The sequence below is a fragment of the Rhizobium sp. Root149 genome (assembly GCF_001427345.1).
In the GTDB taxonomy this organism is placed as follows: Bacteria; Pseudomonadota; Alphaproteobacteria; order Rhizobiales; family Rhizobiaceae; genus Neorhizobium; species Neorhizobium rhizoryzae.
In genome coordinates, this window is sequence record NZ_LMGD01000023.1 from 345,192 (window position 1) to 402,862 (window position 57,671).

At 59.5% G+C, this 57,671-nt stretch carries 45 protein-coding genes and 1 pseudogene (2 of these 46 cut by a window edge); 14 read left to right on the forward strand and 32 right to left on the reverse strand.

Features of this window, described 5'->3' with window-relative positions:
• From ASD54_RS21495 to ASD54_RS21510, 4 genes are all read right to left on the reverse strand, one after another.
• Nucleotides 1-388: the start of an ABC transporter permease gene (locus ASD54_RS21495; RefSeq protein WP_062556609.1), read on the reverse strand. It extends 452 nt beyond the left edge of the window; the window shows 388 of its 840 coding nt (coding positions 1-388); it begins with the start codon at nt 386-388; its stop codon lies beyond the left edge, outside the window.
• A 4-nt stretch (nt 389-392) separates the two neighbouring features.
• Nucleotides 393-1,403, reverse strand: coding sequence for an ABC transporter permease (locus ASD54_RS21500; protein ID WP_062556610.1), 1,011 nt, complete (start codon nt 1,401-1,403; stop codon nt 393-395).
• A gap of 109 nt (nt 1,404-1,512) precedes the next feature.
• Nucleotides 1,513-3,075, reverse strand: a complete 1,563-nt coding sequence (locus ASD54_RS21505; protein WP_062556611.1) for an ABC transporter substrate-binding protein — start codon at nt 3,073-3,075, stop codon at nt 1,513-1,515.
• A gap of 151 nt (nt 3,076-3,226) precedes the next feature.
• Nucleotides 3,227-4,099: a rhodanese-like domain-containing protein gene (locus ASD54_RS21510; RefSeq protein ID WP_062556612.1), complete on the reverse strand. Its 873-nt coding sequence runs from the start codon at nt 4,097-4,099 to the stop codon at nt 3,227-3,229.
• Between the two features lie 293 nt (nt 4,100-4,392).
• Between ASD54_RS21510 and ASD54_RS21515 the strand changes: the two genes are divergently transcribed.
• The 4 genes from ASD54_RS21515 to ASD54_RS21530 all read left to right on the forward strand — a co-directional run bounded on the left by ASD54_RS21515 (nt 4,393) and on the right by ASD54_RS21530 (nt 8,363).
• Complete coding sequence (locus ASD54_RS21515) at nt 4,393-5,046, forward strand: aspartate/glutamate racemase family protein (protein ID WP_062556902.1); 654 nt, start codon at nt 4,393-4,395, stop codon at nt 5,044-5,046.
• A gap of 5 nt (nt 5,047-5,051) precedes the next feature.
• Nucleotides 5,052-6,416, forward strand: a complete 1,365-nt coding sequence (locus ASD54_RS21520; RefSeq protein ID WP_062556613.1) for an amidohydrolase family protein — start codon at nt 5,052-5,054, stop codon at nt 6,414-6,416.
• Between the two features lie 11 nt (nt 6,417-6,427).
• Entirely contained in the window at nt 6,428-7,354 is a 927-nt protein-coding gene (locus tag ASD54_RS21525) for a dihydrodipicolinate synthase family protein (RefSeq protein ID WP_062556614.1), read from the forward strand.
• A gap of 76 nt (nt 7,355-7,430) precedes the next feature.
• Nucleotides 7,431-8,363 (forward strand): alpha/beta hydrolase, encoded by a 933-nt coding sequence (locus ASD54_RS21530; RefSeq protein ID WP_062556615.1) that lies wholly within the window; start codon nt 7,431-7,433, stop codon nt 8,361-8,363.
• Between the two features lie 48 nt (nt 8,364-8,411).
• On the opposite strand, the gene ASD54_RS21535 is transcribed toward ASD54_RS21530, so the two are convergent.
• Both ASD54_RS21535 and ASD54_RS21540 read right to left on the reverse strand, forming a co-directional pair.
• A complete protein-coding gene (locus tag ASD54_RS21535; RefSeq protein ID WP_062556616.1) occupies nt 8,412-9,134 on the reverse strand; it encodes an aspartate/glutamate racemase family protein in 723 nt (240 codons plus the stop codon).
• 22 nt (nt 9,135-9,156) lie between these two features.
• On the reverse strand, nt 9,157-9,786 hold the full coding sequence (locus ASD54_RS21540; RefSeq protein ID WP_062556617.1) for a flavin reductase family protein: 630 nt from the start codon (nt 9,784-9,786) through the stop codon (nt 9,157-9,159).
• Nucleotides 9,787-9,915: 129 nt separating this feature from the next.
• Between ASD54_RS21540 and ASD54_RS21545 the strand changes: the two genes are divergently transcribed.
• Nucleotides 9,916-10,593, forward strand: coding sequence for a GntR family transcriptional regulator (locus ASD54_RS21545; RefSeq protein WP_062556618.1), 678 nt, complete (start codon nt 9,916-9,918; stop codon nt 10,591-10,593).
• A 9-nt stretch (nt 10,594-10,602) separates the two neighbouring features.
• Here the strand turns inward: ASD54_RS21545 and ASD54_RS21550 are convergent, their stop codons facing one another.
• The 7 genes from ASD54_RS21550 to ASD54_RS21580 form a co-directional block, all read right to left on the reverse strand.
• On the reverse strand, nt 10,603-11,592 hold the full coding sequence (locus tag ASD54_RS21550; protein ID WP_062556619.1) for an ABC transporter ATP-binding protein: 990 nt from the start codon (nt 11,590-11,592) through the stop codon (nt 10,603-10,605).
• Nucleotides 11,589-12,572 (reverse strand): ABC transporter ATP-binding protein, encoded by a 984-nt coding sequence (locus ASD54_RS21555; RefSeq protein ID WP_062556620.1) that lies wholly within the window; start codon nt 12,570-12,572, stop codon nt 11,589-11,591. The genes ASD54_RS21550 and ASD54_RS21555 overlap by 4 nt, the downstream gene beginning before the upstream one ends.
• Complete coding sequence (locus ASD54_RS21560; RefSeq protein WP_062556621.1) at nt 12,565-14,052, reverse strand: amidohydrolase family protein; 1,488 nt, start codon at nt 14,050-14,052, stop codon at nt 12,565-12,567. Before ASD54_RS21560 ends, ASD54_RS21555 begins: the two co-directional genes overlap by 8 nt.
• On the reverse strand, nt 14,052-15,245 hold the full coding sequence (locus ASD54_RS21565; protein WP_062556622.1) for an amidohydrolase family protein: 1,194 nt from the start codon (nt 15,243-15,245) through the stop codon (nt 14,052-14,054). Before ASD54_RS21565 ends, ASD54_RS21560 begins: the two co-directional genes overlap by 1 nt.
• 5 nt (nt 15,246-15,250) lie before the next feature.
• Nucleotides 15,251-16,213, reverse strand: coding sequence for an ABC transporter permease (locus ASD54_RS21570; protein ID WP_062556623.1), 963 nt, complete (start codon nt 16,211-16,213; stop codon nt 15,251-15,253).
• An 18-nt stretch (nt 16,214-16,231) separates the two neighbouring features.
• Nucleotides 16,232-17,200: an ABC transporter permease gene (locus ASD54_RS21575; protein ID WP_062556624.1), complete on the reverse strand. Its 969-nt coding sequence runs from the start codon at nt 17,198-17,200 to the stop codon at nt 16,232-16,234.
• A gap of 140 nt (nt 17,201-17,340) precedes the next feature.
• Nucleotides 17,341-18,906 carry an ABC transporter substrate-binding protein gene (locus ASD54_RS21580; RefSeq protein WP_062556625.1) on the reverse strand — a complete coding sequence of 522 codons (1,566 nt, stop codon included), beginning with the start codon at nt 18,904-18,906 and terminating at the stop codon, nt 17,341-17,343.
• Between the two features lie 574 nt (nt 18,907-19,480).
• Here ASD54_RS21580 and ASD54_RS21585 point away from each other — a divergent pair.
• From ASD54_RS21585 to ASD54_RS21610, 6 genes are all read left to right on the forward strand, one after another.
• Entirely contained in the window at nt 19,481-20,500 is a 1,020-nt protein-coding gene (locus tag ASD54_RS21585) for an amino acid ABC transporter substrate-binding protein (protein ID WP_062556626.1), read from the forward strand.
• A gap of 65 nt (nt 20,501-20,565) precedes the next feature.
• Nucleotides 20,566-21,714 (forward strand): ABC transporter permease subunit, encoded by a 1,149-nt coding sequence (locus ASD54_RS21590; RefSeq protein WP_062556627.1) that lies wholly within the window; start codon nt 20,566-20,568, stop codon nt 21,712-21,714.
• A 2-nt stretch (nt 21,715-21,716) separates the two neighbouring features.
• On the forward strand, nt 21,717-22,814 hold the full coding sequence (locus ASD54_RS21595; RefSeq protein WP_082547351.1) for an amino acid ABC transporter permease: 1,098 nt from the start codon (nt 21,717-21,719) through the stop codon (nt 22,812-22,814).
• Nucleotides 22,807-24,258 (forward strand): amidohydrolase family protein, encoded by a 1,452-nt coding sequence (locus ASD54_RS21600; RefSeq protein ID WP_244484816.1) that lies wholly within the window; start codon nt 22,807-22,809, stop codon nt 24,256-24,258. Before ASD54_RS21595 ends, ASD54_RS21600 begins: the two co-directional genes overlap by 8 nt.
• 80 nt (nt 24,259-24,338) lie before the next feature.
• Nucleotides 24,339-24,689, forward strand: a complete 351-nt coding sequence (locus ASD54_RS21605; protein WP_062556628.1) for an antitoxin Xre/MbcA/ParS toxin-binding domain-containing protein — start codon at nt 24,339-24,341, stop codon at nt 24,687-24,689.
• Nucleotides 24,690-24,697: 8 nt separating this feature from the next.
• Nucleotides 24,698-25,195: an RES domain-containing protein gene (locus tag ASD54_RS21610; RefSeq protein WP_062556629.1), complete on the forward strand. Its 498-nt coding sequence runs from the start codon at nt 24,698-24,700 to the stop codon at nt 25,193-25,195.
• 117 nt (nt 25,196-25,312) lie between these two features.
• Here the strand turns inward: ASD54_RS21610 and ASD54_RS21615 are convergent, their stop codons facing one another.
• From ASD54_RS21615 to ASD54_RS21625, 3 genes are all read right to left on the reverse strand, one after another.
• On the reverse strand, nt 25,313-25,987 hold the full coding sequence (locus ASD54_RS21615) for a 4-carboxy-4-hydroxy-2-oxoadipate aldolase/oxaloacetate decarboxylase (protein WP_062556630.1): 675 nt from the start codon (nt 25,985-25,987) through the stop codon (nt 25,313-25,315).
• Nucleotides 25,988-26,085: 98 nt separating this feature from the next.
• Complete coding sequence (locus ASD54_RS21620; RefSeq protein WP_062556631.1) at nt 26,086-26,922, reverse strand: ABC transporter substrate-binding protein; 837 nt, start codon at nt 26,920-26,922, stop codon at nt 26,086-26,088.
• Nucleotides 26,923-26,954: 32 nt separating this feature from the next.
• Nucleotides 26,955-27,722: an amino acid ABC transporter ATP-binding protein gene (locus ASD54_RS21625; RefSeq protein ID WP_062556632.1), complete on the reverse strand. Its 768-nt coding sequence runs from the start codon at nt 27,720-27,722 to the stop codon at nt 26,955-26,957.
• 136 nt (nt 27,723-27,858) lie between these two features.
• On the opposite strand from ASD54_RS21625, the pseudogene ASD54_RS21630 reads away from it, so the two are divergent.
• The 3 genes and pseudogenes from ASD54_RS21630 to ASD54_RS21640 all read left to right on the forward strand — a co-directional run.
• Nucleotides 27,859-28,253, forward strand: a pseudogene (locus tag ASD54_RS21630) (integrase core domain-containing protein); the annotation flags it as partial.
• Nucleotides 28,254-28,702: 449 nt separating this feature from the next.
• Nucleotides 28,703-29,347, forward strand: coding sequence for an AAA family ATPase (locus tag ASD54_RS21635; protein WP_244484817.1), 645 nt, complete (start codon nt 28,703-28,705; stop codon nt 29,345-29,347).
• 162 nt (nt 29,348-29,509) lie between these two features.
• Nucleotides 29,510-30,463, forward strand: a complete 954-nt coding sequence (locus ASD54_RS21640) for a siderophore-interacting protein (protein ID WP_062556633.1) — start codon at nt 29,510-29,512, stop codon at nt 30,461-30,463.
• 37 nt (nt 30,464-30,500) lie between these two features.
• Here ASD54_RS21640 and ASD54_RS27475 read toward each other — a convergent pair whose 3' ends face one another.
• The 16 genes from ASD54_RS27475 to ASD54_RS21715 all read right to left on the reverse strand — a co-directional run.
• Complete coding sequence (locus ASD54_RS27475; protein ID WP_280139221.1) at nt 30,501-30,629, reverse strand: hypothetical protein; 129 nt, start codon at nt 30,627-30,629, stop codon at nt 30,501-30,503.
• Nucleotides 30,630-30,641: 12 nt separating this feature from the next.
• Complete coding sequence (locus ASD54_RS21645; protein ID WP_062556634.1) at nt 30,642-31,007, reverse strand: ABC transporter ATP-binding protein; 366 nt, start codon at nt 31,005-31,007, stop codon at nt 30,642-30,644.
• 200 nt (nt 31,008-31,207) lie between these two features.
• Nucleotides 31,208-32,014, reverse strand: coding sequence for an ATP-binding cassette domain-containing protein (locus tag ASD54_RS21650; RefSeq protein WP_062556635.1), 807 nt, complete (start codon nt 32,012-32,014; stop codon nt 31,208-31,210).
• Between the two features lie 60 nt (nt 32,015-32,074).
• A complete protein-coding gene (gene fhuB, locus ASD54_RS21655) occupies nt 32,075-34,015 on the reverse strand; it encodes a Fe(3+)-hydroxamate ABC transporter permease FhuB (RefSeq protein ID WP_062556636.1) in 1,941 nt (646 codons plus the stop codon).
• Nucleotides 34,012-34,890 carry an ABC transporter substrate-binding protein gene (locus ASD54_RS21660; RefSeq protein ID WP_244484818.1) on the reverse strand — a complete coding sequence of 293 codons (879 nt, stop codon included), beginning with the start codon at nt 34,888-34,890 and terminating at the stop codon, nt 34,012-34,014. Before ASD54_RS21660 ends, fhuB begins: the two co-directional genes overlap by 4 nt.
• A gap of 47 nt (nt 34,891-34,937) precedes the next feature.
• Nucleotides 34,938-37,358, reverse strand: coding sequence for a TonB-dependent siderophore receptor (locus ASD54_RS21665; protein WP_062556638.1), 2,421 nt, complete (start codon nt 37,356-37,358; stop codon nt 34,938-34,940).
• A gap of 111 nt (nt 37,359-37,469) precedes the next feature.
• Nucleotides 37,470-38,468, reverse strand: coding sequence for a FecR family protein (locus ASD54_RS21670; RefSeq protein ID WP_062556639.1), 999 nt, complete (start codon nt 38,466-38,468; stop codon nt 37,470-37,472).
• A 155-nt stretch (nt 38,469-38,623) separates the two neighbouring features.
• Nucleotides 38,624-39,139 (reverse strand): sigma-70 family RNA polymerase sigma factor, encoded by a 516-nt coding sequence (locus tag ASD54_RS21675; RefSeq protein ID WP_200958477.1) that lies wholly within the window; start codon nt 39,137-39,139, stop codon nt 38,624-38,626.
• Nucleotides 39,140-39,504: 365 nt separating this feature from the next.
• A complete protein-coding gene (locus tag ASD54_RS21680; RefSeq protein WP_062556907.1) occupies nt 39,505-40,671 on the reverse strand; it encodes an FAD-dependent monooxygenase in 1,167 nt (388 codons plus the stop codon).
• 17 nt (nt 40,672-40,688) lie between these two features.
• Nucleotides 40,689-42,701, reverse strand: a complete 2,013-nt coding sequence (locus ASD54_RS21685; RefSeq protein ID WP_062556640.1) for a TonB-dependent receptor — start codon at nt 42,699-42,701, stop codon at nt 40,689-40,691.
• Between the two features lie 8 nt (nt 42,702-42,709).
• Entirely contained in the window at nt 42,710-43,957 is a 1,248-nt protein-coding gene (locus ASD54_RS21690) for an MFS transporter (RefSeq protein ID WP_062556641.1), read from the reverse strand.
• Nucleotides 43,958-44,051: 94 nt separating this feature from the next.
• Nucleotides 44,052-44,852: an alpha/beta fold hydrolase gene (locus ASD54_RS21695; RefSeq protein ID WP_082547325.1), complete on the reverse strand. Its 801-nt coding sequence runs from the start codon at nt 44,850-44,852 to the stop codon at nt 44,052-44,054.
• Nucleotides 44,852-46,483, reverse strand: coding sequence for a thioesterase domain-containing protein (locus tag ASD54_RS21700; protein ID WP_062556643.1), 1,632 nt, complete (start codon nt 46,481-46,483; stop codon nt 44,852-44,854). Before ASD54_RS21700 ends, ASD54_RS21695 begins: the two co-directional genes overlap by 1 nt.
• On the reverse strand, nt 46,467-47,600 hold the full coding sequence (locus ASD54_RS21705; protein ID WP_062556644.1) for a Gfo/Idh/MocA family oxidoreductase: 1,134 nt from the start codon (nt 47,598-47,600) through the stop codon (nt 46,467-46,469). The genes ASD54_RS21700 and ASD54_RS21705 overlap by 17 nt, the downstream gene beginning before the upstream one ends.
• On the reverse strand, nt 47,593-54,219 hold the full coding sequence (locus ASD54_RS21710; RefSeq protein WP_062556645.1) for an SDR family NAD(P)-dependent oxidoreductase: 6,627 nt from the start codon (nt 54,217-54,219) through the stop codon (nt 47,593-47,595). Before ASD54_RS21710 ends, ASD54_RS21705 begins: the two co-directional genes overlap by 8 nt.
• 32 nt (nt 54,220-54,251) lie before the next feature.
• Nucleotides 54,252-57,671, reverse strand: partial view of a hybrid non-ribosomal peptide synthetase/type I polyketide synthase gene (locus tag ASD54_RS21715; protein ID WP_062556646.1) — the 3' portion only. Its footprint extends 9,060 nt past the window's final position; only the last 3,420 of its 12,480 coding nucleotides appear in the window; its start codon lies beyond the right edge, outside the window; its stop codon occupies nt 54,252-54,254.

Genomic DNA, 57,671 nt, shown 5'->3' on the forward strand with positions numbered 1-57,671 from the left:
AAAGCGCAATGGCCAGAACCAGCGCGGGAAAGGCAAGAATGGCGTCGACAATGCGCATGATGACATTGTCCAGCCAGCCCCCGGCAAAACCTGCAAGCATTCCGAAAAATACACCGACGCCAAAGGCGATTGCCACGACGCCGACGCCGATCGCCAGCGTTGCACGGCCACCATACATGATGCGCGTCAGAACATCGCGTCCAAAGGCATCCGTCCCAAGCCAATGATCGAGACTCGGTGCGGCGAGCTTGTGGAGGATATCGAGCTTTGTGGGCGAATAGCCCGTGAGGGACGGACCCACCGTAATGAGGCCGATCAGAGCCACGAGGATGACAAGCCCGACAACGGCAAGCGTATTGCGACGCAGGAAAAGCACGACGTCCTTCATCGTCTCACCCCATCTTCCGGCGAATGCGAGGATCGAGAATGCCGTAAAGCACATCGACGATGATGGAGGTCAGCACGAACAGCAGCGCGAAGACCAGCGTCGTACCCTGAATGACCGGATAGTCGCGGTTCTTGATCGCCTCGAACATGTAACGTCCAATCCCGGGCCAGGCGAAGATCGTCTCCGTCAGGATCGCCCCGCCCAGCATTTCCGCGAATTTGAGACCAATGATGGTGACCGCTGGCAGAAGCGAATTCCGCAGACCATGGTTCAGCACGACCTGCCGATTGCGCAGCCCCTTGGCCTTGGCCGTGCGAATGAAGTCCTCGCCCATCACATCCATCATCGTATTGCGCACGAAGCGACCGAGCGTTGCCGCGAGAAAGGCAGCGAGGACCGCGGTCGGGAGAATGAGATGCTGGATGGCGCTCAGCGCCCCCTGCACATTGCCTGTCAACAGGCCATCGAGAATGACGAAGCCTGTCACGTGTTCGATCGGCAGATAGGGGCTGACACGTCCGGATACCGGCAACCAGCCAAGACTGGTGGCAAAGATCAACTGCAAGATCAGCGCCAGAAGGAAAGCGGGCATCGACACGCCGATGAGGGAAACGAGGCGGGTCACATGGTCGAACATCGAATTCGGGCGGACGGCGGACAGGACGCCGATCGGGATTCCGACGATGACAGCCACGATGACAGCCAGAACCGAAAGCTCGATCGTGGCTGGCAGGCGCTGCAGGATCTCCGCAGCGACGGGCTGGCCGGTCTTCAGCGAATAGCCAAAATCACCAACGAAGAGGCCGACGACATAGTGGTAGAATTGTAGAAGAACCGGCTGATCGAGGTCCAGCTGGGCGCGCAGAGCCTCGATCTGATCCTGCGTCGCACCGGGCCCCAGCAACGTGGTTGCGGGATCGCCGGGAATGATCCGCACCAGCGAAAAGACGATGACGAGGACGATGCACATGACCGGTATCAGGGCGATCAGGCGGCGGATGATGAAACTCGCCATATGTGGCTCTCACTCTTTTCCTGCCGGCCGCCATAATGACTGGGGAGCATTAAGCTGCCGCATAGGGTTTGCGTCGGCAACCTGATGGCCGCCGACGCCCGATAGCATCCTACTTCTTGGAGACCGACCAGTATTCGTTGAGCGGCGGAGCGCTGTTGACCACCAGTCCCTCGACATTGGCGCGGGCAAAGACGATCAGCTTCGGACTGAACAGGTAGGCACCGGGAACGCGCTTGGCGATTTCTTCCTGGATGGTGAAATAGAGCTGCTTGCGCGCCTCCATGTCCGGCGTCTGCTGCGCTTTCAAAATAAGGTCGTCGAGCGCCTTGTCCTGCGGCATGCGGAACGTCATGGCCGTGTTGGCAAGCGAAGAGAGGTAACCGATGGTGATATGCGCATCGGGATCGTTGTACCAGGGCTGGCGGCCATCCAGCGCCACGTCGAACTGGCCAGAGGTCTGGAGCGTCCGAAGCGCCGGGAACTCGGTCTGCTCGATCGTCGCATTGATACCGATATCAGCCAGATTGGCCTGAACGAAGGTGGCTACCGCACCCCAGAGCGGGCCTTGGAAGCTGTAGAGTTTCAGGTTCAGCGAAGAAGCCTTGATGCCTGCCTCTGCAAGCAGCTTCTTGGCAAGCTCGGGATCGTATTTCGGTGCCAGTTCCTTCATCTTGGGATTGAAGGCCCAGCTGTTTGATGTCAGCGGTCCGTAGACCCGCTCTGCCGTTCCGCCGAAGACACCCTGAAGCAGACCGTCATAATCAATGGCATGGGCGATGGCCTGGCGGGCTTTCAGGTTCGAGAAGGGACCGTCGGTCTTGCTGTTGTTGAATTCCAGCTGGCGGATGATCTGGCTGGATGCCTCCAGCACCTTCAGATCCTTGTTGGCCTTCAGCGCCTCGATGTCCTGAGCTGCAATGGCCGATAGCTGGCCCTGTTGCTGCACGATATCGACGCCGCCGCCTTCCAGTTCGAGACGGCGCGTGGAGGCATCGGGAATGACGCGATAGATGATCTGCGACAGCTTTGGCGCGCCGCGGAAATAGTTCGGGTTCGCCTCAAGCACGACATTGGTATCGGCCTGTGCGCTCTTGAAGGCAAAGGGGCCGGTTCCGACCGGATTGGAGGCAAACTTGTCGCCGTATTTTGCAACAGCTGCGGGGCTGACGATGCCCGCTTGCGGTTGCGCCAGAATGGAAAGGAAAGCCGGATAGGCGGCAGACAGCGTGATCTTGAGTTCCGTCGGCGAGACAACCGTGATCTCCTTGATGAGATCGAACGTGGCCTTCACGTAGGGATTGGTGGCCTTTGTGCGCTCCAGCGAAAACTTGACGGCCGCCGCATCGAAGGCGGTTCCATCCTGGAATTTCACACCCTCGCGCAGCTTGAAGTCGAAGACCTTGCCGTCATCGGAAACGGTCCAGCTCTTGGCAAGGCGCCCCTCGAGAACCTTGAAGTCCGGTGCCGTCCAGGCAACCAGCGTGTCGAAGACATTGAGAATGATCTCACTGCCGATCGGCTCTGCCTTGTTCGTGCCCGGCTCAAGCGCAACCGGATCCGAAGGCACCGCCACGACAAGCGTTTTCAGTTTGGCATCGGCTTGCGCGAAAGCCGCCGAACCGAGCAGTGGCAAAACTGCCGCCGCCACTACAATCCCATTCCAGATCTTCATTGGTGCACCCCTTCGTTTCGCCGATGGACAGACGCTCTGACGGCGGAGAGGCCGTCGAACTCCTGTAGTATATTACGAAATATATCATAGCTAATAGCCGTGTAAAGCCCGAATGGCGCGCATTTGACCAAACTCGACATATGCCTAGAATTTATGCTGGCCCGCTATCCGGATAGGCACCCACCACCACGGGACGTGTCGGATCGCTCACCCAGGCGGACCAGGAACCCGGATACATCGCAGCGGAAATTCCGATAGAGGCAAGCGCCAGCACCGTATGCGCCGCAGACATTCCCGCCCCGCAGTAAACCCCGACAGGCCTCTGCCCATCGACCCCTAGCGCCGCAAACATCTGCACGAGGGTGGCAGGATCCGTGAAGTTCCCATAGTCGGTGACATTGTCAGGGGCTGGCGCACTGATGGCGCCGGGAATGTGCCCGCGCGGCGGCTGACCTTCGGCCACTGGCCCGCCAATGTAATTTGGTCGTATGCGCGCATCGAGGAGTACGCCCTCCCGCGCCAGTTTCACGGCATCGTCCGGCCCGAATTGCGGCATATGGCCAGCGCTTAGGACGATGGCGCTAGGGACAGGCTCGACGGCCTCCGCCGTTGTCGGCAAGCCGGCAGAAATCCAGGCAGGAAAGCCACCATCCAGCACCCGCACATCGGGTAGCCCGGCCCATTTGAGCACCCACCAGGCGCGTGCAGCCGTCATGCTGCGGTCCGCGTCATAGATCACCACCGGACGCTCGGCCAGCAGCCCCCAGGCTCTGGCGCGCGCCTGCAGCGCTTCGATCTTGGGCAGGGGGCGCTGCCCCTCCTGCGCAGACGCAGGCGATTGGAAATCTTCATAGGCTTCGGTATCGATTGCGCCGGGAATTCTCTGGCCCGTAAACGATGGCCGTCCGGTATAGGGATTGATCGACTGTACCGCGAGAACGGTCACCTCCTCGTCACGACGCTGCCGTTCGTAGAGTTGGTGCGGTGTAAGCAGAACGCTGCTGCGGATCTCATCCGTTGTCATTTGCACACTTGCCCCTCAACCCTGTCGTCGTCCATCTCGTTCTGCCGCACTGCATCATAATCCTATATGCGAGCATGCTGAAAGGCTTGGCATATAAAAATATATTACGTAGTATATTAGAAGTTTTTTGCTTGACCGGAGCTGTGCCAAAACCTCGGGCTCGTGCGCTCGGTGAGAACCCCGCGGATTTCCACTGGCGTGTCCATTGATCCGCTTTGACACCAAATCATCTGTAATATATTACGTGATATACCTAGTATGCAGAATCCGACGTGCGCCGCGGGAGTGAAAGCTTGTCCACTATTCTGGTCATCAATCCCAACAGTTCTGTTTCCGTTACGCAATCCATGCAGGCCTGTCTTGCACCCTTGAAGGCGTCAACAGCCCACAATATCGAATGCATCGAGCTTGCAAAGTCGCCGCCCGGCATCGAAACCGACGCCCATGTGGCCGAAGTCATCCCCAACATTCTGGACGCTGTCGGCAGCAGCGACGCCGATGCCTTCGTGCTGGCGTGCTTTTCGGATCCAGGGATTGATCGCGTGCGGGCTGCAACCACCAAGCCGGTGCTCGGGATTGCGGAATCGGCCTATCTGACGGCTCTTTCACTAGGTCGCCGTTTCGGCATCATTTCGCTGGGGCCGTCCTCCATTGCGAGGCACCTGCGCTATCTGGAGGCCTTGCACCTGCATCATCGTCTGGCCGCAGACCGCTCGATCGACATGACCGTCGCCCAGCTGATGGCGACCGATGTCGTGGAAACCGTTGCCCGGACGGCGCGCTTGTTGCTGGACCAGGACGGGGCTGATGTCATCATTCTCGGATGCGCCGGCCTTGGGTCCTACCGCGCGAAGCTGCAGGAAACGCTCGGCATTCCGGTCATCGATCCGGTGCAGGCGGGCGTGGCGCTTGCGGCTAACCATCTTGATCTCTCCTACAAAAGGTAACACCCATGGGTTTCGATCTCATCCTGCGTGGAACCGCGGTTCTTCCCGATGGCCCTCTGGAAAATGCCTGGATCGGCATTTCCGCTGGCAAAATTGAAGCCATCGGCACCAGTGAGCCGCCCTCGGACGCACAGGTCCATGATTGCGGCGACGAGCTGATCCTGCCCGGCATCATTGACGGCCAGACGCATGCCTGCAGCTATGGCGGACTGCCCGGCATCCGCTCCACCACGCGCTCGGCCATCGCCGGCGGCATCACCACCATCGTCGACATGCCCTATGACAATCCGGCACCTCTCAATGACCTGCAAAGGCTGAAGGAGAAAGTCGAAGCCATCGAGCAGCATGCCCATGCCCATGTGGCGCTCTATGGAACCGTTCTGCCCGGCCAATCGATGGAGGATGTCGCGTCGCTGATCGACGGTGGCGTTGTTGCCTTCAAGATCTCGACCTTCGAAAGCAGCCCGACCCGGTTTCCGCGCATATCGTCGGATCAGATATTGCGTCTTTTCCACGCCCTCGCCGATACCCCGCTGCCGCTCGGTGTCCATAATGAGGATCAGGAGATTGTGCGCGCCTATATTGCAGCGGCAAAGGCCGCCGGACAGAACGGCATACAGGCCCATTCCGCCAGCCGCCCTCCCGCCGCCGAGCTTGCGGCGACGGCGCAGTTTCTGGAGCTTGGTGCCTCAGCCGGTGCCCATGCCCATATTGTTCACCTGACAACAGCGCGCGGCTTCCAGCTGGTAGACAACTATCTGGCAGATGGTTTCCGCGCGACAGGCGAGCTTTGCGTTCACTATTTGTGGTTCGATCCGGAGCGCGATGGCGAGGAACTGGGTGCCCGCATGAAGGTCAATCCGCCCATTCGCCCTGGCCAGATCGAGCCCTTGTGGGAGGAAGTCGTATCTGGCCGCGTCGCCTTCGTCAGTTCGGACCATTCCAGTTGGCCGATCGACAACAAGTTTACAGACTCCATCTTCGACGCCGGTGCAGGCGTTCCGGGCCTTGAGACACTGTTGCCTGCCTTCTACACCGCCGCCGATGAACGCGGTTTCGATGCCGCGGCAATGACCGTGGAACAACTGTGTGAGCGGCCAGCAAAGTTCTTCGGTCTTTGGCCGCAAAAGGGCGCGATCCGGATTGGATCGGATGCGGATCTGACCGTCGTCAGCCGGACGCCACAGATCTGGAACGCGCAGAACGCCCATGATGACCTGAACTGGAGCCCGTTTGACGGTCGTCGCTTCAACATCACCGTCAGCCGGACCTATCTCTCAGGCGAACTCGCCTTCGACGGACAAGACATCCTCAACCAGCCCGGCGACGGACACTATGTGCGCCGTGGTCAATCCCATTGGTTCGAATAGGAAATTTTTCGATGGCACATATCACGTCAAGCTCCAGAGGCGTTTTCGTCATTGCCGTGACGCCGTTCCTGGAAACAGGTGCGCTCGATCACGACAGTATCGATCGCATGGTCGATTTCTACGCGGAGAAAGGTGCCGACGGGCTGACCATTCTGGGAATGATGGGCGAGGCACCGAAACTTACGCAGGCAGAATCGATTGAGGTCACGCGGCGAACTTTGGCGCGTGCTGGTAATATGCCCGTCGTCGTGGGTGTTTCGGCCCCCGGTCTCGCCGCCCTTGGCGAATTGACCGGTGCCGTGATGGATCTGGGTGCCGCTGGCGTCATGGTTGCGCCGCCCTCATCGCTGCGCACGGACGAGCAGATCATCGGCTATTACCGAAACGTGGTGGAGACCGTCGGGAAAGACGTTCCGGTGGTGCTGCAGGACTTTCCGCTTTCAACCGGCGTGCAGATTTCCACGAAGACGCTGCGCGTCATCTTCGAAGCCCATCCCAGCATCGTCATGCTGAAGCACGAGGACTGGCCGGGACTGCAGAAGATCTCGGATCTGCGTCAGGCCGAGACGGAAGGCAGTCGTCGTGTCTCCATCCTGTGCGGAAATGCAGGCGCCTTCCTGCCGGAAGAAATGCGTCGTGGTGCCGACGGCGCCATGACGGGCTTTGCCTATCCCGAAATGATGGCGAACGTCGTGCGCCTCAGCAATGAAGGCAGGCATGAAGCGGCGCAGGATGTATTCGATGCTTACCTGCCTCTCGTGCGCTATGAACAGCAGCCGGGCATCGGCCTTGCGGTCCGTAAGTATGTGCTTGCCAAACGCGGCGCGATTGGGAGCGCGGCCCAGCGCAGGCCAGGTGCTGGCCTGAATGCTGCGGCCATTGCCGAAATCGAAATGCTGATCGCGCGGCAGACCCAAAGGCTCGAAACTCTTGCTTGAGAACATGCTTTACTAACATATTCCGGATGGCGTGGGCGGGTCAGCCCGGAGTGAGGACAAAGCGGGGAGCAAGACTGTGCCACTCGAACAGAACATGGCGCTTGCCATCCAGGAAAATGCACGGCTGATCGAAGAGGATGGCGGTCAGCCTGCCGATCTCCTTTCGAGGCGTGCACAGTTGAACCGTCTCGCCCGCTTCTGGGCGGAAGGTGCACCTGCCATCGCGCATGTGGAAGACCTCACGATACCGGGGGAGCCTTCCCTGCCTGCCCGTCTGTACCGTCCGGAAGCTGAAGGTGATGCCGCCATCCTGTTTGTCCATGGCGGCGGCTGGCAACAGGGCTCCATCGACGCCAGCGACTGGCAGGCCCGTGGCCTTGCCGCAGCAAGCGGCCTGCCGGTCCTTTCCATATCCTACCGTCTTGCTCCGGAACATCCCTTCCCCGCACCTCTGCAGGATGTGGTCCGCGCCATCGAATGGGCCATGGTGGGCGGTGTTTTCAGGGGGAGGCCCTGCAACAGGCTGATGCTGAGTGGTGCATCGGCAGGTGCAAACCTGGCCTTGGGAGCATGGCTCAAACTACGGGATGAAGGTCGGCCGTTGCCGGTTGCGATGGGTCTGTTCTATGGCGTCTACGGTGATGATCTCGATACGCCAAGCTACCGGGAATTCGGCGACGGACGATTTGGCCTGCCGCGCGACGCCATGGCAACCTATTTCGCCGACTATCTGCCGGATCCGGAAATGCGCAACAGCCCCTATGCCGTTCCCATGAAGGCCGATCTTAAAGGCTTGCCACCCCTTTGGCTTGGAGTAGCGGAACTCGATGTCCTGCGCGATGATTCCCGTTGGCTCGCCGAACGCCTTGCATCATCCGGCACGACTGCCGAGGTGGTCGAATACGAGGGCATGGTGCACGGCTTCTGCGCACGGGCGCGCATGGTTCCCGCCGCGCAGTCCGCGCTGGCCGATTGCGGAAAATTCCTGCGGACAATTGTCGAAATTTAAGCCCCGCCGGCACAGACCGGCGGAGAAAAGGCGGACACCCTTTCGCCCTCAGGCGACGGCGGCCACCTCGGCATGCTTGATGCGGGGATAATCATAGGCGCTAACTTTTGAGGTGGTGTAGCCTGCCCCAACCAGCGCTTCCGCAAGCTTGATGGCGGCCGTTACGCCATCGATGACGGGTACCCCCGTTACCGTCTGCAGGCGCTCGCACAGCGCCGACATGCCCGCGCAGCCGAGAATAATGGCTTCCGCACCGTCTTCCTTTTTCGCGGCCTCGATTTCGCGGATCAGCAGGCGCTCGGCAGCGGCAGGGTCTTCTTCCAGACCCAGAACCGGCAGATCGATGGACCTCACCCGGCGGCAGTGACGATCTGCGCCATAATCACTGACCAGATCCTCGATGATCGGTATCGACCGCGGCAGCGTCGTGACGATGGAGAACCGCCGGCTGATGGTCATCGCCACCTGAATGCCCGCCTGACAGATGCCGATAACCGGCCCTTTTGCCACTTCACGTGCCGCATGAAGGCCGGGATCATCAAAACAGGCAAGCACATAGGCATCGACACCCTGCTTCTCACCCTTGCGGATTTCCGCCAGCATGCCCGGCACGGCCATGGCTTCGTCCGCGCCCCCTTCGATGCTGACCGGCGTATCCGTCGGATTGACGGCCGTGACCTGTGTATCCCGTTGCTTGACGCGCAACGCGCTTTCCAGCGCCTGGGCAGTCATGGATGCGGTCGAGTTGGGGTTGATCAGGCGAATATGCATGAAGTCGAACCTTTCAAAGACCTTACTGGTCTTGGGGCTTGATGAAATCGGATATCGGAGGAGCGGTCAGAACGAACTGGCGGTCCGAGGTGATGTAGTTGTCGGCATGCAGGCGAGCGATGGGCTGATAATGCTCCGGATCCACATATCGCCCCTCTGCATCCATGCATTCCGGACGCACATGCATGTGAACCACTTCGCCGAGAACCAGAGTGCGCCGATGGTAATCGATCAGGCGTTCCACCCGGCATTCGAAGACGCAAGGAGCCTCCGCCGGATAGCAGACATCGATCTGGCTGCAGTGCTTCGCTGTCAGGCCCGCCATGGCCAGTTCATCGACTTCCGTATCGAAACCCAGACCGCAGACCAGCATCTGCTGGGCAATCGTCATATCCACCATGGAAATCGCAAATTCCTGCGTTCGGCGGATATTGGCGACCGTATCCTTTTCCTCGCCTGAGAGGCGTGTCTGGATGCCCAGCACCACGATGGGTGGATCGTGCGAGAATACGTTGAAAAAGCTCATGGGCGCTGCGTTGTTGTGTCCGGCCTCAGAGCGGGTCGTGACCAGCGCAATCGGACGCGGGCCGATGAAATTTGTCAGCAGACGGTAGCGGCTCTGCGCCTCAAGCACGGTAAAGTCGAATTCCATAATTCAGTTCCTGCTGATGATATACAATATCGTTTCATATTGTCGACAATTCTGCAATCGAAATCCGCCTGTTACAGTTGACTTTTTCCGCCGTATCACGCTTCTCTAGCCCCGATCGGGAGTAAGGTGATGACTGAGGCAAACGGCCCTTCCACACAGCAGATTGTCGAGAAAGTCTGGCTTTCCATTGCGGAGCGCAGACTGCGTCCCGGCGTCCAGTTGAAAGAAGAGCAACTGGCCGGAATCTTCGCCGTCAGCCGTGCCCGCATCCGGCAGGCGCTGACGGTTCTGGAGCGCGATGGTCTTGTCACGATTGTTCCCAATCGCGGCGCCTTCGTATCCAAACCCTCGGTTGAAGAAGCTCGCGACGTGTTCTTCGTTCGCCGCACCGTGGAACGCTGCATTGTCGAACGCTTGTGCAAGTCGATTTCGAAATCGGATCTGAAGCGGTTGCGCGACCATGTCGCAAAGGAGCGGGTCGCGAACGCGCAGGACATTACCACGGATATCATCAAGCTCTCCGGCGGTTTCCATCTCTTGCTCGCCGAGACAGTCGGCTCTGATTTCCTGTTCACGACGATGCGCGATCTCATCGCACGCTCCTCCCTGATCACTGCCGTCTACCGCAACACCAATCGTTTCAACTGCGGTCCGGACGAGCATGCGGAAATCGTGGATGCGATTGCAGCCAACGATGCCGAGAAGGCGGTGCACCTCATGGCACACCATCTCGACCATGTTGAATCGGAGCTCGATCTCACCGAGATCCGTGATCTCTCGCACGACCTGCGCGCAGCGCTTGCCTGACATCGAAGTTCAGACAGGAACCGCATCCTCCGTGACCAGGTGACACGCCACCCGTGTGCCTGTAGCCAGCGTCCGCACGGCAGGCAATTCCGCCGAACAGCGGGCTGTCGCAATCGGGCAGCGGGGATGAAACGCACACCCGCTCGGTGGCTTCAGCGGGCTCGGCACCTCCCCTACCGCCGGTTCACGGTCGCGATTCGGCTCGGCAATATTCGGGATCGTCTGTAACAGGAGCTTTGTGTAGGGATGGCGCGGATTGGCGAACAGCTCTTCCGTTTCCCCTTCCTCCACGATCCGCCCGAGATACATGACCGCGATCCGGTCCGACATGTGTCTTACCACGCTCATGTCATGGCTGATGAAGAGGTAGGTCAGGCCAAGTTCATCCTGCAACCGCCGCATCAGATTGAGAACCTGTGCCTGCACCGAAACATCGAGCGCCGAGGTCGGCTCGTCGCACACCAGGAATTCCGGTTCGCTGGCGAGCGCTCGCGCAATGGAAATACGTTGACGCTGACCGCCCGAGAATTCATGCGGAAACTTCTCGCCATCGGACGCTGACAAGCCCACGATGCCCAGCAATTCCTCGACCCGTTCTGTTACCTCAGCCGCCGTCTTACGCAGCTTCAGTTCGCGCAGCGGCTCGGCAATGATGTTCTTCACCCGCCAGCGCGGATTGAGCGAGGCATAGGGATCCTGAAAGATCATCTGTGCTGACAAGGGGGCATTGTTGCGCCCTGGCGCGAAGCGGATTTCACCGGCGCTGGGCTTAAACAATCCGGTCACCAGCCGCGCAACGGTCGATTTGCCGCAACCGCTTTCGCCGACGATGCTGAGGCATCCGCCTGCCGGAACGGAAAAATCGATATCGGCCACCGCCCGCACGAACTGTCTTGGCTTGCGCTCGATCACGCGGTTGAGCCATGGCGCGGAAACATCGAATGTCTTGACCAGCCCGTTGACGGTCAGCGCCTGTGGTTTCTTCGCCGTCTGGTTCATGCGGTTCCTCCTGCGTTCAGCCAGCAGGCGCTGGCGCCGTCACCCGCGGCAATGAGTTCGGGGCGTTCGCGAAGACAGCGTGGACCTGCCTGCCGACAGCGCGGATTGAAGGCGCATCCGGGCGGTATCGCATTCAGTCTCGGCATGGCGCCATCGATCTGGTTCAACTTGTGAACGCGGGCGCCAAGAGACGGGATGGAAGCCATAAGCCCTTGCGTATAGGGGTGGCGCGGCGAATGCAGCACCTGCTCGACAGGGCCGATCTCGATCAGCCTGCCCGCATACAGCACAGCCACCCGGTCGGCGGCTTCGGCAATCACGCCCATGTCGTGGGTCACGAGCATCACCGCCGTCTGCTTTTCCTTGCACAGGCGACGCAGCAGCGAAATGATCTGCGCCTGAATGGAAACGTCAAGCGCCGTTGTCGGCTCGTCCGCGATGATCAGTTTCGGCGATGCGGCGAGCGCCAAGGCAATCACCACACGCTGGCGCATGCCGCCGGAAAACTGGTGCGGATACTGGTCGAAACGCTCGTCTGGCGAGGGAATGCCAACATCACGGAGCAGTTGGATGGCCCGGGCGCGCGTCTCGGCACGGCCGAGCGGCAGATGCTGGCGGATGGTTTCGGTCAACTGCGCGCCCACTGTAAACAGCGGATTGAGCGAGGTCAGTGGGTCCTGGAAGATAGCGCCGATTTCCCGACCACGGATCTTCTCCATCTCCCGATCCTTCAGCGTGTCGATCCGCCGCTCACCGAGCCACACCTCTCCGCCGGCAATGCGTCCGGGCCGCTCCAGCAGTCCCTGGATGGCAAGGCCGGTCATGGATTTGCCCGCTCCGGATTCGCCGACCACGCCAAGGATTTCGCCGGGACGGATCGAAAGGCTCACATCGGAAAGAGCGGTGACGGTGCCGCGACGGCCGGGAAATTCCACTTTCAGATTGCGGACATTGATGACCGCCTGCTGCATGTCAGCCATGGGCCTTCTCCACAATCGGGTAGCTGGGTGGAAAAATGTCGGAAACCGGAGGGTTGCCGTAGCTACGCTCCGGATATTTTGCGATCAGGCGATCATATTGCGCTTGAGCTTGAACGCGGGCTGTGTGCATGTCCATGCCAACCACCTTGCGGGATGTCATGGACACCCGCCCATCGACGAAGACTGCACGGGTCACCTTGCCCGATCCGCCCGTCACCAGCGTCGTGATCAGATCGATGGAAGGTGCCATGATCGCATCGTCCAGATCGAAGACCGCGATATCGGCGCGTGCACCCACCGAGAGGTGACCGAGATCGTCACGGCCAAGCGCACGCGCGCCGCCAATGGTCGCCGCGTCGAACAGATCTGCAGAGCGAAGCCTGTCGGGCGCACCATCGGCAATGCGACCGGTGATCAGGCCGACCAGCAGGTTCATAAGCATGTCCGGCGGTGTCGTATCCGTTCCCATGGCAATGTTGATGCCGCGCTTGCGGCAGGCGGAGAAGGAATTGAGAATGCTGCCGCCACGACCCGACACCAGCGGACAATGAACGATGGAAACGCCGTGGTCCGCGTAGAGCGCAAGATCCTCTTCCGTCGCATTCGTGGCATGCGGCGCAATCAGCCGCTCGTTCAACAAACCGGCCCTGGCAAGCCAAACCGGAGCGGTCGTTCCGTGCAGCTTGCGCACAGTTTCCACTTCCATGGCACCTTGCGCCATATGCAGACGGAACTTGCAGCCGAGATCGCGCGCCGCCGCATCGGTACGCTTTATCAGTGCCAGCGTCGATGTCTCCACGCGGTCCGGTGCCAGCACGCCACGGACGAGATCGCCGTGGCGACCGTTCTGCCTCTCGATATAGGCAATGGCGTCCTTCAGTCCCTGAAAACCGCGCTCCTCATCGAAGACCGGAACCATCTGGCCCGGAGCTTCCAGCACCATGCCACCCGAGCGATAGGCGGGGCTGAGATAGACCCGCAGGCCAAGCTCGCCAGCCGCATCGGCGGCAGCATCGAATTCAGCGACGGTCTCGCCCCACTCCCGGTAGAACAGTGATGCGATGGGTGCCGCGGTCGTAATTCCGTTCAGTAGCAATTGCCCGAAGGCGAAACGTTTCTGGAACGCCAGTTCCTCCGGGGTGTACATTTCATAGGGACCGGCCTCCACATAGGAGCGCGGCCACACGCGGCCTTTCGCCCAGCCGGGATGATGATCTATGCCCAGAATGGTCGTGTCGAGATCGGACAGTGCATCGAGATCGATCAGGCCGGGGCTGATCAGCGCGTTGCCATAATCGATGCGGCGCGCCACTTCGCCCGGAAAGTCGTGGCCGACGAAAAGGATTTCTCCGTGTTCGAACACCACTTCACCGTTGCGCAACAGGCAGTGCCGACCGTCTTCATGACCGACTACCCAGCTTGCTGTGACAAGTGTACGACCTTCGGGACGTCTTCCGAGATCCTGAGACAGATCGTCCATCACGGCATCTCCACGATGGCCTTGCCCTGACGGGCAACAACGCGGCCACCCTTGACCACCATGGGCCTCGGCGCGACATCGACAACCGCGTGGGCGAGCGTCTCACCGGTCAGCAGCGTGAAATCGGCGTTGCAGCCAATGGCGAGACCATAATCCTTCAACCGCATGACATCGGCTCCGCCTTGCGAAACGACATGCAGCACATGCGCAAGTTCAATATCTGAGCGCAGTCCGTTTTTCATGCCGATGATCTTGGCGCGGTCCAGCATGTCGGGCTGGCCCCATGGACCCCAGGTATCCTGAATGCCATCGCAGCCGCCGCCAACCCGCACACCCGCTTCCTTCAGCCTCATGATGGACGGCACCGTCGCCGAGGGTGCGCCTGTCGTCAGGATCGCAACGTCGAGCCGGGCAATCTCGTCGATCAGCTTGCCGACGCGTAAGTAATCGTTCATGCCCAGCGCGAAGGCGTGGCTGATGGCAACACGACCTTCCATGCCATTGGCGCGGATGCGCTCGAAGATCAACTCCATGGTGAAGGCGCCCAGATCGCCTGTCTCATGAAGATGGATGTCGATGTCGACCCCATGCTTCACCGCCAGCGCAAAGAGAATGTCCAACTGGCCTTTGGGGTCGCGATCAATCCCACAGGGATCGATACCGCCCAGCACTTCACAGCCCTGACGCAGCGCCTCGTCCAGAAGCTCCACAGTTCCCGGCATGACCATGACGCCTGACTGCGGAAAGGCGACGATCTCGATATCGATGATGCCTTTCAGCGCATCACGGGTCTGCCAGACACCTTCCACCAGAGACAGGCCATGGGTCGTATCGATATCGACATGGCTTCGAATATGGCTAGCACCGTTTGCGGCAAGGCCGATGGCGTGACGCATGGATTGCCGATGCGGATCAATGCCGATTTGCTTGCGGTTTTCGCGCTCGAAGTCGATGCGGCCGCGCAGGATCGCAGCGCGGTTGTTGACGTGCCAGGGCTGGCCCCAGGTCGTCTTGTCGAGATGAGTATGGGCGTCGATGAGGCCCGGCGCAATGATCGCCCCCTGCCCGTCCTCGACAGGCATTGCGCCGTCAGCTTCAAACGTTCCGAAGCCCGCAATCTTGCCGTTCCTGATGAGGATGTCGCAGCTTTCGCCAGCCATGGGCCGGACATTGCGCAGAAGAAGGTCGTGCATGGGGCTTACCTCAGTTTCGGATTAAGGGCATCGCGCAGCCAGTCGCCGAGCATATTGACGGTGACGACCAGAAGGCAGAGCTGAATGACGGGGAAGAGGACGATCCACCAGGAACCGGAAAACAGGAACTGGTTGCCGATGCGGATCAGGGTGCCAAGCGATGGCTGGGTCGGCGGCATGCCGATGCCCAGAAACGAGAGCGTCGCTTCCGTCAGGATCGCCATGCCGAAATTCAGCGTTGCGGCGACCATGATTGGCGTCAGCGTGTTGGGCAGAATGTGCAGCATCATGATGCGGCGTGCAGGAACGCCGATCAGTTTGGCCGCAGAGACATAATCCTTGCCGCTTTCGACAATCGCCTGCGCCCGCACTGTACGGGCATATTGAACCCAGGCCGAGAGCGAGATGGCAAGCACGAGAACGGCGGAGGCACCCGCCTCCCGCAAATGTTCCGGCAGCATCTGCCGCACCACCGTCGAGACCAGAATGGCAACGAGGATGGTGGGAATAGAGAGCGTGATATCACCGAAGCGCATCAGCAGATTGTCGATAAAACCGCCGAAGTAACCGGATAGAAGGCCCGCCGTCATGCCGATGATCAGGGACAGCACGACGGAGGCAACGCCGATGACGATGGAGATGCGCGTGCCGTACAGAATGGCCGACAGCATGTCTCTCCCTTGCGTATCGGTGCCCAGAAGATAGGGCCACTCGCCGCCTTCGATCCAGACGGGCGGCAGCTCCGCCTTCCACATGTCTAGAGACGCGCCGTCATAGGGATTTTGCGGAGCAATCAGCGGCGCGAAAATGGCCGCAAGGACCAGGATCATCAACACGAAGGCGCTGATCTGGGCGGGGCGGCTGTTCCTGAACGACCACCAGATATCGCTGTTGCGGATACGTGTCAGAAGTGGCGGGCGCGCTGGCCGGCTTTCTGTTTCGCTCTTGGTCGTTTGCACGAGAGTCATCGAACTCGGATCTCCAGGTTAGCGCGCGGTGCGCAGACGCGGATCGATCACCGCATAGGCGATATCGACCAACGTGTTCAGCACGACGAAGATGAAGGAGATGATGCAGAGATAGGCAGCCATCACCGGCATATCGAGGAATGTCACCGCCTGAATGAACAGCATGCCCATGCCCGGCCACTGGAACACGGTTTCCGTGATCAGCGCAAAGGCAATCAGGGATCCGACATTCATGGCCGTCAGTGTTACGACCGGCATGAGACAGTTGCGGAGCGCATGGCGGAAATAGATGCGCCAGCGCGGAATGCCGCGGGCGCGGGCAAATTTCACATAATCCGATCTGAGAACTTCGAGCATCTCGGCTCTCACCAGCCGCATGACGAGCGTGATCTGGTAGAGCGACAGTGCAATGGATGGCAGAATGAGCGCAGCGCGGCCGGAAGAGGTCAGAAGACCGGTGGACCACCAGCCAAACTGCACCACTTCGCCGCGCCCGAAGGAAGGCGCCCATCCAAGAATAACGGCAAAGACCAGAATGAGCAGGATGCCGACCACGAAACTCGGCAGCGACACCCCGATGATGGAGAGAAATTGCAGGCTCTCCGTATACCATTTGCCGCGCTGGATGGCCGTAATGACCCCAAGGGGCAGACCAATGACGAGCGACAGGAAGGTCGCAACCAGCACCAGTTCGAGCGTTGCCGGAAAGCGCTCCGCAATCAGCGGCAGAACCTGCTGGCCATTCCGGTAGGAGACGCCGAAATTGCCCTGAACCGCATCGCCAACGAAACGGACATATTGCGTCAGCATACTGTCGTTCAGGCCAAGGCGCTCGCGCAGCGCATCCTTGTCGGCCTGCGATGTCTGCTCGCCCACCATCAGTTCGACAGGATCGCCCGCGAGTTGGAAGATCAGAAAGGCAAGCATGGCAACGGCAAGCATCACCAGGATCGCATTCCCCAGGCGCTTGATGATAAATACCAGCATGGGAACCTCTTAAACGGCCACCCTCGGAGAAGGACCGGAGGGCCTGATCGGTCATATCGAGGGGAGGCAGGCCATCTGCGACCTGCATGTGAATGATCGAGGCGCGTCTGAACCACGCGCCTCATTCATTGCCCAACCTCTTACTTGCCCATCTGCGTCAGCCAGTGACGCGGCTTGTTGTCGGCACGGAAGTCGACACTCTTGACCGAACCCAGCATGGCCCAGGCTATCGGCTGCTGATGAAGCGGAATGAGAATAACCTCATCCTTGGCGATCTTCAGCGCCTTGCCTTCAAGCGCCAGCCGCTTGGCATTGTCCGGCTCCTGCGCGGCAGCCGCCACCAGCTTGTCCAGTTCAGGATACGACCAGTTGCCATAGTTGGACACGCCCATGGCGCCCTGCTTGGTGGACAGGATTTGCGCCAGCATCGAATAGGCATCCAGCGTCGGCTCGTTCGCCCAGCTCAGGTTGAACATGTCGGCCTTGCCGGCGCTGCGCTTCGGCGTCTGGACTGCGCGTGGCGCGATATCGATTGTCGGGTTGAAGCCGCCGCGCTTCATCATGTTGGCAATGCCCGAGCAGATATCTTCTTCGTTGATGCTCTCGTCGTTCATGCAGGTATAGGTGAAGGCAAGGTTTGTCTGACCAGCTTCCGCCAGAAGCTTCTTGGCAAGCTCCGGATTGGACGGGGCGAAGGTGTCGAGTGATTTGTCATAGCCTGCAATTTCCGGAGCGATCAGTGAGCCGGATGGACGGGCAAGGCCACGCATGACCTTCTTGTTGATCAGGTCGCGGTCGATCGTCGCTTCAACGGCCTGACGGACGCGGATATCGTTGAACGGGTTGGGGCGGCCGTCCTCAAGCTTTTCCTTGCGGTTGAAGTTGAGGAAGACGGTGCGCAGTTCGGTGCGCTTCTTCACCGTAATGCCGTTCGACGATTCCAGTCGTGGAAGATCCTGGATCGGGGCGCTGTCGATCAGGTCGATCTCGCCGGACAGAAGGGCTGCAACGCGGGTGGCCGCCGAAGCGATGGGCACGAATTCGATCCGATCGAGATTATGCTTCTTCTGGTCCCACCAGGCTGGGTTGACGACGAGCACCGTCTTGCTGTCCGGCACGCGGCTTTCCAGCTTGAACGGACCCGTGCCGTTCGTGTGCATGGTGGTATAGCCTTCCGTCTTCGTGGCAACATCCGTCGGCTTCTCGCTGTTGTTGGCCTTCAGCCAGCCCGCGTCGAAGATGAAGATGTTGGTGATGTCGTTGAGGAAGAGCGAGGTTGGCGCGGAGACGGCGATGTCGACTGTGTAGTCATCAACCTTGGTCACGCCTGCAAAGAGCGGAATATTGCCGCGAAGCGGCGATGTGGCATCGGAGGTACGCTTGAAAGAGGCCACCACGTCATCGGCTGTGAACTCTGCACCATCGTGGAACTTCACGTCCTTGCGCAGCGTGAAACGCCATGCCTTGCCATCGATCAGCTTCCACTCGGTGGCCAGCGCAGGCTCGATCTTGAAGTCGGGCCCATAGCGAACGAGACCTTCATAGACGTGATTGAGGAAGGCGAGGTTCGACGTGGACGGAACCGAATAGGGGTCCAGCGAAAACAGATCGGCGCGTCCGCCCCAGCGAAGTGTTTCTGCGCTGGCTGGAACGGCGATGGCAGCCGCAGCCATTGCTGCGAGGATAAAGCTTTTCACACGGGACATGGGTTCCCCTTTTTGTTTGTCGTGTATGAGCCTGTGCGGCCATGAACCCCAGGCAGCGCGAGTATTGTTTCACAGGCTTACATTGTCAATTATATTGTTGACAATTATTGCAGTCAAAGTTGGCTCATATCGGTCGACAAAGAATTTTAGAGACGCTCGCTGCGCGAACAGCGGCGCCGCTTCCGCGTCACCATGCTCTATCAAAAGGCGGTGCGAACGAACCTTGCCATTGTGCCCTGCGACCAGTCTCTCCCCTCGCGGCGATCCTGTCCGAGGAGGTTCTGGACAATGTCCGCAACTCTTCATGCCCAAGGCTATGGGCGCCTTCACCCCGGGGAACGCCACGTTAGGCGGCCATCTTGTCGATATTCTTGATCAGAAGAATGTCATCTAAAGCCATCAACTCGGGCTTGCAGTAGTGAGATATCACGAAGTATATTATAAATGTCCTATGGCTTCGGGTAACCATTGCCAACACAAGAGAGTCATTGTAGACAATTGTGTATGCATTGCCATGGGTCTGGCAGGGAGGAGCTGCCAAGGGGAATGTAGACAATCTTTTTGGGAGGAAAGAATGAAAAAACAGACTTTGGTTGGCTGCGTGGCCGCTGTTCTCGGTTTCATGGGGGCAAGTTTCGCGCATGCGGATACGCTCGATACCGTCAAGAAGCGTGGCAAGCTGGTGTGCGGCGTCTCGCTCGCATCGCCCGGTTTTGCGGCACCGAACGACAAGGGCCGCATGGAAGGCTTCGACGCCGATATCTGCCGTGCCGTCGCTGCTGCCGTTTTTGGAGACGGCGAGAAGGTCGAATACATCCCCACCAATATCAATACGCGCTTTCAGGCGCTGCAATCGGGTGAAATCGACATCCTGTCCCGCCAGACGACCGTGACCTTCACGCGTGAAGCGTCGCTCGGCATCGATTTCGGACCCGTGGTTTTCTATGACGGTCAAGGCTTGATGGTTTCCAAGTCGCTCGGCGTCAAAAGTGCTGCCGAACTGAAGGACGCCGCGATCTGCACCCTGCCTGGCACAACGACGGCACAGAACCTCACGGATTTCTTCAGCAAGCTCGGCGCCAAGTTCGAGATCGTCGTGTTCGAGAGCCCGGATGAAAACCGCGCCGCATTCTTCAGCGGCCGTTGCGATGCAATTTCGTCCGACCGCTCGGACCTTGCCTCGATCCGTGCCGTTTCCAACAAGCCGGACGATTATGTCGTTCTGCCTGAAACCATCTCAAAGGAACCCCTGGCGCCTGGCGTTCGCCAGAACGATTCCAACTGGCGCGATATCGTATCCTGGTCCGTCTGGATGCTGATGGCCGCCGAGGAAAAGGGTATCACCAAGGCCAATGTCGATGAGAAGCTGAAGAGCGAGGACCCGGAAGTGCTTCGCATGCTCGGCGCGTCTGACAATCTCGGCGAGATGCTGAAGCTCGACAAGAAGTGGGGCTACAACATTATCAAGTCGGTCGGCAACTACGGCGAAGTCTTCGATCGCGCATTGGGCGAAAAGACCAGCCTTGGCATGACCCGCGGCCCCAATACCCCGTGGAATGCTGGCGGCCTGCTCTACGCACCTCCTTTCCGTTGAGACCGGTTGGCGCCCGCCTGGCGGGCGCAGCCATCCCTGGCAGTTTTCCGGACGGAGGGCTTTGAATGGCTCTGCTGCATGATGCGCGCTACCGCGCGCTCTTCTATCAAGGGCTGACAATCTGCATCATCGGTCTGATCGCGTGGTCCATGTTTGCCACCGCCAGCCACAACCTGGAAAGACAGGATATTGCGACCGGGTTTTCCTACCTGTCGCGACAGGCAGGCTTCGTCATCAGCGAAACCACCATTGCCTACCAGCCGACCGATTCTGTTTCACGCGCTCTATTGGTTGGTCTTGCCAACACCATCAAGGTCTCCGTCCTCGCGGCCTTTTTCGGAACCGTGCTGGGGCTTCTCGTCGGCATTGGCCGCATGTCACGCAATCCGCTTCTGCAACGGCTGATGCTGCTTTATGTCGAGGCGCTGAGAAACGTGCCGCTGCTGCTGTACCTGTTGTTCTGGTATGCGGTCATCATCAATGTCCTGCCCCCGGTCCGTGCGGCACTGCCTGTCCTGCCGCATGTCTACCTGTCAAACAGCGGCCTTGCCATTCCTTCGGTCGAATTCGTGCGGGGTCTTGCGCCGACTGTCGCTGCCCTTGCAATTGGCCTGGTTGGCGCATTCCTCATCCGGCGCCTGTCACTGCACCGTCGGCTGACGACCGGAAAACCGAACCACGGAACGCTTCTTGCCCTCCTTGCAATCGCGGCACCGATCGTACTGCTGATTGTTCTGGACGGGATTTCGCTGAAGTTCGGCCTGCCGGAACAAGGCCGCTTTCGCCTGACAGGCGGCATGCAGGTCAAGCCGGAATTCGTTGCCCTGCTGTTCGGGCTCACGCTTAGCGTATCGGCCACCGTGGCAGAGATCGTGCGTGCCGGCATCCAAGCCGTCGACAAGGGCCAATGGGAGGCAGCAACCGCGCTCGGCCTGCCAAGACGCCGGACCATGCGCCTCGTCATCCTGCCGCAGGCATTGAGGCTCATCATTCCGCCTTTGACCAATACCTATCTCACCGTTTTCAAGAATAGCTCGCTGGCCATCGCCATCGGCTATCCGGATCTTGTGATGGTCTCGAATACGGTCATGAACCAGACCGGGCAGGCCATGGAAACCATTGCGATCTTCATGGGCGCCTATCTCGGCCTGTCCATCGCGATCTCGCTTTTCATGAACTGGTACAACACCCGGGTTGCCCTGAAGGAGCGTTGATCGTGACGGAAATCCAGCTCGTCCTTGGCGCGTCCACGCCCAGCCGTTTGCCCCCTCCGCGGCGGCACGCTCTCTGGCGCGATCTTTTCGGTACGCCCGGCAATGCCCTGGTCACGGTGCTCAGTGCCGTCGCCATCATGGCGATCGGATGGTTCGCGATCCGTTGGCTGTTTCTGGAAGCAACCTTTTCCGGCAGGCCGGAAGACTGCAAGGTCGCCACTGGAGCCTGTTGGCCATTCCTCACGTCCAAACTTCGCTACATGGCATTCGGCTTCTATCCCTATGAAGAACAGTGGCGACCCATGCTGGCGCTTCTCGGGTTCTTCTGTGCCGCCATCGTCTCCATGGTGCCGCGGCTGTGGAGCATGCGGCTCTTGCTTGTCTGGCTCGTCGGCATCCTGCCGGTCCTCTATATCCTGATGGCAGGCGGCGTGTTCGGCCTGCCATCCGTGCCGAAAACCCAGTGGGGCGGCTTGCCGCTTTCCTTCATGCTGTCCTTCGTCGGACTTGCCTGTGCGCTGCCGCTCGGCATCCTGCTTGCCTTGTCGCGCGCGTCAGAACTCCCGGTCATCCGGGTTCTGGCCACCAGCTTCATCGAAATCGTCCGCGGCGTACCGCTGATCAGCATTCTCTTTATGGCAACCGTCATGCTGCCGCTGTTCATGCCGGAGGGCGTCACCGTCGACAAACTTTTGCGTGCCCAGGTCGCCATCATCATCTTTGCAGCCGCCTATATTGCAGAAATCGTGCGTGGCGGCTTGCAGGATGTTCCAAAGGGACAGATCGAGGCAGGCGCCTCTCTGGGTCTCGGCTACTGGCCGATCATGTTCAAGATCGTGCTGCCGCAGGCGATCAAGAAGGTCATCCCTCCCCTCGTCTCGCTTTTCATCGGCTTTTTCCAGGACACGACGCTGGTCACGATCGTCGGTCTCCTCGATTTCCTCGATACCGTCCGCTCTGCCATGCGTGATCCTGTCTGGCAGGGCATCGCCGTGCTCGAAGGATATGTCTTTGCCGCCGCGGTCTACTTCGCCTTCAGCGCCCTGATGGGAGCCTATAGCCGCTTCCTCGAACGTTATTTCAGGACAACTCATGACTGAACAAATGACCAAGCCCATACACGTCATCCGAAACATCGAGACTATCGTCGCTTTTGATCCGCAGACCGGCGGCCATGCCTATCTCTCAGATGGTGATATTGCCTTCGACGAGGCCAGCATCCTGCATGTCGGAGGTCATTACGACGGACCGTTCGAACGTGAAGAGCATGGCAAGGACACAATGCTGCTGCCCGGTCTCGTCAACATCCATTGCCATTCGGACGAGGAACCGCTGTCGAAAGGCATTTTCGACGACATGGGTACCCCTGCCCTGTGGGGTCAGGCGATGTATGAATATTCCACGCTGGTCGAGATCAGCGAGGAAGCGCTTGAGGCGTCCCTCACGATCATGCTGGGCGACCTGATCCGTAGCGGCGTGACAACGCTTGTCGATATTGCCGGTCCGCACGACAAATGGCTTCCGACGCTCGTAAAAAGTGGTGCTAGAGCCTATGCCGCACCGGGCTTTCGTGAGGCGCGCTGGCATGTGGAAGACAGCCGCCGCCTTGATTACCATTGGGACAGTGCCAAAGGACGCGAAGCCTTTGCACGAGCGCTAGCCTGCGTGGACGAGGCAGAGGCACATCCGTCAACGCGCCTCGGCGGCATTCTGGCGCCATCGCAGGTGGAGACCTGCTCGCCCGAACTCCTGACCGAAGCGATGGCAGCTGCCAGAAGCCGCAACATTCCAATCACTCTCCATGCGGCCCAGACGATGGCGGAGCATGAGGAATTGCTGCGCCGGACAGGACTGACCGCCGTGCAATACCTCGACAGGCTCGGCATTCTGAACGAGCGCCTCATCCTCGGTCACTGCATCTTCCTCGACAGCCATTCCTGGACGCGGCAGCGGACAGAGATCGACATGCAGCTTCTGGCCAGGGGCGGCACGACGGTTGCCCATTGCCCGGTCACGTTCTCCCGAAGCGGGATGATCCTCGAATCGATCGGCAAATACCGGCGAAACGGCATCAATGTCGGGATCGGAACCGATACCTATCCTTACAACATGCTGGAGGAGATGCGCCGCGCCCTGATCTGCTCGCGCATTGCCGGCAAAAGCGTCCATGACATAAAAACTGCCGATATCTTCGAAATGGCCACTTTGGGGGGCGCGAAGGCACTCGGTCGGACAGATATCGGCCGCATCGCCGTCGGCGCGAAAGCGGACTTCTCGCTGATCGATCTCAACCACTCCGCTATGCAGCCGGTCTATGATCCCCTGCGCAATCTCCTGCATTGTGCGGCGGAACGGGCGGTTCAGGCCGTCTACGTCGATGGTCAGTGCATCGCAAGGGATGGCAAGCTTCTGGGTCTCGATTACGACGGTGCCGTCCACGTGATGCGCGATGCCCTGGTCTTCGCAAAGGAGCGCATTCCGGCAAACGACCCGCGCGGACGATCCCTGTCGGAACTTGCGCCGCTGTCGCTTCCACCTAAATAGATCCTGATAGGCATTGAATGCCGCTGATATTGACGCTATCTTGCGTCTATGTCGGCGGCATTACCTAGAGGGAGTGGACCATGGGCCTCACCCAGTATGCAGATGATGGATTGCTTGCACCCCGCAAGATCGCGGATGCATTTCGCACGACCAGTGAAGAGATCGCGCGTACGGCGGGACTCGGAAAGGACGCAGTCCAGCGCAAGGACCGTGTTCGCTCGGACAAGACGCAGCGACGGCTGCGCGAGATGGTCGAGATCGTCAACAAGGTCGAACGGCGTTTTGGCTCGGCCTTGATGGCCTACGCCTGGTATCGCTCCGAGCCTCTCTCCGGCTTCTCCGGCCAGACTGCGATGCAACTGGTCCGCGACGGTCGTGCCGACGAGGTGCTTGACTATATCGACGCGGTCGACGCCGGCGTCCACGCATAGTCTCGTCGATGCATTATCAGGGGAAGCTCTATCGGGCGCTTAATCCGGTCTATGCCCGTGAGCCTTTGTCGGGACGTGGCGCGGAATTCTACGGCGGACGCTTCAATCCGAAAGGCGTACCAGCCCTTTACACATCTCTGACAATCATGACAGCCCTCAAGGAGGCCAACCAGGTCGGCACTCTCCAACCGACGACGCTGGTTTCCTACGATGCCGATATCGACCCTGTTTTTGACTGCCGTGATGATGCGGCCGTTCGGGCGCAGGGAATGGATGCGGCAGCACTGAGCGATCCTACCTGGCGTGACCAGATGAGGGTTTCGGGCGAAGCGCGCACACAAACATTCGCACGTCACCTCGCTGCCCTCGGCTTTTGCGGACTGCTCGTGAAGAGTTTCGCACCTGCGGCAACGGATGATGATCTCAATCTCGTTCTTTGGGCGTGGGGCAGCGCAACGCCGAGCCGCCTCGTCCTGATCGATGACGAAGACAGGCTGTCACGGTAGTCTGCGTGCGAGGAACCGGTCACAGGTGCGTTGCCCGGAAAGGGCGAACGGGCGAAGGTCATCCAGACCTTTCACCATGGGAAAAGCGCCGTGGTTGCCGACCGGTGTGGCCGCCGATCAGATATCGACGACCAGACCTTTTGCCTTCAGCACGGCTTCCAGGTTGGAGACTTCCACGACTGACTTTCCAGCCTTGTAGGCAGCGATATAGCCTGCTTCGGCATCCTCGCGGGCCTGCGAAAGCTTTGCGACGTCCGCCACCTCGTCGCGGCGTACCACGACCAGACCGTCTGCATCTCCGACAATGACATCGCCCGGATGGATGATCTCACCGCCGACGATGATGGAATCGTTGGTCGTGCCGAGGGTCTCCTTGACGGTGCCCTTGATGCAGGTGCTGAGCGAGAAGACCGGCAAGCCTAGTTCGCGAAGCTGCAGCGTGTCGCGCACGCCGGTATCGGTCACAAGACCACCGATACCCTTTGCAAGGCAGGCATTGGCCAGCACGTCGCCAAAGGATCCAGCCTCTTCGTATTCACCGGCTGAAACGACGATGATGTCGCCCGGCCTGGCATAATTGATGGCAAGCTGCAGCATGATGTTGTCGCGCGGCGAGGATTTGACCGTGAAGGCCGGGCCGCACAGCTTCATGCGATAATCTACCGGCTTCAATCGCGACGATAATGCACCACGACGACCCTGCGCTTCATGAATGGTTGCCGGAGAGAACTTTGCGAGCGCCTCGATATCGGTCTTCGATGGGCATTCTGCGATGTCTTTTATGTGGATCACGTTAGAATTCCTCGCACGGATACCCGTGGCGGCAGAACCATCTCCACCGCCATGAGCATCGTCATTTTTTCAGTTGAGTTGGGTCCCGGCCGTCCGGCTTACGGGATGGGGTCGAATTTCAGTTCGGCAAGCGGCACCACCTTGTCGGTGCGCGTCATCTTGTAATCGGTGTTCGGGCCAAGCCACTTGTCCCAGATCTGGTTGAGTTCACCGGAGGTATCGAGCTTGCGCAGAACCTCGTTGATCTTGGCCGTGAGCGCCGGGTTATCCTTGGCCATGCCGATGCCGATCGGCTGATAGAGCATCGGCTCAGGGATCATCCGCATTTCCTTGCCCTTGGCCTTCGATTCCATGACCAGCTTGGTCGTGGTCATCGTGTTGGCAACCATGCCGCGCGCCTTGCCCTGCTGGGCGGCGAGATAGGCCGAGGCAGTGTCCTGGAAAGTCAGCGGATCGGATTTGTTGAGCTTGATCGACATTTCCGATGTCGAGCCTTTGGTCGATGCCAGGCGCTGGCCTTCGAAATCGGCTTTGCTTTTGCCGGGGTCATCTGCCGGAACGATCAGCATTTCCTTGGCGAGGTAATAAGGGTCGCTGAACTGGATCTGCTCGGCGCGGCTCAGCGTATAGGCGAGGTTCGCAACAGTGATATCGACGCGACCGAGTTTGACCTCGGGAACGCGCGCCTCGACGGAAACAGGCTTGATTTCGACCTTGACCCCCAGCGCCTTGCCAATCGCATTGCAGAGATCGACGTCGAAGCCTGCCATTTCACGGGTCTTCGGATCCGGCGAGGCGAAGGGAGGTACGTCGGCAAAGGTTGCGCAACGCAGCGTCTTCGACGACATGATGGTGTCGAGTTGGTCTGCCTTGGCCGGCGAGATGGCTGCGGTACCGGCAAGTGCCGCCGCCAGGGTGATGCATTTCCAGTTCATTGCTGCTCTCCTTTGTTTATTTGTTTTGGATTTCAATGGCGCAGGTCAGCGAGGAAGCGCTGCGCACGGGGATGGCGAGGCGTCTTGAAGAACTCCTCCGGTGGAGCCGTCTCGAGAATTTCGCCCGCGTCGATGAACCAGATGCGGTCGGCAACGTCTCGGGCAAAACCCATTTCATGCGTAACGCACAACATGGTCATGCCTTCGGCAGCCAGGCTTTTCATCACCGCAAGAACCTCTCCGACCATCTCTGGATCAAGCGCACTGGTCGGCTCGTCAAACAGCATGATCGGCGGTTCCATGGCGAGTGCCCGGGCAATTGCCACGCGCTGCTGCTGGCCACCGGAGAGCTGTCCGGGATAGGCGTTCGCCTTTTCGGCAAGTCCGACCCGATCAAGCAGTTTCAGTGCCTTGGCGCGGGCCAGATCCGGTGCGACGCCTTTCACGCGAATGGGCGATATCGACACGTTCTCGATGACCGAGAGATGCGGGAACAGGTTGAAGCTCTGGAAAACGAAGCCGATGCTGCTGCGCAAAAGATTGAGCTTTTTCGCTGGCATCGCTGCGTGAATATCCTGACCGTCGAAGACGATCGAACCGCTATTGATCTCTTCAAGACGGTTGATCGTGCGGATCAGGGTCGATTTTCCCGAACCGGACGGGCCGCAGATTACCACCACCACGCCGCGTGCAACCGTGGCATTAATGTTTTTCAGAACAGGGTGATCACCATAGCTTTCGTAGACGCTGGACAAGCGGATGGCCGGGGCCTGTTGAGATGTGGATGCGGGCATGGTCATGGCTGCTCCGAAAGGATTTTGGACGGCGCCAGGGTCGCGGCCGCCGACGCTCGCTTCACCTATCGCGGCGAGGATGTCGTCCAGACCCTCGAAGGCATCTGCCGAAAGACCGGCTATCCGAAGACGATCAGGGTGNCGGCCGCCGACGCTCGCTTCACCTATCGCGGCGAGGATGTCGTCCAGACCCTCGAAGGCATCTGCCGAAAGACCGGCTATCCGAAGACGATCAGGGTGGATAATGGCAGCGAGTTCATCTCCCGTGATCTTGACCTCTGGGCCTATGCCAACAACGTCACCCTGGACTTCTCACGCCCGGGCAAACCGACTGATAACGGCTTCATCGAGGCCTTCAACAGCAAGCTGCGATCGGAATGCCTGAATGCTCATTGGTTCCTGACCCTTGCAGATTCCCGCGAAAAGTTGGAGACTTGGCGTCGATATTACAACGAGGAACGTCCTCACTCGGCGATCGGTTATAACGTCCCGATCGCACTGCATAATCCCGGTGGCGCTACCAGCCAGCCATCGTGATCAGAGCCGGAAACTCTAATTCCCGGCGGTCCAAGGTTTGGTCCCAGAGCAGCAGCGCGCTTTCAGATGGGAGTTTTCAACTTTTGCAAGAGCGAGCAAACGGAGCCCTTATCGTATCGTATGGGGTTTTGTCGATCGCACTGCATAATCCCGGTGGCGCTACCAGCCAGCCATCGTGATCAGAGCCGGAAACTCTAATTCCCGGCGGTCCAAGGTTTGGTCCCAGAGCAAGAAAAACCCAAGAATCTCCCAAAAAATGGAGGGAAGTCGGGCCGCGCGCCTCATTACATAGCTAAAATCATCCTTGCAATTCCGGAACCTTACTTCACAATTGAAAGGATGGATTGGGCGAAGAATTGAAGCCGAACCGTTGAACTTGGTCAACGAAAGCCCTGCGGTTGCGCTATTGGGCTTTCGTCAGGTCGGTAAAACGACGTTAGCACTCAATATTGGCGAAACCCGACATTGGCGAAACCCGACCGTCCATTTATCTCGACCTCGAATCGGAAGCAGATCGGGCCAAACTGTCGGAACCGGAGCTTTATCTTGCAAGCCATGAAGACAAGCTGGTGATCCTTGACGAAGTGCATCGCCTGCCAAACGTATTCGAGATCCTGCGGGGCTTGATCGATCGCAACCGCCGCGCCGGACGGCGCGCCGGCCAGTTCCTGCTACTTGGCTCAGCTTCGATCGATCTCCTCAAACAATCTGGAGAAACGCTCGCTGGCCGCATTGCCTATCTTGAAATGCAACCTGTCGACGGATTGGAAGTGCCGGCAGATGCACTCGAGAGACTTTGGCTACGGGGTGGTTTTCCCAATAGTTTCCTCGCTTCCAGCGACCGTGGAGGTATGCGCTGGCGACAAGATTTCACTCGCACCTATCTCGAACGAGATTTTCCGCTTCTCGGGCCACGCATTCCTGCCGAGACGCTGAGGCGTTTCTGGACCATACTGGCACATCACCAGTCTGGTCTTCTCAACGCAGCTGAACTCGCTCGTTCGCTGGGCGCTCATATCGGCTCCATTCTCTCAGAAGTTGGAGCCTCCGGCAAACCCGGCGCGGTTCACTTCAGGGCGCACAACGGTAGCTGAGACGCTTTATGGCATTGATGACAAGTGGACTGGGGATCTCGCAGCGGCAATGACTCATCGCGATGGGAAAATAAGGCCGGAGCTATGGCCCGAAGAGCGATTATACTTGACTATGATTATCATCTTCATTGGAATTGGAGGGCATCATAATCTGGAATATCCATGACACATCGTTTGACCGGCTCGATCAAGGGCCAAACAACACCAGCCTTCGCGCTCCTTGACCAGCATTCAAAAAGACTCGGCATTACAATCGCGGGTGATGATACCGAGAAGCGTTTCTCGATCTGGAGCAGCACCGCAGTGTTCCGTCGTCTCAATGAGAATTGTACGGTCGAGCTGGAGAGCTCGGATCGACGCTTCTTGCTGACGCTACAGAGCAATCTTGCTGAGATCTTTGAGGACAATGGCCTTACCATCACCTGGGATGAAATCAACGAAGGCGCATTGGCACCGGGGCTTTCGTTGATGCATGTACATTCCGTGACGCGCCGCTCTCCCGGCTTTACTCGGGTGCGGCTGACCGGCGAGGAGGCATCTCGGTTTGCCACCGGCAGCCTTCATTTCCGGCTGCTTCTGCCTAGTGATCCTAGAACGCCAGAATGGCCGCGAATCTCCCGCACAGGCCGCATAATCTGGCCAGAAGAGAAGATCCACAGGCCTGTCTACACCGTCGCGGCACAGGAGGAGGACTGGCTGGACTTCGACATCTTCCATCATGACGGCAGCCCCACCTGCCACTGGATGGATAGGAACCCCGTCGGCGAGACGGTCGGCGTCATGGGTCCAGGGGGTGGCTGGTGCCCGTCAGCGCCAGTGCTGCTGCTATACGGGGACGAGACGGCTCAGCCGGCCATCGCCCGCATGCTGGCGCTTGCAGAAGGCAAGGTCTCTGCGGTCCTGGCGAGCAGTGATGAAGATCTCGGCGCGTTGGCTAACGATAGCAGGGTCTTCCGAACCGATGATCTCGTTCAGGCGCTCAAATCCGCGTCAGTACCGGAAGATGGCTATGTCTGGTTCGCAGCTGATGCCGAACGGGCGCGCGAGGCTCGCAGCCATCTGACTGGTCTCAGGTTGGCAAAGAGTCAATTCATGGTGGCGGCCTATTGGAGTTGAAGTAGAGCTCGCGGCTGTGATGGCCTGCCCTGGTCCATCAAGCCGCGAGCTTTGCGTAAGGGCCTTCACGCTCCAGCAGTTCGGCATGCGTTCCGACCTCGACCATGCGGCCCTGCTGCATAACGACCATCCAGTCCGTATTGCGGATCGTGCCGGGTTTCGGCACGTAGAAACGCGGCTAGAGCGAGAGCAGCGTCAATTCGCCGAAACCGGATTCGCCAACAAAAGCTGCACATGCGGGGAGATATCGTGCTGCACGGGGACGACCGGGCGTGAAGGCAAAGGTGAGATCGTTGGGACGGATCTCGTTACGCAAGGTCGAGACGGTGCAAGCATCCGGGCTGTCGGTGATCTCCGATTCGGTCGCCAGCTGCTCGAGATGGCGGAGGAAGCCGGCGCTGCCGCGCATATAGGGCTCGACGACAGCGGTGATCTTGTCGAGCGGCCGGAAGAAGACGCCGACCAGAAGTAGGATACCGACGAAACTGCCGGTCGACATCAAGCCCGACAGAACATAGCCCGGACTGACCACCCTGATAATCATCTGAACGGCCTGCAAAAGAGCGGCGACCGTATGTGAGGTTGTATAGTCCCAAGAAGCGGGCCGGTATGGCTCAGACCGTGGATCCACCTACGAAGGATAAATTCGATGCCATTCGAACGAACAAGTGCCGCACCTGCGTCCTGATTCAGCGTGCGCTTATTGCAATAAATGTCCGATTACGAACGCGCACCCCCAACTGTTCAACAAAGCAGTGCTGACGGTCGACCGCCTTCAGTTGGGTGGTGGATGGTGAAATTCACCCCGTAAATGCGCTTGAGGTTATCGGGCGTCATAACCTCACGTGGCGATCCTCTGGCGATGAGGCTACCCTCCCGGAGCGCAATGATCTCATCACAGTAGCGGCTCGCCATGTTGATATCGTGGAGAACCATGACGATGGAGAGCCCCCTCACCCTGGTGAGCGTCTGGACGAGATCGAGCACCGCGATCTGGTGCGCAATGTCGAGTGCCGAAATGGGTTCGTCGAGCAGGAGACATTTCGTATCCTGTGCGATGAGTGCGGCGATCCAGGCGCGCTGCTGTTCGCCCCCGGACAGCGTTTCGACGGAACGCTCCGCAAGCGTCGTCGTTTGCGTGAGGTCGAGTGCTTCCTCCACCTTTTCTTCATCCAGCCTGCCAAAAGCGCCAAGAGGACCATGCCAGGGATAACGTCCGAACTTGACGAGCTCGCGGACGCTGGTTCCCGCGGGCACCGGCGTCTGTTGTGGGAGGTAAGCAAGGTGCCTGGCGAATTCGCGGTTCGACCAGGTTTCCAGCCGGCGTCCATCAAACAGAATGTGTCCGGTGCTGGGCCTGATCTGCCGGGCCAGCAGTCGGACCAGAGTGGATTTGCCTGAGCCGTTGTGTCCGATGAGACCGATCGTTTTGCCTGCCGGAAGGTCCAGATCCAGCGGCTGCAGGATCGTGCGGCCGGTAACACTGAAGGAAACTCCCTGCAAGGAGAACTTCGGCGCCATCTGTGCGGGGACTGGGTCTGGAAGCGGCATGGGAATATCTCTCCTGCTATCGCTGGAATGGAAGGGTTTGCAATGACAAGGGCTATCTGCTCAGTGTCTCTGCTGACGGCGCAGTTGCCAGAGGAACCAGGGTCCGGCGACGAGCGCGGCCAACAGGCTCGGCGAAAGCGCCCAGGGCCAGACGAGATTACGGCTCAGCCACTCCGCGAGCGTCATCAGCAATGCGCCGATGAGACCGCTGGCAAGGCTTGCCCCTGCTGCCTTGCGAAAACCCAGGGCCGCGGCTGCATGAGGCACCATCAGGCCGATAAAGCTGATTGGACCGACAACCATGGTACCGGCAGCCGTCAGAATCGCGGCTAGAGCGATGCCGGCCGCACGCACCACGGCCACACTCAGACCGAAACCCGTGGCTGCTGCATCACCCAGCGTTATCAGGTCTATCTGCCGATGGAGCGAAAGACATGCGAGAAGCCCCGCAAAGCCCATCAGGCCTGCAGCGACTGACGTGCCAAGATCCACGCCTGCGGTCATGCCGGAAAACCATCCGAGGAGTGCTGCACCTCTTTGTCCGCCGCCGGCAAGCGCGATCACGAGCATTGCGTTCGCCATACTTGCGAGGCCGACGCCGAGCAGCAGCATGCGCGTGGGTTCAAAGCGCGCTCGAAGCCCGAGCAGTGTCACGACCAACAGGGCGGCAATGGCGCCTAGAGAGGTGATCGCCAGTTTCGTTGCAACCCCGAGCGTCGGCAGAATGACGAAGGCGACGGCAAGAGCAAGGCCTGCGCCGTGGCTGATGCCAAGAAGATCGGGGCTGGCAAGGGAATTGCGCAGCAAGCGCTGCAAGATGAAACCCGCCACAGCGAGGCATAGGCCGGCGCCGCTTGCGGCCAGGAGCGGCGGAAGACGCCAACGCCAGACCAGAGCCAGATCGTCCCGACCCGCCAGTGACCATCCTTCCGGTCCGCGCCCCAGGAATGACGCGAGCGCAAATGCAGCCAGTAGAAGCATGGCCAGGATCATGAGCTGCTTAACGTTCCCATGGCCGCGTGCCGCAAATGCGAACGTGAACGGCTTCGAGGCGTTGAGCGGCGCCCTTCGCGCGAGAAAAATTAGCAATGGTCCCGCCAGGAGCCCTGCAGCCGCCCCGACCGGCAGATCGCCCAACCAACTGGAGAGCAAACGCATTACCTGGTCGGTCAGCAGCAGAAGAAGGGCTCCCGTAACCCCGCAGCGGACCAGTCCCGCCTGGGCCTCGCGCCAGATCGCGCGCGCAAGCGCCGGGGCGGCCAGCCCCACGAGACCGATCTGGCCGAACTCTGCTGTGACGGACGCGGCCAGCAGCGAAGCGATGAGAAGCAGGATCAGCTTCACCGTGCGCACGGAAAGACCGAGGCTCGCTGCCGCACCATCACCGAGGGAAAGCAACCGTAGCGGTCGCTCCAGCAGAAGAAGCGGACCGAGAGAAAGAACTGCAAGCACCGCCAGACGAAGCGACGGCCCCCAGCCACTCTGCTGCAGCGAACCGGCCTGCCAAGTCAGGAGATTGCTGAGAAAATCATGATTGAAAAGAACAAGGCCGGCATAGGCAGCGTTGCAGAAGAGATTGATCATCACCCCGGCCAGCACCAGTGTCTGGGACGAAAGGTACGGCCCCCAGGCAACAGCGAAAGCAATCGCAACAGCAGTCAGCGCTCCGGCGAGTGCCACGATCTGATATCCGTGCGACCATAAAGCCGGGGCGAAGACCAGCGATGCGGCGAGGAAGAGCGCCGCTCCTCCGGAAATGCCGAGGAGGAACGGTTCGGCAAGCGGATTGTCGAAGGTTCTCTGGAACACGCCGCCTGCCAACCCCAGGAGGCAGCCGGAAACCAGCGCGGCAACAATGCGCGGCAACGTCGCGTAGAAGAGTATGGCCGGTTCTTTGACCTGGATGATGGCCAGCACGGCAAGAGCAAGAGCCGACAAAGCCAGGAGGCAAATCAGGACGAAGCCACGCGTTGGACCCCGTCCGGCAAGGGTGATGCTCATGGTGTACCTGCTCCGAAGGGGACTTGAAGCGCGCGCGCCAGCGCTTCGGCAAGATGAAGCGTCGAAAGACATCCCCCGAACGGATAGAATTGCTGCATGCGCACCACACGTCCTTCACGAACCGCGGGAAGCCGATGCCAGAGCTGGCTGTCGCTTAGCGCCCTGTTCGTCTGCGGAGCAAGTGACGGGATCTCGATCTGCATGAAGACACAATCTTTCAGCGGCATCAGCTGATCGAGCCCGACCTGAATGAAACCATTGGCATTGGTTGGTCCCTGCCACGCATTTCGTAAACCCAGACGGGTGACCACGGACCCGGGCATGCTGCCATTGCCGTAGACCATGGCGCGGCTACCGCTTTGATCCGGCAACAAAATGCAAACCGGGCGCACTCGCTGAACGCTGGCGGCAAGGCTCTGCATTCGCTGCTCTATGTTGGACAGGATGGCCTCGACGTGACTGGACGGAAGGCCCGCAGCACGTCCGCACTGGCGGAGAATGGCTGCCGCCCGCCCATAGGCAATTTCGCCCCTCATATCTTCGACGACCTCGACAGGCGCGATCTCGTTCAGGCGCGGCGTCATGAACAGGCTTGCAACGCCAATGAGAATGAGGTCCGGGCGGAGCCTGTCCAGCAGTTCCAGGTTGACTTCCCAGAAGGGCCCGATGTCGACGGTCGCGCCGGGCAGGACTTGCGGCATGCGTTGGTTGTAGTAGCCTGTATCAGCAACGGCGAGCGGCGTGACCCCCAAGGCAAGAAGAGACTCGGCGGCAGCCCAATCGACGGCGGCAATGCGCCTTTCGACCTCGGCCAGAACCGGCATAGGAGGCAGAAGAGCGGCAAGGCTGCCGGTGATGAAAACGCGTCTGTTCATCATGACATTCGTGGAGGCGCGACCTTTTGGCCGCGCCTTCCTCAATCTCAAAATTCGACGGTCAGCTTGCCGATAACGGCACGCCGATCGCCCTGGTAGCAGGAGTAGCTCGCCTCGCAGGTCGAAAAGTACTTCTTGTCGAACAGGTTTGTCGCATTCAGGGAGACCTTAGCATGCTCGTTGATCCGGTAACTTGCGCCAAGGTCTACCAGCGTCCTGCTGGGCACTGAAAAAGTATTGGCATTGTTGCCGTAGACCTTGCCGACATAACGAACCCCGGCCCCAATCGATGCGCCTTCCAGAAGCCCCGTCTCGAACGTGTAGTTCAACCAGGCCGCGGCCTGCTGTTCAGGCACGAGCATCGGGCGTTTCCCGACATTGCCGGTCGCATCGCGCGTGATCTCCGCATCGGTGTATGTGTAGGAACCGACAAAATCCCAGCCGCCGCCGAGGCTGACCTTGCCTTCCAGTTCCAGACCGCGCGACGCGATCTCGCCCGTTGCCACGGCAAAGCCATTCGAGAGATAGTTGAGGACATTCGTCTTCTCGATATCGAAATATGCGATCGTGAAGAGCCCCTCGAAGCCGCTAGGCTGATATTTCACGCCGACTTCCCACTGCCGACCGTTGGATGGATCGAAGGTATTTCCCTTTTCATCAACCCCGCTGTTCGGGACGAAGGATTGGGAATAGCTGACATAGGGCGCAACACCAATCGAGGAGACGTAACTGAGGCCAGCGCGACCGGAAAAGCGGCCGACATCAATCTTGGTATCTGCACCTGTCAGGCGATTGTGGGTGTCCAGATCAAGCCAGTCATACCGCCCCCCCAGAGTTGCGACGAAGCCATTGCCAAACTTGATCTGATCCTGGGCGTAGATGCCTGTCTGGCTGTAGCGCTCCGTATAGCTGATCATCGGTGCTGTAGGCGCCGGAACGGTGACACCATAGACCGGTGCATAGGGGTTCAGCGATGGAGCGGATCCCTGAAAACGCCGAACGTCAGCATCAGACCAACTATAGTCGATGCCGAACAGCGCCTGATGTGAGAGCGCTCCCGTGTCGAATTCGGCCAAGGCCTGATTGTCTATCGTGAAGGTATCGAAGCTTTCGTCAAAATGTCGCGCTATACGGCTGAGGCCCGATGCTCCAAGGCCGGACAAAAAAAGGTTGTCGAGTGTGAAGTCAACATGTCCGTAGCGCGCGTTCTGGCGGAAGGTCCAGGTCTCATCAAAGCGATGTTCGAACTCATAACCGATGCTCTGTTGCTCCTGGGTACTCTGGTTGAAATTGGGGTCGCCTAGGAGAATGTTCGTCGGCGTGAAGAGCATGATCGTGCCGCCGCTCTTATCCTTCAGCGCCTGACCGGTCACCGTCAGCGTGGTGTCCTCGTCGGGCTTCCAGGTTACGGCCGGCTGAATCATTAGCCGGTCGTCGACGATGTCAGCACCGTTGGAATACTCGAACTGGGTGTTGGCGTTCCTGGCGACACCGATCACGCGGTAAAGAATGCTCTTGTCCTCATTGACCGTGCCGCCGATATCGAAGGCTACCTGCTTGCGGTCATGGCTTCCGTACTGAAGCTCGATCTGCCGCACATTGTCTTCCGTCGGCTTCTTGGAGGTCTTGTTGACGATGCCGCCGGCATCACTTTGGCCGTAAAGCGCCGAGGATGGGCCGCGCAACACCTCCACACTATCCAGCGCGTATGGATCGGTCCGAAAAAAGCTGTAGCTGCTGGACACCTGCCGCAAGCCATCAAGATAGGAACTCGTGGCCTGGGCATTGAAGCCACGCATCATGATCCAGTCATAGCCCTTGGGATCGGGTCCGTAGGTTTCGATGGCGACACCCGGAACATAACGAAGCGCCTCAGAAACACTCTGCGCATTTTGCGCGTCAAGTTGTTTGCGACCCACGACCGATACCGATTGTGGAACTTCAATCAGCTGAGCGCTGGTCTTAAGCGCACCAATCGAATGGGAGGGGACGAATGTATCCACGCCGTTACTCTCCCCTGTAACCAGAATCGGATCGAGCACGGTCGTTCCGCCAGCCGCAATACCACCCGCATCCGCCGCCTGCAGATTGACGAGAGCGGCCGAGCCCGGTCCGCTGATCCGCACCGTGAGGCCGGTTCCCTGCACGAGCCGCTGCAACGCTGCCGATGGCGTGAGGCTGCCGGAGACGGCGGTCGAGGTCTTGCCAACGGCGAGCGCCGAGGAGTAGCTGATCTGCCAGCCGCTCTGACGGATGAAGGTGTTAATGGCAGCAGAAAGCGGCTGGGCGGGAATCTGGAAGCTGCCGGTTTCCGCGGCGCTTGCGACAACCCGCGCCTGCGCATGGGCGGCAGCCGGAAGAAGTCCCGCGATGCAGGCGAGAATGCTGGACGCCAGAAGCACATTTGTCCTTTGACGGCGGCGCTCGTAGGCAACCATGTAGACGCGTGAATTTTTCCCCGAAACCATGCTCGTCCAAACCCTCTCAACAAGACCCCAGGACAGATGCGCGTCATGCGCCAGCCCTTCTGTCAGCAAGGACGCAGCACGGTTTGTAAACCGGCAAAAAAAGTTGAATATTTAGCGAAGGATTATGATGCCGCCGGGAATCCGGTAGAAACCGACACCGGCCGCATCGGCAAGCGTCCGCAGCGCGCCCTCGACATTGTCGAGACGGTAATTGCCCGTGACCACTAGTCTATTCACCCGCTCATCTGCCACCACGATGGGTCCGCGGTGGTAGCGGCGCAATTCTTCAAGAACGGCGCCGAGGCTGGCGTTTTCAAAGATGATGCGTCCCTCCCGCCAGGCAAGTGTAGCCGATGGGTCGGTCGCACGCACGGGCGAAACGGCGGATGCCGTGATGCTAACCGCTTCACCTGGGACAAGCTCGGCCTTACCCATGCCCTTGCCATCACACAGACAGAGAACCTGAACACGGCCGCGCTCCAGCACCACCTGATCTTCGTCATCACCGGTTCTGACGGAGAAGGCCGTACCCAGAACCTGCACCTCACCATAATGACCGCTGACGGTAAAGGGACGGGCAGGATCATGCACGACATCGAAGAAAGCTTCGCCTCGCAGCAGGCGGATGTGACGTCGGCCGCCCTCAAAGTCTGTCGCTACGGCCGTGTCGGTGTTCAGCATCATCATCGAGCCGTCCGGCAGACGAACCGTGGTCTGGCGGCCGGTTGCAGTCTCAAAGTCTGCCTGAATGGCAATCGTGAGCGCCGAATATTGCCAGACGCCGACGGCAATCAGAACCGAGGCTGCAAGCGCTGCGGCGTGCAGCGGCCAGCGACGTGTCTTCGGCCGCAACAGCGCGCGCCGATCCACCGGCAGCGTTTTCACCGCATCGCTGAAAGACCTGGAGTTCCACAGGGTCTCGAGACTGCGGAACTCTGCGTCATGCCGGGGATCTTCTGCCAGCCATGCCTGGAACGCCGCATACGTCGCAGCATCCGGCTCGCTGTTTCGTAGCCGGACAAACCAGTCGAGCGCCTGTTCCGCTACCGGATCTGCGGAGGTAAATCCGCTGCTCGTCCCATCCGTGTCGTGTGCGTTCTGGTGTCCCACTCAGGCAATCCGATCGAAACGTGTTTGCAGGGTCCTGTTACTTTGACGCACGAGTACGACAAACCCGGAAAAATTCTCTTGAAGATAGCAAAGCAGAGCCGTTGTCGCGGCAACCGGACGGAGTCGGAGGATCAAGAAACGCGCCATTGTGTTCCTTATTTCCGGTCGAGACGCGCCATCGCGTCCCGGCAATGGGCCATGGCAAGTTTCAGGTCGTTGAAAACCGTGCGTTCCGAAATGCCGAGATGTTCGGCAATACGGACATTTGACCACTCTTCGATGCGGCTGAGCACCAACACCGCCTGAGCGCGCTCCGGCAGCGCTGCAAGCGCCGTCTGAAACACGCCGAACGTCTGCTTCTCGATCAAAGCCTGTTCTATAGAGGGGATATCAGCCGAGATCCCAGCAAGCAAATGCTCGTCCAGCCCCTGCACTTCAGCGCCCGCCCGTGTCCTACGGCGCCGCAGATGGTCCAGCGCCAGATTGCGGGCCGTCTGGTGGAGAAAGCCTTCGATATGCTCGACACGTCCGCTTTCAACCGCCTTGTGAGCGCGCAGATAAGTCTCCTGCGCCAGGTCTTCCGCCGTCTGCGGGTCGCGCACTATACGCATGACGGTCCAGAGAAGGGAGCGCCGGTGGGCGGTAAAAATCGCGTTCAAAAAGGTAGGCAAGCCATCTGCCTCCCCCACGAGTGTTGCAAAGCTGTCGGGAGGGCAAGATCATCTACTCGATGAAGCACCTTTCGCCATTGGAAATGCATCAGGGGCATTTGGCACTCAAAACATCCGTTAGTCGCCGTCGTTGTGCCCTTTCTAGATCGGCACCCGCGACCACGCAACCGATAACTTGAGATTCAGATGCAAGTTATTTCCTCATAATTGGGACCCATTCATTGGGCCGGAACCGAGACAACAGACGAGTTTGGCGATACGATGAATGGCATGCTCAGCCGACCAACTTATCTCCACCTGCGCCTATTACGTCAGTGCTTATGAATGATCCTTACACCAAGGTTCTGGATTACGGAAACCCAACCTCATGAAGCCGTGTCATCCAGCGGCAACGCCTTGGCCAGCATTTTCTTGACGGTTAGCCGCGCAAAAGGCGGACGCATCATGATCGGAATAAGCCATGACTGGACAAGAATTCCAAGGCGGCTGCGCGGCACATAGTGCCCACCAATCTTCTTGGATTGTGCCTGAAGTGCAAGTGTCAGCGGTTTGAGACGCGCTTCGTAACTGGCAAGTGCTTCGGAAACCGGCTTTGCTGCTAGCTCCTCTGCGAGAATATAGGCACCGGCCATGGCAGTCGACGTTCCCTGACCCGACAGAAATGTCATGCAATGAGCCGCGTCGCCCAGAAGCACGACACGGCCTCGCGACCAGTCTGGAACCTCGACCTGCGCAATCGTATCGAAAAAGCAGTTGTTCCAGTCGATCTCCTGATCAAGAGTTGCGGAAATCATACTGGGCCAGCTTCCAAATATATCTTGAAGATTGCGCTGGCGATCTTCAGCGGCGACACGACCAGTCTCTTCATCACGCCAGCAGAAAAGGGTAGCAGCCGTACCGTCACCGACGCGGTAAAGCCCCGCCTGCCGATCGACATCCATGAACCCGACGAAGCTCGAATCCATGGCTGGGCCATCCGGCAACCGCCATGCGGCGGCGCGATAGCCAAGCGGGCGCAAAAACATCTCATGCGGGCCGAACCAGAGATGCCTTACCCGGCTGCGATAGCCATCCGCAGCCACAACCAGATCGAAATCCTCAACCTCACCATTGGAGAAGCGCACGGAAAGGCAGTTGTCCGCCTCGGTCATGGCGTCGATCTGCGTTGCGAAACGGACGCCAAGCCGTCCATCAAGATGCTCATGCAGAACCCGCACCAATGCATCACGCATGATGGCCAGCATCTTGCCATCGGCTGCGGCGGAAAAATGCTTGTAATCATAGCGGAAAAGCGGGGTATCATGGAGATTGCGATACTCTGACCGGCCTAGATCCAGAGCATTTGCACGAAGGCTTTCAATGATCCCCAACCGTTCTGCCACGTTCCAGCCGTTGACGTGAATGCCGACCGCGTAGCCCGCCTCACGGACGGCTTCGGCCTTCTCGACCACGACCGGCGTTATTCCTTGGCGCAGCAGGCACGCGGCCAACGTCAAGCCGGCAGGACCGGCACCTGAAATCAGCACACGCATGCTCTGCCCCGCCAGGTTCAAAACTTGATGCTCAGGCGACCACCGAAGGTTCGCCCCTTGCCAAGCTGATAGACATTTCCGAAGGATGGTCCGGCATTGAAGCCGTACACCGAATAAGTTTCGTCAGCGATGTTGTCGATGAAGAATTCGGCAGCGACCGCCTCGTTCTTTTTCCATGTCAGCCCGGCATCGAAGAGGGCATATTCTTTCTGCCCCAGCGTATTGGCCTCATTGAAATAGGTCTTGCCGATGTAGGTCATACCGGCCCTCGCAATCAGCTCGCCATGATCGTCAGGAAGATCGAATGTATATTCGGCTCCGAGATTGGCGGTTACGCGCGGCGCATACGGGACCTGGTTTCCGGTCAGGTTTACGCCGGGATTGGACGGATTTCGGTACGCACTGAAATAAGTATCGTTATAGGCAATGCCGCTCTTGATCTGCAGAGCGTCGGTTGCCTGCCAGCGTGCCGTCAGGTTGGCACCCTTGCTTTCCACCTCACCCACGTTTTGCAAATATTGACCCTGCACAGGACCGACCGAAAGCTGGTAATCATCCGTTCTCGTGAAGTAGACGGACGAGGCGAGCTCGAGAACTCCGTCGAAGAGTGAGGCCTTCAAACCGGCTTCATAATTGTAGGTATGCTGCGGATCGTAGGAGAAGCCGATATTGCCGGGCGTGACGGCGCGCGTAAAACCACCCGCCTTGAAGCCGGTGCTGAAAAGGCCATAGGCCAGAAGTTCATCGGTAATCTTGTAGCTCACGCCCGCCTTTGGCGAGACTGCCGAGAAATTGTCGGAATTGCTGCGCGCATTTCCAGCCAGCGCTGTATCAGCCTTCACCTCTTCATAATCGAACCGGACACCCGCCAGCAGATCCAGCCTGTCCGTGGCATGCCAGGTGGCTTCGCCAAAGGCAGCAGAAGAACGAATGTCCTGATGCGAGGTCAAAAAGGACGCCGGTACGTTCCGCTTGAAATCGAGGTCCTGATAGTAGAGACCGACAACATAGTCTATTGCATTGCCGGCATCGGGATTGGAGGAAAGGCGAAGCTCCTGACTGAACGTCTTTTGCCATTCCGGCGTATAGCTGCCGAAAATGGTGCGATCCAAGCTGCGATTTTGATAACCGGTCTGGGATGTCACCGTGGCTTCGCCAAGATCATAGGAAGCGGTGATCCCGAAATTGTTGCTGGTCAACCTGTAATGGGAAGGAACCGGTAGCGCTGTTCTGTCATCCAGCATGGATTCCATCACGAAGCGCTCTTCACCAGACGATCTGGTGGTTCGTCCGGCCGAGATCATCACGTCCAGCGGGCTGTCTGTCGGCGCATAGCGCAAGCGGACCTGGCCCCAGCGATCCTTGCTTTCACCGACTTCCGCCCGTGTAACCATATCCTCCATCTCGCCCTCCTCGTTGAGGGCGCTGAAGGAAAGATCCCCATAGAGTGTATCTTCAATCAGAGGCGTGTTTACATATAATCCGGCCTTGGGGCCCAGATTGGTCAATGTGCCATTGACCTCTGCGCGCAATTCGTCGTCCGGTTTGCGCGTGACAACATTCACCACCCCGCCGATGGCACCACGGCCATACAACGTCCCTTGAGGGCCATAGAGCACTTCAATACGCTCCAGCGTTTCCGGCAGCATCTGGCTGAACAGCGCTTGATCCTGCGGAAGGCCATCGACATAGAGCTGAGTGGAGGGGTTGTAGAAGTCGACCGACGACTGACCGCGCAGAGTGATGTTGCTGTAGGCGCGGCTTGAGCGCTGGCGGATATGGATATCGGTAAAGACCCGATCCAGTTGGTCAACGCTGGTGAAGCCGCGGCGCTCCAGCTCGTCCGCCTCCACCGTTGCCACCTCGCCCGCTGTACTAAAGGCATCCTGCAGACGCTTCGTGGCGGTAATCACCACACGTTCAAGCGTAATACCCTCGTCGTTTGCTTTTTCCTGTGCGATGGCGCTGGAGGAAGAGAGGGCGGCGATTGTCGCAAATGCGGTCGCGCTCAAAAGGCTTGTTTTGGACATGGTTGATCCTAGTTGCTGAGGATGAGGCGACGAGGGTTCGCCAGAAGGATGTCGCGCAGAAGACGCGGGCTCGACAAGGCTGCAATGCCAAGCAGGGCAGCAGCAATTGCGAAATTCACATGATGGCCAGCAGCCTGACTGATGAAGCCGGCAGCGATAGAGAAACTGATAGCAAGGATGGCGTCCACACTTTGGAGCAGCGCGAAATCGGTTCCGGCCTGATTGGGAGAGCACCAGCCAATCATGCTGGCGTAAAGTGCCATCATGCTGAAGGCCGCAGCCGCCGCCTGCAAAAGAACAAGCGCCCCGATGACCGGGCTGGAGGCCGAGCCAAAGGTGGCACAAACCCCCAGAGCGGTAAAAACACTCCCGTTCAGAAGGGCTGCCGCGACAAGCGCGCGCCCCCCGAGGCGCCGCAGGAAAACACTTGCCAGCACGGCGGCACCGAGGCCAGCCAGGGCGCCACCGACACCTTTCAACCAGCCAATCTGCGCCAGATCCAGACCGGCATCGATGAGATAGGGGCCGATCAGGCTCATGCCCAGACGCAACCCCGCCTGATAAACAAGCAGGAAAAGAAGGCCGTGGCGCAGGCTGGCGCTGGCGAAAGCTGCCCGTAATCCCGGGCGCAACTGAGACTGATCCTTCTGGAGGAGCCTTTCGGTCGGGCCAGCGACAATTGCCGGTAAGGTCATGATGACAACAAGAGTCGCCATGAAAATCATGGAAGCAGACCAGCCAAAGGCGGCATAAACAGGCAACCAGGCACCCACGCCCAGCAGAAAACCGAAATAGCCGCCAAAGACGCTGGCAGCACTCACCAGCCCTCGACGCTCCTCGTTGACCGCCTCGACAGCCAGGGCATCGGTTGCGATGTCCTGCGTGGCCGCAAAAAAGGCGATGGCCAGCAGCACAGCCAGCAGGGCCTCGAAATGATCCTGCGGAGTAAACCATGCCATGGCGAGGAAACTGATGGCAATCAGCGCCTGGCAGGCAAGCAGCCAGGGGCGGCGGTGCCCAAGTCTGGTTACGCCATAGCGATCAACGACCGGTGCCCACAGAAATTTGCAGGCCCACGGGAGGAAAATCAGCGAAAGTAGCCCAAGCTTGTCCAGCGCCGTGCCGCTTTCTCGAAGAACAGTCGGCAAGCCGGTCTGCACCAGACTGCCAGTAATGGCCTGGGCGGCGTAGAGACCGGCAAAGAGACTGGCCATTTTGAAGTTTGAAGCATGCTGCGACTTTTGCTTTGGGTTCATTTTTATCAATCCTGCGTCGCATCCGGGCCTAACGGTCCCGTTCGCCCGCCGCCACCTTGATCGGGACCGCAACCACCCCGATCCGGGCCAATTTTCATATTGTGCCACCCACCGGGAGCGACGGAGCAGTACGCGGCAGAAAGCGGACTATGTCGCCCAGCAACTGACGCAGATTGGCGGGCTCATTGAGATAGAAATGGTCGCCGGCGTAGGTTTTGGATTCGAAAAGCCCGGCCGCGATTTCTCCCCAAGCCAGTATGTCCGCGTCGGACACTTCGCGATCGGCGCTTCCACGCAGGGCAAACACCGGACTGAGAATCTTCATGTCGCGGGCGTAACGATAGGTTTCCGTCAGCTGAAAATCGGCACGTATCATGGGAAGGAAGAGTTGCAGCAATTCCTCATTCGCAAGCACTTCTTCCTGCGTGCCTCCCAGACCTCGCAGTTCCTCCGTCAGTGCGCGATCGTTCATCTGGTGGCGCCAGGGGTGAGGAGTCGGCAGATGAGGCGCGCGGCGCGCCGAAACGATCAGGGCCTGCGGCTGGCGATTGATTGTCTGAAGATGACGCGCTGCCTCGAACGCCAGCAGCGAGCCTAGGCTGTGCCCGAACAGGACGACATTCGCATAGAGATCTGCCAGTTTTGTCAGAACTGGTGCAAACCCGGCCAGCAGATCCTCGACGTTTGATTGAGGTGGGTCACGAAAGCGGCTGCCACGACCGGGCATCTCCATCCTGTAGACATCAATGCCCCTCAGCGCGTCGTGGTCAGGCCAGCTGCGAAAGAAGTTTGCCCCTCCCCCCGCATGATGAAAAAGCACCATGCAGGTTTGAGCACGGGCGTGATTTGCCACACCATAGGGCAACCATGGCGAAGACAAGGATGAATGTTGCATCACAAGCCTTCCTTGAAACCCATGGCATCAAGCTGTGCCTCGACAGCCTTGCGGATGACGAGCGCAACCATCTCGCCTTCGTCACGTGCCAGAAAATGTCCGCCTTCAAGCCTCACATGGTCAAAGGCAGCAGAGGTACGCCCTCTCCAGGATTCAACGACCTCGCGCGAAACGAGTTCGTCCTCGCTGGCCGAAATTGCAAGAATGGGAGCGCCGATAACCGCCTCGCTCCAATACCCTGCGGCCATGGCAATATCGCCTTCCATTGCGGATTTGAGGGTGCCGAGCATTTCAACGTTGGTAAGAACGGATTGCGGCGTTCCGCCCAGAATCCGTAGCCTCGTTTCAATATCGTTGCCGCCGAAGAAGCTGGCGATATCCGGCAGCTTTTCGTGAGGACCGGGGCACACGCCCGTCACCACAAGCTGCGGTATTCTGTAGCCCTTCTCTTCAATGCGACGGGCAAGTTCGAACGCAACCTTGCTACCCAAGCTCCAACCGGCAAGCACCAGTGGACGATCCAGATAAGGCGTGACGAGTGGCAGGATGTCTTCCACCGCCTCGGCAAGAGACGTGAAGGGCGGTTCACTGATACGACTTTCCCGACCGGGCAATTGTACAGGAGAAAACTGCCAGTCCGGCGCGAAAACATGACGCCAGCCCTTGAATGCGGAAGCACCGGCAACTGCATGGGGAAAAGCGAGGATGTTCACATTGGCGGTGCGCCTGGGTGCGCCGAAGGGAAACCATTTCGAGCGTTTTTCCGCCAGATCGCGACCTTCAGCGATGAGGACTTCGATATCGTGGCTGCGCGTGTTCAATCGAGCGCGGTCCATCACGTGCGCCCGCTCGCCGGTTTTTTGCCATCGCGTCAGCAGATAAACGATTTCACCCCGATCGAGGCAGTTCCACATGGCAGAGCCAGGGGCCGCGAAATAATCTCTCAACTCTTTCATGTCCGGCTGTGTTGCCAGACGATCGAGCAGACTGGAGGGCATGAGTTCACGCGCGCGGCAGACCTGTGCCGTCACATCTCGGAAGCTCTCGCATGTGAAGCCCATGTCCTCCATGGTCTGCCGGAAGTTAGCTACCATGTGCCTTGGCCAAAGATCGCCATGCAGGAACATGCCGTCGGGAGCGAGGGCGCGATGGACATGGCCGAGAAAGGCCGCCATATCGGGATAGGCCCCAGAGGATTCCAGATTGAAGATTACATCCTGGCTGTTGTCCGGAAACGGCAAATCGCAGGCATCGCCCACCTGCAATCGCACGCGCCTGCCATCAAGGAGCTCCCGCGCGGCGGCAATGTTATCTGCGCTAAGGTCAATGCCTGTGAGGGAGAGCGGCCTATGACGACGGGAAATGAACGCGAGCGCACCGCCACGACCGCATCCGATATCGGCAAACCTCAGCCCGTCGAGCAGCGATGGACCGATCAGTTCTGACACCAGCCGCTCGAAGGGTGCATTGGAGCCTGCGGCAGGCTCCGGACCTGGCACCTCATCTGGCAGACCCTCGACAGGCGCATACCCCCAGTTCAGGAACGCTGCCTGCCGGTCTATGCCAACCCTGGAAAAGGCATCCGCGAGCGTTAGATAGGCGCTACGGTTGCGTTCAATCGACGCATTCATCGGTATTTCTTCTTTCTTCTGCAAATTTAATGGGGTTCGGTCGGGGCGGCGGTGGGGGAGGCAAGGACTTTTCCCTGGCATTTCCCGCCAGCCGCAGGATGCTGACCCAAGCCTGCCCCAGTGCAGCGAGATAGCCATCGGTCTGCCAAGGCACGCTGTCTGGAACCGCTATGGCTTGCCGAAGTTCGTCCAAGGCCCTCAGAATGGCTGCGGGAAACTGCTCATGCACCACCTCCCAGAACGGTGCCCCGCGTGGAGATCCAAAAATCTGCGCACTTGGCTGGGTAAAATAATGGCTTTTCACAAAGCCATCCGGGGCCAAGAGATAGGAACTTCCCACGCCATCCTTGCGGTAATCCGGCGCATAAAGAGAATGGGTCCAGATCGCCGGACCGAAACTGTTCACCAGATTGATGACGCCTTCCGGCCAACCAATGGCCATGCGGTGCATGACAAGGGAATGATGATCCGGGTCGGAAGGATCGAGGTAGGATTGCAGCAGGAGATTGAAGGGGACTTCTGCCGCACTGCCCTGAAAACTCTGGAAGGGCATCCCGTTCTCTGCAAAGGATTTCTCGCAGCGAAAAGCCTCAAGGCCGCCGATGGCACGTCCCAGAATATCCAGCGTGGAGTAGAGAAGCTGGGGACTTGTCGTCATTTCTGCAAAGGCTGCAGGTTCGCTATGTCTGGCCGCAGCCGCATAGTCGATCGCGTGCCGCACGGCGGGCAAATGGGGGTAGAAGGAATTTACGTGATAGCGCAGTCCCCGCTCTGCTGCGAGACGGCGCACGGATACGACTTCGCCCGGATGAACCGGATGCTCCTGCAAGACATGAATGCCACGCTTGATCAGCGCCGTAGCCAGCCTTGTTCCCTCCCCTCCGAAAAGCGTGGTCCGCACCACGACGCAGGCCAGGTCGATCTCTCCCTCCGGCAGATCCTCCACGCGGTGGTAAAGTGGCACGCCAAGATGCGCAGCGAGCGCGCTGGAGCGCTGGCTGCCGCGCGCCACGATGCCGCGAAGGCGGTAGGCGTTCGAAGCCTTGGCAAGGGCCGCGAGGTAATGCTCGCCAAAGCAGGTGCCGACAACCACGACATTCAGGTTTCGCTCAGCCATGAAGCGTCTCCAGCCACTGGCGAAGTCCGATCGCGGCGCCCTCCAATTCCGGTGTGAGTGACCAGCCGGAGATTGGTCGAGCCCAGTCGTCGGCTCCGCCCCGCAGGACTTCCGAGAAAGTCGCAAGGATCGAAGCACCGAGTCCGGCCGGGAACAGACCCTCTATCTCGTCGAGATTGAACAGTAGCTCCCGCTCTTCTTCGAGCACTTGAAAATGCAGCGCGGTCTGTGGTTGGGCAGCATATTCATAGGTCGGCATGCCCAGAACCGGATCGGCGCTTTCCGGCAACGCATAGCTCTGGCGGACACCCAGCAGCGATGTGAAGACGACTGGCAGCGCCAGATTGGGAATATCGGCGAATTTGCCGTCAGGCCGCTCGGACATCGCCCAAATGCCGTTTGCAAGCTCAAGCGACAACCCCTCTCGGATCGCCGATGCCGTGCGCACCATGACCTGCATGAAACTTGGATCATCCGAGAAATCGAAGGAAACGGGCATGATTGCAGTTGCCTCGCACACAATGTTGATCACCTCGGCATGAACCGGCTTACGGTCGCTATAGGCCAGCTGCAACGTGAACCGGGATCTGCCGCCGAGATAAGGGACCAGCGCGACGGCAAAGGCCGAAATCGCAAGCACCGTGCCGGAGAAGTCATCCCGCGCAGCAAGATCGCGCGCCTTCAGCCATACATCGCGGCTCAGGGCCTGGCGGGTAATCGCGAAGCGAAGCTGCGGCAGGCTTTCGGGACTTTGCAGCAGCGGCAGATCCGGCGGGCCCGGCAGCTTGCGTCCCTCTTCACGCCATTTGGCACGGTCAATCTCCGCAGCGCCGGTTGCGTCCATGATGTCAACGGCGCGCATGTAATCCGCGCCCGAAAATGAAAGTTCCGGCAGAGCCCGCTCTGACTGGAGCATCCGGCGACCGATCTCGCGCAGCATCACCTGGAAGCTTTCGATGTCGATGAGGGTGGTATCGATGTCGAAATGCAGGCGCAGACGCCCTTCCGGCAGAAGCGAGGCACGCCATTCGAAATGTGGCCAGCGGGACAGGTCGAACATCTGATGGCTCATGCGCTCACGTGTGGCCAGAAGCTGACGGTCCACGTCCGCGGGACCACCCGCGCGATAATCGTCCCGGGCAATGCCGCTTTCCGGAACACGGGAATGTACCCGCGCGCGACCATCACCACCTACAGTCATGCGCAGCGCCGCATGACGTTTCACGAACTCGTTCCATGCCCTTTCAAAGGCATCGAGATCAAAGTCTCCCAGAGTCTTGTCATACTCGACATACAGATGGCGGGCGGTTCCCCCCAGAGGCCGATCCTTGTCACGCCCCCGCCACCAGCTGCGTTGCAGGGACGACAAAGCTACTGTTTCACCGGCGGCCATAGCATGAGGACGCAGGTCACCATTCTCCAGCAGGAGACCGGATTGCTGGCCAGCCGCTTCTGCCAGAACACGGCGAACAGGGTTTATCTGCGCTTCTTCGTGACCAAGCTGCGCATCAATTGCTGTGATCAAGGCACCGACCGTATCGAATGAAACGGCCGTTTCACCGGAAAGGCGGATACCGAAATTTGAAGCGATGCGCTCACGTAGGTCGAGGAAAAGCAGAGAGTCCAGACCGAGTTCCAGCAGCTTGCGGTCCGGCAATATCTGCTCTGGCGCAATGGACAACAGTTCGGACAGATGAGCTTGGACGATTGAAGCCACATCTGGGGCCGCATTCCCCCGTTCCCCTCGCGCACCCGCGAGGTATGCGGCAAGCAAGTGCAAATTGCCGTTCTGGCGCAGGGTATCGGCGGGGATGTCGATTGCGAACTGTGTTTTGATGGACTGGGTCAGTTCCAGCATCATCAGCGAGTCCAGGCCCAGTTGCAGCAGGTCCGCATCCGCCGCGATGGCCCCCTCTTCAAGCGCCAGAAGTTGCGCCAGCGTCCGGCGCAGCCAGGCTTCCTCACCGCCCTCAGTCTTGGGCTGGACGGCGCGAACAGACAGTGGCGGCGCGCAGACCGCAAGCGATGGCGGAATTTTCTCGCCCGCAGCAGACAGTTTGGGCCAATCGATTTTCGCCGGCATCAGCACCGCGTCTGACTGGAACAGGGCCTGCCGCAGCAGCGCAAGGCCTTCATCCTCATCAAGGCCCAGCATGCCCTGATCGGCAAAGAGGCGGCCGAGATCATTGCGCTCTGCGCGACCGTCGTCCCAATATCCCAAGGCCAGCGCCTGAACCGGCCAACCGGCGGAGCGTGCTTGGTCAGCCAGTCCCTCCAGAATTGCATTGGCGGTCGCATGGGCCGTTTGCCCGTGTTGCCCGAACACGGTTGCTGCGGAAGACGCGAAGACCAGACTGCCAGGGTTGAGGCGTTCCAGCCAATCCAGCAGGGTTTGTGCAGCCGGAACCTTGGGCGCAAACACGCGCTGCAACAAAGCCGCATCCGTTTGGGCCAACGGCTCATCTTCCAGATGACCGGCAAAATGGAAGATAGACGAAATGGCCCGCCCCTCATTCACCGCCGCCTGCAGAACCCGTTCCAGTGATGAGCGGTCGCTAAGATCCACGTCGTCCCACAGTGTTACCTGCACCCCGCAAGCTTCCAGTCCGGCAAGCCGAACCCGCTCGGCGGGTGTTGGTTTTCGCCGTGCAACGAGCCAGATGTCTTTGATGCCTTCGCGAGCAAGCCATTCCGCTGTCGTCAGCGCCAACGGAGAAAGACCGCCCGTCAGGATGCTCAAGCCATGCGCGGATTTTACAACCGGTGACACTCCTGTTTCCATCGGCTGAAGACGCGGCACGAAAAGGCGGCCACGGCGCATCGCAAGGATATCCTCATCCGCTCCAGCAAGCGGCAAGTGCTCGATCGGTTGCGCGTGATCGATATCGAGCCATCTCAGATCAAACTGGGAAAGCTCCCGCTTTGCAACGCGAACTAGGCCGCGCAAGCCGCCCAAGAAACCGGATGATGGCCGGTCCCACGGAGTGGCGGCGAGAGCGCCCTGCGTCAGGATTACAAGCGCCGCATCGATTTTCTGCATGGCCTGAAGGGTCTGTAGCACACGCGCATACAGGCGCACCGGGTCTTGGCTTTGCGTAGAGCGCAAATCCAGCGCCAGCACATCGCCGGAGCCGATCGCGGTTGGAATTTCCCAATCCTCTGACCTCGCATCCGCGGTGGTGGAACCTGCGGACGCAACCGGATTGAGCTTTCCCTTCGGCGCAATCAAATGCGTGATACGTCGTCTCTGATACGGACCTGTGGCAGGCTCCCATTCCCAGCGATAGAGAAGCGGTCGCGGCTTTTCCGCATCGACGGACCGCAGGTTCTCGATCCAGAGGCAAGGCCAGCCTTCCGAGTCTACGACAGTGATATCGTAGCCGCCACCCTCATTTTCTCGCGCAGTCCATCTTCCCCGGAACTGCAGGTCTTGCGTGCCACTGATGGCGGATGCGACAAACCGGGGTGCCTGGGTTCGCGCTCCCAGTACCTGATGCAGCAGATCGCTGAGGCCTGAGACCTCTGCAATCTCGCCCTGTTCGGGAAGAAGTGGCATTGGCCGCATGCGCTGTGCCGTTTGAGCTATACTGATCAGTGGTGGCGCGGACGCGACATCTTCGCGAAGAACAAGCTCACCCTGCTCCAGCGCCCAATTGCTGGCACCAGACAGGGCTCGCGGGCGGAAGGTTACTCCCTCATGCCGCCAGAAGCCGCGACCAGAGCGGGAAGCCAAGGCTTCGACAAGACCTGCAAGCGTAGCCGTCTCGAAGCGTTGGCCCGTCACGGATGGTGCATCTGTCTTTGGCTCCCGCGCCTCTCCATTGAGCGCGAGGATGATGTTTTCGCCAATCCTTGCCGGTGCCTGATCTGCGGTGGGGTAAGCGGTCCAGTCCGAAAAGCCGCTTTGCGTCAGAAAATCGCCCCAGATCGCCAGCGGAGGAAAGAGTTCGCCCCCTCGCTCCCTTATATCGGAGAGAACTGGCACCAGCGGCCCGAAGATGAAATCGAATAGCGGCTTGGGCGTCGAAATTTCACGCAGCACAAGCAGACCACCAGGTGCAAGCAGCTGGCGCGCACGCGCGAGAACCTGCGTCAGATCGCGCCCGTTATGCAGCACGTTGGCGGCAATCACGAGGTCGTATCCGCCTTCAGAATGCCCTTGATCGGCGGGGTCGCGCTCTATGTCAAAGGTCGCATAGCGCAGGAAAGAATAGTTTGAAAACTTCACCTTCGCACGGCTGAGGAAAAGCGGCCCAAGATCGGTAAACATATAGGTCGTGCGATGAGCCGGAAGGATAGGCAGAACGGAACTGGTGGTTCCGCCGGTTCCCGCGCCAATCTCGAAAACGCGGATCGGACGATCCGCAGGAAGGCCATCGACAAAGGCCTGAACGGCATCACGCGCCAGGCTATTGAGGAAAATTGAATCGCGCTGGCGTTCGTACATCTCCTCCGCATCGTCTGTTTCGGCAGAGGGAAAGACGATCGAGACCGGATCGGCCTCACCTTTCAGCATGTCGGCCAGTCTCGGTCCCACGCGCGCTGCCATATTCGTCAGCCGTTGATATCCGCGCGCTGCCATATCCGACAGAATGGGATGCGTGTCTTCCAGAGGCCTCACAATCAATCGAGCGAAGGTCTCGCCCTCCTGCATCAACGCTCCTTCTTTCACGAGGTCGCGAAGCAGCCTTTGCGTCAGCTGGCGGTAAGCGGGCAGTATGCCGCCGAGCTCCATGACCTGTTCAAGCGAAAGTGGCGCGGAATCCGCGAAAAGCCCCAGACTGTGCATGGCATGGGCCGTGTAAATGGCATGCAGCGCCGCAGAGGCGGAGGCTTCTGTCTCGAGTGCAGACCAGTCATGCTCCGCGGCGCGTTCGACTGTCGCCTTCTGCATGTGGTGGTTCAGCAAGTCCCAGCTATTGGTGGGCGGCTTGTCTTCCGCCTGCCGTTCACCCTGCAGGGTGCACACCGGCGCAAAGGCTCGCCGTCTTGGCGGGTTCGTGTCCGGAAAGGGGCGATCCTCGATGGCTGATCTGCCCTGATCCACGAAATCGTGAAGTTGGCGTGCCAGTGCCGCTGCATCATTGCCCACGACATCGATACGGTGAGGCATCAGGGTTCGATGGTGGTCGAGCGTGGCCGCATAGGCTTCGAGTTCACCATCAAACTGACCATCGAGCAGCGCTTCGGCATGCACAAGCGCCAGCGCGCGCAAAGAAGCAGGATCGCGAGCCGACAAACTCATCCGGACCGGTCCCTGTCTGTCCGGGACAGGTGCCCGCAGCCTTGGCGGCAAGGCCTCGACGATGACGTGGCAATTGGTGCCACCGATACCGAAGGAACTGACACCGGCAACACGTTCGTCACTTTCCCAGCGGCTCAAGGACTGCGGCACGGTGAACGGCGTCGAAGCCAGTTCCAGCGCCGGATTGGGGGACTGGAAATTCACGCAAGGTGGAATTAGCCCGGTCTTGACCGCGAAAGCTGCCTTCAAAAGACTGGCAACGCCGGCTGCCGTATCAAGATGGCCGGCATTTGCCTTGAGCGAACCAAGCGCGCAGGGCTGCGTCCGTTCGTTGCCGGATGCGCGGAAAGCCTCGGCCAGCGCCTGCACCTCAATGGGATCGCCAAGCGGGGTTGCCGTCCCATGCGCCTCGATAAAGCCGATCCTATCTGCGCAGACGTCCGAAAGCGCCATGGCTTCCTCGATGACGGCCTTCTGGCCAGCAAAGGAGGGCGCAGTGAAACCGGCCTTGCCGGTACCGTCATTATTGACAGCCGAGCCACGAATGACGGCAAGCACACCGTCTCCATCCTCCAGCGCACGCCGCAACGGCTTCAGCAGAACAACTGCAACACCGTTTCCAATGAAGGTGCCGGAGGCGTCGGCATCAAAGGGGCGGCAACGTCCATCAGGTGAAAAGATCATGCCAGGCTGGTGAAAATAGCCGGCAGCCATGGGGAAGGTCAGGGCAGCACCGCCAGCAAGCGCCATGTCGCATTCGCCGCTGCGCAACTGTTCACACGCCATGTGCACCGCCACAAGCGAGCTGGAGCAAGCGGTCTGTACCGTCAATGCCGGTCCTGTCAGCCCCATCTTGTAGGCAACGCGCGTTGCAAGATAATCCTTGTCATTGCCGATCAGACGCTGGAATGTTCGTGAAAGGCCCGCCTGCAAGACAGTGTCGCGACTGGCGAGATAATGCGTGCTCATGCGCGCAGCACCGAACACGCCCACTCGCTGCCCCGAATGGATGCCCGCAGGGCCGGCCATTTCCAGCGCTTCCCAGGCACAGGTCAGAAACAGCCGCTGCTGGGGGTCAATTGTCGCGGCTTCGGCTGGAGAATAGCCGAACCAATCCGCATCGAAATGCTCGGCATCCTCTACGATGCTGGCTATAGGCACGAAATCGGGTCGCTGCAACAGCGCCGGATCAAGTCCCTCACGGATCAGATCGTCCCGTGTCACCCGCCGGGAAAGGACCTCGCCATCGGCAATCCGCCGCCAGAAAGTGAAGGGATCCTTCGCTCCCATGAAGCGGCAACCGGCTCCGATGATGGCGACGGGCTGCACATCGCCGTAAATTTCAGAAAACAGACCATTGTCGAAAGAACGCATCGTCCTGTCCAATTCAGTCAAGAGCGTGGAATTTATCGAGCGTCCGGGCGACGGCGCTGCGCATTCAATTGGCGTGCGGCTCGGCGATGCCGCATTGTCAGGTCGCCCTCATCCGGTTTTGGAGACGCGTTGGGAGAGAGATATCCTGCCAATGCGCGAATGCTGGCGTGGGAGAACAGGGCCACCACCGGGAAATCTCGTTCCAGCGCCTGCCGCAACTTTTGGTGCAACCTGATCAAGGTCAGCGACGTCGCGCCAAGCTCGAAAAAATTGCGTTCCGGGTCCAGGGTGCCAAGTCCTGGTTCGGCACCCAGCAGCTGCGTGATCAACTGCTCCAGAGCAAGATCGGCTTCCTGCTCTGTCGTGACGGGTGCGCCCTCTGTCATGACGGGTGCGTCAGCGCTGACCTGCGGGGCAACGGCAGCCGGCACAGGTTGCCTGCCGCTGACCGGCGGCAGCAGTTCCTGCCAAGTTGTGTCGTCGGCTGAAAGGCGTTCCAGCATTTCGCAGTAAAGCGAAAAGACGCCGCCGATCCATTGAGCGTCGAACAATTCCTCAACATAATCCCAGTTGAACACCAGCTCGCCATTACGCTCGACGACCTGATGGTCGATCCAGACCTGCGGTGTCTGGGTAATCCCGCCGGTAAAGCGACCCAGCCAATCCGTCGTCGTGCCATCAGAGGCAGTGTTATCGACGCCGACCCCGCTGGTGAACACGACCGGCACGGCCAGAGCCTGTGCATTGCCGCCGCGCCGCGCCGCCTCGCGCATCACCCGCACGGCAGAGACCTGCGCATGCTCAAGATCCGACATCAACCGGTGCTGAAGCGCCTGTGCCACGTCCTTGAAGCTGCCGCCTGTGCGCGCATCGAAGGGCACCAGCAAAAGAGAGGTGAAATCGCCGACCAGAAGATCGATCTGCGGATGAATTTCTTCGCGCCGGAAAAGCGTCAGATTGAGGCTGAAGAAGTTTCCGCCGCCTGCCTGCCGCAGACTTGCGGCATAGGCTGCCAGCAGCGCGGCATTTGCCGATAGTCCGTTATGGGCAGCCCGCGCCCTGAAGCGCTCCCATCGATCAACCTCCAGCCTTGCCTCCAACCGGCAAAAGCGCGGCGGAGTTAGCGTTTCAGGTGAGCGGACCAATGCCAGGCTCGGACCGGCGGGAAGGTCAGCCAGCCGCTCGACCCAGTATTCGAGGCTGGTGGCAAAGGCTGGCGTGTTCTCCTGCTTCTGCCGATGCAGCACGACATCGCGGAAGGACAGTTCCAGCGCGGGCAGCACCGCATTTCGGTTGCGCGCAAGCGCTGCCCATTCCGAGAGCAGCATCACCATGCTGCGGCCGTCGCAAATCAGGTTGTCCAGGCTGATCAGCAAGCGGACGCTACCGGGAAGCTGTGCCGCTCTGATGTCGAAGAGCGGCCATTGCGCTGTATCGTAGACGCGATGGCTCATGTCGCGGCGCTGGCGTCTCAGCCACATGTCCAGTGCCTGTTCATCGCCATCCGGGATATCGCAGGTCATGAAGGAAAACACCGGAACACTGGGAAGAATGCGTTGTGCACCATCACCCTCGATCACGGCGCGCAGCATGCCGTGGCGTTGAACCAGCTTGTTCCAGGCCCAGTTCAACGCCTCGAGGGAATGCTCCGTCACGTCGATTTCCGCAAACAGATGCGTAGAGACACCTCCCAGGGGAAACAGCGGCTGGCGGCCGATGAAATAGGCCTGCTGTACATCAGTCATCGGGAAGGGCTTGAACTGATCGTGCAGATTTACCGTCAGTGCGGGAGTTTCAGCCCTAACGCTCCTGTCTGTCATCATATCGATGTGGGCGGCCAGCGCCTTTAGCTCCTGTAAGGAGAAGATGTCGCGCAGCGCCACCTTGCGGCCAAGCACCGAACGGATACGCTCCGCCATGCGAACCGCAATCAGACTATCACCACCGGCGGCGAAGAAGTTCGCATCACGGCCGATATCCTTGCGACCCAGCAGCTCCGACCATATCGAGGCCAGATCCCGCTCGGTCTGTGTGGCAAGGGCAGCAAGGCCCATTTCCACTATCCTGTCGTCATTCGGCATCGGTAGACGCTTGCGGTCCACCTTGCCATTGGCAGAAAGCGGCAGGCTCTTGAGCGGCATGAACTGACGCGGCACCATATAGCCCGGCACCATGCCTTCGAGATATCGCGACACCCGCTCCGGCTGAAATCTGGCCACTGACGCACTGTTGCGTGCAATCAGGACCTGGAGGTCGCCGTTCATGCCCGGATCGACTGCGCGGGCAGCCGCAAAGCCGGCAGCCTCCAAATGTACGCACCATTCCGCGCCACTTAACAGCGGCTGGCGACGAGCGCTTCTAAGATCGACAAGCGCACCGAAGCCGCGTTCGATCAATGCAGCAGTGACATCGATCATCGGACCGTTGGTGGTCAGTTCAACGGCGATCAGATGGCCGCCGGGCACCAGCAGGTGTCGGCAATTTGAGAGCAGGTGATCAATATTCTGGCCGCGATGCAGAGAGTTGAAGGCGACAATGACGTCGAACCGGTATTCAAGGGCTGATGGCGGCTCTGTCGACGGGTCAAGCACCTGCCAATCGATGCGGGGATCATCAAGCCCATCGGCGCGCGCCTCATCCAGCAGCAGCGGCGAAGGATCCGAGATGGTGACATTTGCCACTTCGGCATCAACCATCGCCAACCAATCGCGGGTGGCAGCGCCGCTACGCGCCCCGATCTCCAGGATGTTCAGCTTACGTCCGGCGGCATCCGCCATGGTCTGGATCACACTGCCAATGGCCTTGTGTGTGGCAATGGCACAGGGGTGCTGGCGCGCCAGTTTCTCAGGGCTGAGAAGGCCCTGGCGGTCATAGAAGACCTCCAGCGGATCGGTCTCGCCGCGTATCACCTCGAGCAATCGAGGCGCAATTTCCTCCAGCCTGCCTACAAGGGCTTCGGATATGCCAAGCGACAGGCCGCGTACCTGCAAAGCCTGCCAGGAGGCTGGCTCTAGGAGACCGATCCAGCGACCGTTTTCATGGCGGATCTTGCCGCTCTGCTCCAGCAAAGCCAGCCAACGTAGCAAAAGCCCATGATAATCTGAATGAAGGGCAATCTGTTCGACAATCTCAGGTCGAGAAAGGCTGGCATCGCCTTCGTCGAACAGCCCCGCCGCATGGAAGAATGCCGTAACGCAAGCGGCTGCAACATCCTTCTGCCATTCAGCGAAATCGCTCACAGAAGCGCTTGGGACGATAGGCGCAATGAACCGGTCGGCGGTTTCGCTCAATGTGGCTGCAATTCTCTCAGCCTCTTCGGGAACGGCAACTTCAATGCTGTGAAATGCCGCGTCACCCTCCTCCAGAAGCAGCCAGCCCATCAGCCTGCGACCGGTGTCATCTGAACCGATAACCCCGACAACGGCCTCCCGCACAGCTGGATGAGCGGTCAG

What these genes read in the sequence shown, in the direction of transcription:
- ASD54_RS21500 (WP_062556610.1), bottom strand. Translation starts at nt 1,403, where the DNA reads ATGGCGAGTTTCATCATCCGCCGCCTGATCGCCCTGATACCGGTCATG.
- ASD54_RS21505 (WP_062556611.1), bottom strand. Translation starts at nt 3,075, where the DNA reads ATGAAGATCTGGAATGGGATTGTAGTGGCGGCGGCAGTTTTGCCACTG.
- ASD54_RS21510 (WP_062556612.1), bottom strand. Translation starts at nt 4,099, where the DNA reads ATGACAACGGATGAGATCCGCAGCAGCGTTCTGCTTACACCGCACCAA.
- ASD54_RS21520 (WP_062556613.1), top strand. Translation starts at nt 5,052, where the DNA reads ATGGGTTTCGATCTCATCCTGCGTGGAACCGCGGTTCTTCCCGATGGC.
- ASD54_RS21525 (WP_062556614.1), top strand. Translation starts at nt 6,428, where the DNA reads ATGGCACATATCACGTCAAGCTCCAGAGGCGTTTTCGTCATTGCCGTG.
- ASD54_RS21535 (WP_062556616.1), bottom strand. Translation starts at nt 9,134, where the DNA reads ATGCATATTCGCCTGATCAACCCCAACTCGACCGCATCCATGACTGCC.
- ASD54_RS21540 (WP_062556617.1), bottom strand. Translation starts at nt 9,786, where the DNA reads ATGGAATTCGACTTTACCGTGCTTGAGGCGCAGAGCCGCTACCGTCTG.
- ASD54_RS21545 (WP_062556618.1), top strand. Translation starts at nt 9,916, where the DNA reads ATGACTGAGGCAAACGGCCCTTCCACACAGCAGATTGTCGAGAAAGTC.
- ASD54_RS21550 (WP_062556619.1), bottom strand. Translation starts at nt 11,592, where the DNA reads ATGAACCAGACGGCGAAGAAACCACAGGCGCTGACCGTCAACGGGCTG.
- ASD54_RS21555 (WP_062556620.1), bottom strand. Translation starts at nt 12,572, where the DNA reads ATGGCTGACATGCAGCAGGCGGTCATCAATGTCCGCAATCTGAAAGTG.
- ASD54_RS21560 (WP_062556621.1), bottom strand. Translation starts at nt 14,052, where the DNA reads ATGGACGATCTGTCTCAGGATCTCGGAAGACGTCCCGAAGGTCGTACA.
- ASD54_RS21565 (WP_062556622.1), bottom strand. Translation starts at nt 15,245, where the DNA reads ATGCACGACCTTCTTCTGCGCAATGTCCGGCCCATGGCTGGCGAAAGC.
- ASD54_RS21570 (WP_062556623.1), bottom strand. Translation starts at nt 16,213, where the DNA reads ATGACTCTCGTGCAAACGACCAAGAGCGAAACAGAAAGCCGGCCAGCG.
- ASD54_RS21575 (WP_062556624.1), bottom strand. Translation starts at nt 17,200, where the DNA reads ATGCTGGTATTTATCATCAAGCGCCTGGGGAATGCGATCCTGGTGATG.
- ASD54_RS21580 (WP_062556625.1), bottom strand. Translation starts at nt 18,906, where the DNA reads ATGTCCCGTGTGAAAAGCTTTATCCTCGCAGCAATGGCTGCGGCTGCC.
- ASD54_RS21585 (WP_062556626.1), top strand. Translation starts at nt 19,481, where the DNA reads ATGAAAAAACAGACTTTGGTTGGCTGCGTGGCCGCTGTTCTCGGTTTC.
- ASD54_RS21590 (WP_062556627.1), top strand. Translation starts at nt 20,566, where the DNA reads ATGGCTCTGCTGCATGATGCGCGCTACCGCGCGCTCTTCTATCAAGGG.
- ASD54_RS21600 (WP_244484816.1), top strand. Translation starts at nt 22,807, where the DNA reads ATGACTGAACAAATGACCAAGCCCATACACGTCATCCGAAACATCGAG.
- ASD54_RS21605 (WP_062556628.1), top strand. Translation starts at nt 24,339, where the DNA reads ATGGGCCTCACCCAGTATGCAGATGATGGATTGCTTGCACCCCGCAAG.
- ASD54_RS21610 (WP_062556629.1), top strand. Translation starts at nt 24,698, where the DNA reads ATGCATTATCAGGGGAAGCTCTATCGGGCGCTTAATCCGGTCTATGCC.
- ASD54_RS21620 (WP_062556631.1), bottom strand. Translation starts at nt 26,922, where the DNA reads ATGAACTGGAAATGCATCACCCTGGCGGCGGCACTTGCCGGTACCGCA.
- ASD54_RS21625 (WP_062556632.1), bottom strand. Translation starts at nt 27,722, where the DNA reads ATGACCATGCCCGCATCCACATCTCAACAGGCCCCGGCCATCCGCTTG.
- ASD54_RS21640 (WP_062556633.1), top strand. Translation starts at nt 29,510, where the DNA reads ATGACACATCGTTTGACCGGCTCGATCAAGGGCCAAACAACACCAGCC.
- ASD54_RS21645 (WP_062556634.1), bottom strand. Translation starts at nt 31,007, where the DNA reads ATGATTATCAGGGTGGTCAGTCCGGGCTATGTTCTGTCGGGCTTGATG.
- ASD54_RS21650 (WP_062556635.1), bottom strand. Translation starts at nt 32,014, where the DNA reads ATGCCGCTTCCAGACCCAGTCCCCGCACAGATGGCGCCGAAGTTCTCC.
- fhuB (WP_062556636.1), bottom strand. Translation starts at nt 34,015, where the DNA reads ATGAGCATCACCCTTGCCGGACGGGGTCCAACGCGTGGCTTCGTCCTG.
- ASD54_RS21660 (WP_244484818.1), bottom strand. Translation starts at nt 34,890, where the DNA reads ATGAACAGACGCGTTTTCATCACCGGCAGCCTTGCCGCTCTTCTGCCT.
- ASD54_RS21665 (WP_062556638.1), bottom strand. Translation starts at nt 37,358, where the DNA reads ATGGTTTCGGGGAAAAATTCACGCGTCTACATGGTTGCCTACGAGCGC.
- ASD54_RS21680 (WP_062556907.1), bottom strand. Translation starts at nt 40,671, where the DNA reads ATGCGTGTGCTGATTTCAGGTGCCGGTCCTGCCGGCTTGACGTTGGCC.
- ASD54_RS21685 (WP_062556640.1), bottom strand. Translation starts at nt 42,701, where the DNA reads ATGTCCAAAACAAGCCTTTTGAGCGCGACCGCATTTGCGACAATCGCC.
- ASD54_RS21690 (WP_062556641.1), bottom strand. Translation starts at nt 43,957, where the DNA reads ATGAACCCAAAGCAAAAGTCGCAGCATGCTTCAAACTTCAAAATGGCC.
- ASD54_RS21695 (WP_082547325.1), bottom strand. Translation starts at nt 44,852, where the DNA reads ATGCAACATTCATCCTTGTCTTCGCCATGGTTGCCCTATGGTGTGGCA.
- ASD54_RS21700 (WP_062556643.1), bottom strand. Translation starts at nt 46,483, where the DNA reads ATGAATGCGTCGATTGAACGCAACCGTAGCGCCTATCTAACGCTCGCG.
- ASD54_RS21705 (WP_062556644.1), bottom strand. Translation starts at nt 47,600, where the DNA reads ATGGCTGAGCGAAACCTGAATGTCGTGGTTGTCGGCACCTGCTTTGGC.
- ASD54_RS21710 (WP_062556645.1), bottom strand. Translation starts at nt 54,219, where the DNA reads ATGCGTTCTTTCGACAATGGTCTGTTTTCTGAAATTTACGGCGATGTG.